General features: G+C 72.0%; 54 protein-coding genes (1 of these 54 only partly in view). 35 read left to right on the forward strand and 19 right to left on the reverse strand.

The features are described 5' to 3' along the window. A protein-coding gene (gene tkt, locus OG990_RS03210; RefSeq protein ID WP_386983856.1) for a transketolase crosses the window boundary here: on the reverse strand, positions 1–781 show its 5' end (the start). 1,358 nt of this gene lie to the left of the window's left edge; the window shows 781 of its 2,139 coding nt (coding positions 1–781); its start codon is at positions 779–781; its stop codon lies off the left edge, out of view. A 266-nt stretch (positions 782–1,047) separates the two neighbouring features. Here tkt and OG990_RS03215 point away from each other — a divergent pair, with 266 nt between their 5' ends. From OG990_RS03215 to OG990_RS03225, 3 genes are all read left to right on the forward strand, one after another. Next, positions 1,048–2,001 (forward strand): heme o synthase, encoded by a 954-nt coding sequence (locus tag OG990_RS03215; protein ID WP_328418747.1) that lies wholly within the window; start codon positions 1,048–1,050, stop codon positions 1,999–2,001. 311 nt (positions 2,002–2,312) lie between these two features. Further along, positions 2,313–2,648: a hypothetical protein gene (locus tag OG990_RS03220; protein WP_328418746.1), complete on the forward strand. Its 336-nt coding sequence runs from the start codon at positions 2,313–2,315 to the stop codon at positions 2,646–2,648. Between the two features lie 14 nt (positions 2,649–2,662). Then, entirely contained in the window at positions 2,663–3,583 is a 921-nt protein-coding gene (locus OG990_RS03225) for a RimK family alpha-L-glutamate ligase (protein WP_406078939.1), read from the forward strand. A 591-nt stretch (positions 3,584–4,174) separates the two neighbouring features. On the opposite strand, the gene OG990_RS03230 is transcribed toward OG990_RS03225, so the two are convergent. The 3 genes from OG990_RS03230 to OG990_RS03240 all read right to left on the reverse strand — a co-directional run bounded on the left by OG990_RS03230 (position 4,175) and on the right by OG990_RS03240 (position 6,303). After that, entirely contained in the window at positions 4,175–4,336 is a 162-nt protein-coding gene (locus OG990_RS03230; protein WP_406076958.1) for a hypothetical protein, read from the reverse strand. Beyond that, positions 4,333–5,010 (reverse strand): hypothetical protein, encoded by a 678-nt coding sequence (locus tag OG990_RS03235; RefSeq protein ID WP_406076957.1) that lies wholly within the window; start codon positions 5,008–5,010, stop codon positions 4,333–4,335. Before OG990_RS03235 ends, OG990_RS03230 begins: the two co-directional genes overlap by 4 nt. Positions 5,011–5,337: 327 nt before the next feature. Next, the gene (locus tag OG990_RS03240) at positions 5,338–6,303 is read right to left on the reverse strand and encodes a COX15/CtaA family protein (protein ID WP_355612156.1); all 966 of its coding nucleotides are present in this window, start codon (positions 6,301–6,303) and stop codon (positions 5,338–5,340) included. A gap of 98 nt (positions 6,304–6,401) precedes the next feature. Between OG990_RS03240 and OG990_RS03245 the strand changes: the two genes are divergently transcribed. From OG990_RS03245 to OG990_RS03295, 11 genes are all read left to right on the forward strand, one after another. Continuing rightward, on the forward strand, positions 6,402–7,202 hold the full coding sequence (locus OG990_RS03245) for a helix-turn-helix transcriptional regulator (protein ID WP_406078940.1): 801 nt from the start codon (positions 6,402–6,404) through the stop codon (positions 7,200–7,202). Further along, positions 7,199–8,629, forward strand: coding sequence for a Fe-S cluster assembly protein SufB (sufB, locus tag OG990_RS03250; RefSeq protein ID WP_007462707.1), 1,431 nt, complete (start codon positions 7,199–7,201; stop codon positions 8,627–8,629). Before OG990_RS03245 ends, sufB begins: the two co-directional genes overlap by 4 nt. Positions 8,630–8,724: 95 nt before the next feature. After that, the gene (gene sufD / locus OG990_RS03255; RefSeq protein WP_328418743.1) at positions 8,725–9,867 is read left to right on the forward strand and encodes a Fe-S cluster assembly protein SufD; all 1,143 of its coding nucleotides are present in this window, start codon (positions 8,725–8,727) and stop codon (positions 9,865–9,867) included. Next, the gene (locus tag OG990_RS03260) at positions 9,867–10,193 is read left to right on the forward strand and encodes a non-heme iron oxygenase ferredoxin subunit (RefSeq protein ID WP_328418742.1); all 327 of its coding nucleotides are present in this window, start codon (positions 9,867–9,869) and stop codon (positions 10,191–10,193) included. The genes sufD and OG990_RS03260 overlap by 1 nt, the downstream gene beginning before the upstream one ends. Next, positions 10,193–10,966 (forward strand): Fe-S cluster assembly ATPase SufC, encoded by a 774-nt coding sequence (gene sufC, locus OG990_RS03265; protein ID WP_328418741.1) that lies wholly within the window; start codon positions 10,193–10,195, stop codon positions 10,964–10,966. Before OG990_RS03260 ends, sufC begins: the two co-directional genes overlap by 1 nt. Before the next feature lie 20 nt (positions 10,967–10,986). Beyond that, a complete protein-coding gene (locus tag OG990_RS03270) occupies positions 10,987–12,291 on the forward strand; it encodes a cysteine desulfurase (RefSeq protein ID WP_406078941.1) in 1,305 nt (434 codons plus the stop codon). Continuing rightward, positions 12,291–12,764 (forward strand): Fe-S cluster assembly sulfur transfer protein SufU, encoded by a 474-nt coding sequence (sufU, locus tag OG990_RS03275; RefSeq protein WP_328418739.1) that lies wholly within the window; start codon positions 12,291–12,293, stop codon positions 12,762–12,764. The genes OG990_RS03270 and sufU overlap by 1 nt, the downstream gene beginning before the upstream one ends. Further along, the gene (locus tag OG990_RS03280) at positions 12,761–13,267 is read left to right on the forward strand and encodes a metal-sulfur cluster assembly factor (RefSeq protein WP_406078942.1); all 507 of its coding nucleotides are present in this window, start codon (positions 12,761–12,763) and stop codon (positions 13,265–13,267) included. Before sufU ends, OG990_RS03280 begins: the two co-directional genes overlap by 4 nt. 198 nt (positions 13,268–13,465) lie before the next feature. Continuing rightward, positions 13,466–14,074 carry a TIGR03086 family metal-binding protein gene (locus tag OG990_RS03285; protein ID WP_406078943.1) on the forward strand — a complete coding sequence of 203 codons (609 nt, stop codon included), beginning with the start codon at positions 13,466–13,468 and terminating at the stop codon, positions 14,072–14,074. A 297-nt stretch (positions 14,075–14,371) separates the two neighbouring features. Further along, positions 14,372–15,004, forward strand: a complete 633-nt coding sequence (locus OG990_RS03290; RefSeq protein ID WP_406078944.1) for a LysE family transporter — start codon at positions 14,372–14,374, stop codon at positions 15,002–15,004. Between the two features lie 52 nt (positions 15,005–15,056). Then, the gene (locus OG990_RS03295; RefSeq protein ID WP_406078945.1) at positions 15,057–15,710 is read left to right on the forward strand and encodes an acVLRF1 family peptidyl-tRNA hydrolase; all 654 of its coding nucleotides are present in this window, start codon (positions 15,057–15,059) and stop codon (positions 15,708–15,710) included. A gap of 115 nt (positions 15,711–15,825) precedes the next feature. Here OG990_RS03295 and OG990_RS03300 read toward each other — a convergent pair whose 3' ends face one another. Then, positions 15,826–16,746, reverse strand: coding sequence for a neutral zinc metallopeptidase (locus OG990_RS03300; protein ID WP_355612176.1), 921 nt, complete (start codon positions 16,744–16,746; stop codon positions 15,826–15,828). A 263-nt stretch (positions 16,747–17,009) separates the two neighbouring features. On the opposite strand from OG990_RS03300, the gene OG990_RS03305 reads away from it, so the two are divergent. Beyond that, positions 17,010–18,614 carry an ABC-F family ATP-binding cassette domain-containing protein gene (locus tag OG990_RS03305; protein ID WP_328418733.1) on the forward strand — a complete coding sequence of 535 codons (1,605 nt, stop codon included), beginning with the start codon at positions 17,010–17,012 and terminating at the stop codon, positions 18,612–18,614. A gap of 45 nt (positions 18,615–18,659) precedes the next feature. Here the strand turns inward: OG990_RS03305 and OG990_RS03310 are convergent, their stop codons facing one another. Then, positions 18,660–19,259 (reverse strand): cadmium resistance transporter, encoded by a 600-nt coding sequence (locus OG990_RS03310; protein ID WP_406078946.1) that lies wholly within the window; start codon positions 19,257–19,259, stop codon positions 18,660–18,662. Positions 19,260–19,478: 219 nt separating this feature from the next. Between OG990_RS03310 and OG990_RS03315 the strand changes: the two genes are divergently transcribed. From OG990_RS03315 to OG990_RS03325, 3 genes are all read left to right on the forward strand, one after another. Continuing rightward, positions 19,479–19,706 carry a helix-turn-helix domain-containing protein gene (locus tag OG990_RS03315; protein WP_007462679.1) on the forward strand — a complete coding sequence of 76 codons (228 nt, stop codon included), beginning with the start codon at positions 19,479–19,481 and terminating at the stop codon, positions 19,704–19,706. Between the two features lie 46 nt (positions 19,707–19,752). Further along, positions 19,753–20,520 carry an enoyl-CoA hydratase/isomerase family protein gene (locus OG990_RS03320; RefSeq protein WP_406081632.1) on the forward strand — a complete coding sequence of 256 codons (768 nt, stop codon included), beginning with the start codon at positions 19,753–19,755 and terminating at the stop codon, positions 20,518–20,520. Positions 20,521–20,633: 113 nt separating this feature from the next. Beyond that, complete coding sequence (locus tag OG990_RS03325; RefSeq protein WP_406081634.1) at positions 20,634–22,610, forward strand: ABC transporter ATP-binding protein; 1,977 nt, start codon at positions 20,634–20,636, stop codon at positions 22,608–22,610. 23 nt (positions 22,611–22,633) lie between these two features. On the opposite strand, the gene mug is transcribed toward OG990_RS03325, so the two are convergent. From mug to OG990_RS03355, 6 genes are all read right to left on the reverse strand, one after another. Then, complete coding sequence (gene mug, locus OG990_RS03330) at positions 22,634–23,239, reverse strand: G/U mismatch-specific DNA glycosylase (RefSeq protein WP_406078947.1); 606 nt, start codon at positions 23,237–23,239, stop codon at positions 22,634–22,636. Between the two features lie 62 nt (positions 23,240–23,301). Then, on the reverse strand, positions 23,302–24,063 hold the full coding sequence (locus OG990_RS03335) for an SDR family oxidoreductase (RefSeq protein WP_406078948.1): 762 nt from the start codon (positions 24,061–24,063) through the stop codon (positions 23,302–23,304). Beyond that, positions 24,048–24,635, reverse strand: a complete 588-nt coding sequence (locus OG990_RS03340) for a hypothetical protein (RefSeq protein ID WP_406078949.1) — start codon at positions 24,633–24,635, stop codon at positions 24,048–24,050. The genes OG990_RS03335 and OG990_RS03340 overlap by 16 nt, the downstream gene beginning before the upstream one ends. Further along, on the reverse strand, positions 24,632–25,450 hold the full coding sequence (locus tag OG990_RS03345; protein WP_406078950.1) for a DUF692 domain-containing protein: 819 nt from the start codon (positions 25,448–25,450) through the stop codon (positions 24,632–24,634). Before OG990_RS03345 ends, OG990_RS03340 begins: the two co-directional genes overlap by 4 nt. Continuing rightward, positions 25,447–26,361 carry a TIGR04222 domain-containing membrane protein gene (locus OG990_RS03350; protein WP_406078951.1) on the reverse strand — a complete coding sequence of 305 codons (915 nt, stop codon included), beginning with the start codon at positions 26,359–26,361 and terminating at the stop codon, positions 25,447–25,449. The genes OG990_RS03345 and OG990_RS03350 overlap by 4 nt, the downstream gene beginning before the upstream one ends. 87 nt (positions 26,362–26,448) lie before the next feature. Further along, the gene (locus OG990_RS03355) at positions 26,449–27,021 is read right to left on the reverse strand and encodes a helix-turn-helix domain-containing protein (RefSeq protein WP_328418725.1); all 573 of its coding nucleotides are present in this window, start codon (positions 27,019–27,021) and stop codon (positions 26,449–26,451) included. Between the two features lie 90 nt (positions 27,022–27,111). Between OG990_RS03355 and OG990_RS03360 the strand changes: the two genes are divergently transcribed. From OG990_RS03360 to OG990_RS03370, 3 genes are all read left to right on the forward strand, one after another. Beyond that, on the forward strand, positions 27,112–27,972 hold the full coding sequence (locus OG990_RS03360) for a carbon-nitrogen hydrolase family protein (RefSeq protein WP_328418724.1): 861 nt from the start codon (positions 27,112–27,114) through the stop codon (positions 27,970–27,972). 65 nt (positions 27,973–28,037) lie between these two features. Beyond that, on the forward strand, positions 28,038–28,682 hold the full coding sequence (locus OG990_RS03365) for an HAD family hydrolase (protein ID WP_406078952.1): 645 nt from the start codon (positions 28,038–28,040) through the stop codon (positions 28,680–28,682). 222 nt (positions 28,683–28,904) lie between these two features. Then, on the forward strand, positions 28,905–29,837 hold the full coding sequence (locus tag OG990_RS03370; RefSeq protein ID WP_406078953.1) for a serine protein kinase RIO: 933 nt from the start codon (positions 28,905–28,907) through the stop codon (positions 29,835–29,837). Positions 29,838–29,886: 49 nt separating this feature from the next. On the opposite strand, the gene OG990_RS03375 is transcribed toward OG990_RS03370, so the two are convergent. After that, on the reverse strand, positions 29,887–30,135 hold the full coding sequence (locus tag OG990_RS03375) for a DUF2630 family protein (protein WP_328418721.1): 249 nt from the start codon (positions 30,133–30,135) through the stop codon (positions 29,887–29,889). Between the two features lie 455 nt (positions 30,136–30,590). Between OG990_RS03375 and OG990_RS03380 the strand changes: the two genes are divergently transcribed. From OG990_RS03380 to OG990_RS03420, 9 genes are all read left to right on the forward strand, one after another. After that, positions 30,591–31,928: a cytochrome P450 gene (locus OG990_RS03380; protein WP_406081635.1), complete on the forward strand. Its 1,338-nt coding sequence runs from the start codon at positions 30,591–30,593 to the stop codon at positions 31,926–31,928. Beyond that, entirely contained in the window at positions 31,925–32,842 is a 918-nt protein-coding gene (locus tag OG990_RS03385; protein ID WP_355612206.1) for a terpene synthase family protein, read from the forward strand. The genes OG990_RS03380 and OG990_RS03385 overlap by 4 nt, the downstream gene beginning before the upstream one ends. After that, positions 32,835–34,463, forward strand: coding sequence for a prenyltransferase/squalene oxidase repeat-containing protein (locus tag OG990_RS03390; protein WP_406078954.1), 1,629 nt, complete (start codon positions 32,835–32,837; stop codon positions 34,461–34,463). Before OG990_RS03385 ends, OG990_RS03390 begins: the two co-directional genes overlap by 8 nt. A gap of 124 nt (positions 34,464–34,587) precedes the next feature. Beyond that, positions 34,588–37,155: a nitrate- and nitrite sensing domain-containing protein gene (locus OG990_RS03395; protein ID WP_406078955.1), complete on the forward strand. Its 2,568-nt coding sequence runs from the start codon at positions 34,588–34,590 to the stop codon at positions 37,153–37,155. 89 nt (positions 37,156–37,244) lie between these two features. Continuing rightward, the gene (locus tag OG990_RS03400) at positions 37,245–37,664 is read left to right on the forward strand and encodes a roadblock/LC7 domain-containing protein (protein ID WP_355612215.1); all 420 of its coding nucleotides are present in this window, start codon (positions 37,245–37,247) and stop codon (positions 37,662–37,664) included. 5 nt (positions 37,665–37,669) lie between these two features. Beyond that, a complete protein-coding gene (locus tag OG990_RS03405; RefSeq protein ID WP_328418716.1) occupies positions 37,670–38,056 on the forward strand; it encodes a DUF742 domain-containing protein in 387 nt (128 codons plus the stop codon). Then, on the forward strand, positions 38,037–38,648 hold the full coding sequence (locus OG990_RS03410; RefSeq protein ID WP_328418715.1) for an ATP/GTP-binding protein: 612 nt from the start codon (positions 38,037–38,039) through the stop codon (positions 38,646–38,648). Before OG990_RS03405 ends, OG990_RS03410 begins: the two co-directional genes overlap by 20 nt. 96 nt (positions 38,649–38,744) lie before the next feature. Next, positions 38,745–39,080, forward strand: coding sequence for a YciI family protein (locus OG990_RS03415; RefSeq protein ID WP_328418714.1), 336 nt, complete (start codon positions 38,745–38,747; stop codon positions 39,078–39,080). A gap of 95 nt (positions 39,081–39,175) precedes the next feature. Further along, complete coding sequence (locus OG990_RS03420; protein WP_386984656.1) at positions 39,176–40,390, forward strand: RNA polymerase sigma factor; 1,215 nt, start codon at positions 39,176–39,178, stop codon at positions 40,388–40,390. A 79-nt stretch (positions 40,391–40,469) separates the two neighbouring features. Here the strand turns inward: OG990_RS03420 and OG990_RS03425 are convergent, their stop codons facing one another. The 4 genes from OG990_RS03425 to OG990_RS03440 form a co-directional block, all read right to left on the reverse strand. Beyond that, positions 40,470–43,322 carry an aconitate hydratase gene (locus OG990_RS03425; protein WP_406078956.1) on the reverse strand — a complete coding sequence of 951 codons (2,853 nt, stop codon included), beginning with the start codon at positions 43,320–43,322 and terminating at the stop codon, positions 40,470–40,472. Positions 43,323–43,774: 452 nt separating this feature from the next. After that, the gene (locus OG990_RS03430) at positions 43,775–44,434 is read right to left on the reverse strand and encodes a C39 family peptidase (RefSeq protein WP_406078957.1); all 660 of its coding nucleotides are present in this window, start codon (positions 44,432–44,434) and stop codon (positions 43,775–43,777) included. A 1,000-nt stretch (positions 44,435–45,434) separates the two neighbouring features. Then, positions 45,435–46,157 carry a dienelactone hydrolase family protein gene (locus OG990_RS03435; RefSeq protein ID WP_406078958.1) on the reverse strand — a complete coding sequence of 241 codons (723 nt, stop codon included), beginning with the start codon at positions 46,155–46,157 and terminating at the stop codon, positions 45,435–45,437. 75 nt (positions 46,158–46,232) lie between these two features. Further along, the gene (locus tag OG990_RS03440; protein WP_328426863.1) at positions 46,233–46,421 is read right to left on the reverse strand and encodes a hypothetical protein; all 189 of its coding nucleotides are present in this window, start codon (positions 46,419–46,421) and stop codon (positions 46,233–46,235) included. Positions 46,422–46,440: 19 nt separating this feature from the next. Here OG990_RS03440 and OG990_RS03445 point away from each other — a divergent pair, with 19 nt between their 5' ends. The 3 genes from OG990_RS03445 (at position 46,441) to OG990_RS03455 (ending at position 48,370) form a co-directional block, all read left to right on the forward strand. Then, positions 46,441–47,124, forward strand: coding sequence for a hypothetical protein (locus tag OG990_RS03445; RefSeq protein ID WP_328418710.1), 684 nt, complete (start codon positions 46,441–46,443; stop codon positions 47,122–47,124). A 37-nt stretch (positions 47,125–47,161) separates the two neighbouring features. Continuing rightward, entirely contained in the window at positions 47,162–47,551 is a 390-nt protein-coding gene (locus OG990_RS03450) for a hypothetical protein (protein ID WP_355612795.1), read from the forward strand. 141 nt (positions 47,552–47,692) lie between these two features. Beyond that, positions 47,693–48,370: a cellulose binding domain-containing protein gene (locus OG990_RS03455; RefSeq protein WP_406078959.1), complete on the forward strand. Its 678-nt coding sequence runs from the start codon at positions 47,693–47,695 to the stop codon at positions 48,368–48,370. 65 nt (positions 48,371–48,435) lie between these two features. Here the strand turns inward: OG990_RS03455 and OG990_RS03460 are convergent, their stop codons facing one another. Beyond that, the gene (locus OG990_RS03460; RefSeq protein ID WP_406078960.1) at positions 48,436–48,879 is read right to left on the reverse strand and encodes a hypothetical protein; all 444 of its coding nucleotides are present in this window, start codon (positions 48,877–48,879) and stop codon (positions 48,436–48,438) included. Here OG990_RS03460 and OG990_RS03465 point away from each other — a divergent pair. Then, positions 48,854–49,144 carry a cellulose binding domain-containing protein gene (locus OG990_RS03465; protein ID WP_406078961.1) on the forward strand — a complete coding sequence of 97 codons (291 nt, stop codon included), beginning with the start codon at positions 48,854–48,856 and terminating at the stop codon, positions 49,142–49,144. The genes OG990_RS03460 and OG990_RS03465 overlap by 26 nt on opposite strands. A 130-nt stretch (positions 49,145–49,274) precedes the next feature. Then, positions 49,275–54,776, forward strand: coding sequence for a pullulanase-type alpha-1,6-glucosidase (pulA, locus tag OG990_RS03470; protein WP_406078962.1), 5,502 nt, complete (start codon positions 49,275–49,277; stop codon positions 54,774–54,776). 77 nt (positions 54,777–54,853) lie between these two features. Here pulA and OG990_RS03475 read toward each other — a convergent pair whose 3' ends face one another. Then, a complete protein-coding gene (locus OG990_RS03475; protein ID WP_406078963.1) occupies positions 54,854–57,136 on the reverse strand; it encodes a hypothetical protein in 2,283 nt (760 codons plus the stop codon). Positions 57,137–57,267 lie beyond the last annotated feature (131 nt).

Genomic DNA, 57,267 nt, shown 5'->3' on the forward strand with positions numbered 1-57,267 from the left:
TCTCCGCCTTGGCGGCCAGCAGCGCCTGGTGGAGCGCCTCGGCGTCCTCGTGGTAGTCGCCCTGGTCGGCGTCGCCGGTGCGCCAGTCGACGGTCTGGACGTGCCAGCCGTACGCCTCGTAGCGCGCCGCCACGTCCTCGCTCTTGGCGATCCGGGTGTCGTCCTCGATGGAGATCTCGTTGTCGTCGTAGATCACCGTGAGGTTGCCCAGCTGCTGGTGCCCGGCGAGGGCACTGGCCTCGTGGCTGATGCCCTCCTCGATGTCACCGTCGGAGACGATGCACCAGATGTCGTGGTCGAAGACCGAGGCGCCGGGCTCGGCCTCCGGGTCGAACAGACCACGCTCGCGGCGGGACGCCATGGCCATGCCGACCGCGTTGCCCAGGCCCTGGCCGAGCGGGCCGGTGGTGGTCTCCACGCCCGGGGTGTGCCCGTGCTCGGGGTGACCCGGGGTGAGCGAGCCCCACTGCCGCAGCGACTGCAGGTCGGACAGGCTCATCGGGTAGCCGGACAGGAACAGCTGGATGTAGAGGGTCAGGCTGGAGTGCCCGGCGGAGAGCACGAACCGGTCCCGGCCAGGCCAGTTCGGGTCGGCGGGGTTGTGCCGCATGACCCGGTTGAAGAGGAGGTAGGCCGCGGGCGCCAGGCTCATCGCGGTGCCCGGGTGGCCGTTGCCGGATTTCTCCACGGCATCCATGGCCAGCACACGGACGGTATCGACGGCCCGGCGGTCGAGTTCGGACCAGTTGAGTGCGGAGTGCTCGGGTCGGTTGGCAGCCACGATGGTTGTGCTCCTCGGCAGATGGGCGGAACCCTCACTGGTGACCCTATCGAGCGTGCCTAAACGTCCGCCCAGGGATCTGTGCATGGTGTTCGGTACGTGGCGACGGGCTGCGTCGTTCAACCCGGTGGTGTGACGGCCCGCACCGTTGTCGGGTCGGCCGGGCAGCCAAAACGACAACGCGTAGTGTGTGGGTCGGTGTGCTGCCCCCGACCGGGCGCGGCCGAACCGATCTCCCCGTGCCCGACGCCGGAAGGTGGCAATCCGTGAGCATGATCACCGAGCGCCCCGCGAGCAACCCTGCCGGGCCGCCCCCGGCGCGGGCGGCCGAGGGCCCGGTGGCCCGGCGGGACGTACGCGCGATCCTCTCGGCGTACGTGTCGCTCACCAAGCCGCGGATCGTGGAGCTGCTACTGGTCACCACCATCCCGGCGATGATGCTCGCCGACGGCGGCCTGCCGTCGCTGTGGCTGATGGCCGTGGTGCTGATCGGCGGCTCGCTTGCCGCCGGCGCGGCCAGCGTGCTGAACTGCTACATCGACCGGGACATCGACCAGTTGATGCGGCGTACCAAGCGTCGCCCGCTGCCGACGCACACCGTGACGCCGCGCAACGCGCTGGTCTTCGGTCTGGTGCTCGCGGCGGTCTCGGTCGCCCTGATGGCGGCGTTCACCAACCTGCTGGCTGCCGGGCTGACGCTCGCCGCGATCGCCTACTACGACCTCGTCTACACCCTGTGGCTCAAGCGCTCCACCCCGGCGAACACGTTCTGGGGCGGGGCCTGCGGGGCGGCTCCGGTGCTGATCGGGTGGGCGGCGGTGACCGGCTCGTTGGCGCCGGCCGCCTGGGGGCTGTTCGCGGTGGTCTTCTTCTGGCAGATGCCGCACTTCTACCCCCTGGCCATGAAGTACAAGGACGACTACGCCAGGGCCGGCATCCCGATGCTGCCGGTGGTGGCCTCCACCCGCCGGGTGAACGCCGAGATCCTGATCTTCGCCTGGCTCACCGTGCTCACGTCCCTGGCTGTCTGGCCGTTGGGGCTCAGCGCGATCTACGGCGTACCGACGCTGGTCGTGGGCGCCATCTTCCTGGTCGAGGCGCACCGGCTCTGCCGTCGGGCGGCGCGTGGCGAGGCGGTCAAGCCGATGCGGCTGTTCCACTGGTCGACGACGTACCTGACCATCGTCTTCCTGGCCGTCGCGCTCGACGCGCTGATCTGACCCGTTCGCGCTGCAGAGTCTCGCCAGTCTCGCCCGCATGGCCGTCCCGCCACTGGCGATCTCTCTCGACTAATCACCATCATGGATGAGTTGTCCGGCTTTCAGATCACATCAGAGTAACTTTCGGCCTGAGTCGGATCGGCTCAACCTGCGACGTTTGAGCCCTGATTTGCCCACGTGCTTTGAAGGTAAAAGTACGGATAAATCCGGGCAAGCAACCTGTGGTCTTCCTTAAACCTATAGGTAATTGGCATCACAAAAGCTTCATGGTTCTCGCCCGTCTGAGTGGACTTCTGCTTAGGCTTCGCGTCATGGCAGATGGTTCCGATACGACGCTGACGGCCGAGCAGACCGCCGGCGAGCAGACGCCTCACGGTCTGGTCGCGGGCCTCAAGTCGTTCGCCGCCGGACACGGCGGGGCGAAGGCGGTCATCGAGTACGTCGGCAAGCGTGGCGCGCGAATCGTCCTCGTGGGTTCCGACGGTGAGTGGGGCGACCAGTTCGCCGACGACACCGTCACCGCGCGGGAGGCGTGCGCCAAGGCGGGAGTCACCGTCGAGAACGCCTGGGAGCGTGAACTGATGGACCAGATGCGTCCGAGCAACGACCTCTGGCGGTCGATGGCCCGGCGCACGATGGCCCGCTGAGATAGACACCTGAATTGACCGACCACCACAAGTCGACCCGGGGGAAACCCCGGGTCGCTCTCGTCACCTGTGCCGAACTCGTGGACCTCGACCCGGACGACCGGCTGGTCCTCGCCCCGCTCGCTACCCGGGGGGTCGCCGCCGAGGCGGTCGTCTGGGACGATCCCGGCGTCGACTGGTCCTCCTACGACCTGGTCGTGCTCCGCTCACCGTGGGACTACGCGCTGCGCCGCGACGAGTTCGTCGCCTGGGCCGCCACCGTCCCGGCGCTGGTCAACCCGGCCGAGGTGGTGCGCTGGAACACCGACAAGCGCTACCTCGCCGAGCTGAGCGCGGCCGGCGTGCCCACCGTGCCGACGTCCTGGATCGAGCCGGGGGAGAGCTGGCGTCCGCCAGCCGACACCGGCGAGTACGTGATCAAGCCGGCGGTCAGCGCGGGCAGCCAGGACACCGGCCGGTACGACCTGGCCGACCCGGAGCACCGGGAGCTGGCCGGAGCGCACGTGCGCCGGCTGTCCAGCGCCGGCCGGCTGACCATGATCCAGCCGTACCTGACCGCCGTCGACACCGAGGGCGAGACGGCACTGCTCTTCCTGGCTGGCCCGGACGGGCTCACGTTCAGCCACGCGATCCGCAAGGGCCCGATGCTGACCGGCCCGGACCTCGGCCCGGACGGGCTCTACAAGGCCGAGGAGATCACCGCCCGCACGGCGCAACCAGAACAGCTGGCGGTGGCCGAGCGGACGCTGAGCACGGTGCCGGGCGGGACGGGGCAGCTGCTCTACGCCCGGGTCGACCTGATCCCCGGTCCGGACGGCGCCCCGGTGCTGGTCGAGCTGGAGCTGACCGAGCCGTCGCTGTTCATCGGCCACGCCGAGGGTGCCCCCGACCGCCTCGCCGAGGCCATCACCACCCACCTGGCCCGCCGCGGCTGACCCTCCCAACCGTTCTCAAGGCCCGCCCGGGGGCGTCCGCTGCTCTCCGGGCCCTGGGGGCGTCTGCCGCTCTCCGGGCCCTGGGGGCGTCTGCCGCTCTCCGGGCCCGTCTGGGGGGTGTCTGCCGTTCTCAAGGCCCGCCTGGGGACGTCTGCTGCTCTCCGGGCCCGGCCCGGGGGCGTCTGCGGCTCCCAAGGCCCGCCTGGGAGCGTCCGCCGTTCTCCGGGCCCGGGCGGGGCGTCTGCCGTTCTCAAGGCCCGCCCGGGGGCGTTCGCTGCTCCGGGCCCGCCCGGTGGTGTCCGCCGCTTCCAAGATCCGCGCAAGTTCAGTGAAGTTGCGGCGTCAGCGCGTCGCGACCCCACACTTTCCCTGAAGTTGCGCGGATCTTGAGTCGGCACGGGTCGCGGAGGGGACCTCGGCCGTCCAGATCGCGCAACATCCTGGATTTAGTGGCATCCCGCGCGCGCCGAGGCCACTACATCCAGGAGCTTGTCTCATCCTGTTTGGGCTGCTCAGGGATGGTTGACAGGTCGTGGTGGTGTGGTTGGGGTGCTGGTGTGCGGGTGTGGATCTTCGGTGTTGATCATCTGTCTAGCGGTTGATTTCGGTGTTGGTCAGCACGAGTAGGGCGCGTAGCAGGGTGGTGGCGTGTGGGCGCCAGCCGTGGCGTAGTCGGGTGAGGATGCGCCAGTTCTTGAGGTGAGCGTGGGCGTGTTCATTGGCCGCGCGTTCGCGGCTGAGCAGGGTGTTCACGCTGTGTTGGGCGGGGGTGAGGGGTGGTGGCGGTTGCCGCGTCGTCCGGTGATGACGGTGGGGTTCTCGGGTTGGTCGTCGAGGCGGGTGTGGATGCGGTCGCAGATGACGGCGAGGTCATGACGGCGTAGCCGGGTGGGTAGGCGTAGGCGTTTGGCTTGGGTGGCTTCGTGGGTGCGGGCGCCGGCGGCGGCGGAGATCCAGAGCAGCCGGCCGTGGTGGTCGGTGAGGGTGAGTACGCGTAGGTGGTGAGCCTTGTGTTTGCCGCACCACAGGCGTCGTTCGGCGCGGCCGCTCGGGCGGTGCACGGGCAGGCAGGTGCCGTCGAACAGCAGCGGGTCCTCACTGCTGGTGCGGGCGGTGTGGGTGAGGACTCGGTCCAGGCGGGGCGCCATCGCGGCGAGAGTGGTGATGGTTTGCCGAACCCAGCGGCGCACGCTGTGATGCGACACCCCGTAGGCGGCGGCGAGGTCGGCGGGACGCTGATCATGGCGGAGCACGGCCAGCACGATGAGGGCGACCTGCTCATCGGGCAGCTTGCGCCACCGCGAGCGCACACCACGGCGATACCGGCGGATCGCTTGAGTGATCATGGTCAGCGACTTCGTCGACAAGGGCAGATGGACCTGGTAGACCAGAGCATGGCCCTCGGTGGGCGTGTTGTCGTGTGTCACGACCTGCAACCCTCACCGAGGGCCCTGCTATGAGCCACGCGCAACACCGGAACAGATCGAACCTTCCCGAGGGCAGTCGATCATCAGCGAAGATCACCACACCCTGACCAGCGCCGCGACCCCACGACTCGTCCTGTCAACACCACCCCACCAGCCCAAACAGGATGAGACAAGCTCCAGGATCGAGCACGATCTTGGCGCGGGGCGCGGGGCGCGGGGCGCGGGGCGCGGGGCGCGGGGCGCGGGGCGCGGGGCGCGGGGCGCGGGGCGCGGGGCGCGGGGCGCGGGGCGCGGGGCGCGGGGCGCGGGGCGCGGGAGGTCAGGCGGTCAGGCGGTGACCGGGACGGCTTCGGCTTCGGCGGGGGTGGTTGCCTGGGGCGCGGGGGCGACCGGGCGGCGTTCGCGGGTGGACCACTGCACCGAGAGGGTGGCGAGCAGCACCAGGCAGGAGCCGAGCATGTGCGCGCCGACCAGCACCGCCGGCACGTGGGTGAAGTACTGCACGAAGCCGATCAGGCCCTGGCCCAGCTCCACCGCGAGCAGGACGACTGCGGCCCGGGTGGCCCGCCGGGCGCCGACCGCGCGGAACGCGAAGATCAGCGCTACCGAGAGGCCGAGCAGCAGGAAGACGCTGTCGGCGTGCACCTGGGAGATCGACTCCGGGTCCAGCCCGTTGCGGGCAGCGCCCTGGTCGCCGGCGTGCGGGCCGCTGCCGGTGACCCAGGTGCCGATGACCAGCACCGCGACGCTCACGCCGGTGGTGACCCGGGCCAGCGCGCGCAGCGGCGCCGGCACCACGGCCACCGTCGGGCCGTCGGGCTCGGCCACCCGCCGCCAGAGGGCGTACGCGGCGGCGATCACCGCCATCGAGGCCAGGAAGTGCAGCCCGACCACCCACGGGTTCAGATTGGTGAGCACGGTGATGCCACCGACCACCGCCTGGGCGGGAATGCCCAGGAAGACCGCGACGGCCAGCGGCAGCAGCCCGGGCCGGCGCGGCCGGTGCGCCAGCACGGCCAGCAGGGTGGCCAGCGCGATCAGGCCGACCGCGAAGGTCAGCATCCGGTTGCCGAACTCGATCACCCCGTGCAGGCCCATCTCGGACGTGGCGACGTACGACGCGTCGGTGCACCGGGGCCAGGTGGGACAGCCGAGGCCCGAGGCGGTCAACCGGACGGCCCCGCCGGTGACGACGATGCCCACGTTCGCGATGATCGAGGTGAGCGCGAGGCTACGCAGCAGGGTGCCGGAGACCGGACGGGCGAATCGGTTCACGGCGCAAATCCTACGCACCGTAGTGATCGAGGTTTGTCCGACTCCGTCGGCTCGGTGGTTCGGATCACCGGGGCCCGGGTTTGCGACCCTCCGAGTAATTACGTAACGTTGGCGTTGTGAAAAACACGGCGGCGCTCTCCGGGCAGCAGCCGACGGCCTCTCCGGCCGTCGGTGCGTCCGCGTCCGCGCTTGTCGTGACCACGTCGGCCGCGCTCGGCGGCGCTGTGGCGACCGAGGTCTCCACCCGGGACCGGGTCACCCAGCTGCTGCTGGAGCGGGGGGCCACCACCGCCGCGCAGCTCGGTTCGGCGCTCGGGCTCAGCCCGGCGGCGATCCGCCGGCACCTCGACGCGATGCTCGCCGAGGGTGACGTGTTCGCCCGCGAGCAGACCGTGCAGGGCAGCCGCGGGCGGGGGCGTCCGGCCAAGGTGTTCCTGCTGACCGAGGCGGCCCGGGTCCGGTGTGGCACCCATCACTACGACAACATGGCCACCGCCGCGCTGCGCTGGATCGCCCGCAGCGGCGGCTCCGAGGCGGTCGAGGCGTTCGCCACCGAGCAGGTGGCCGCCCTGGAGTCCCGCTGTCAGGCCGCCATGGAGGACGCTGGCGACGACCCCCTCGCGCGGGCGGAGGCACTCGCCGACGCGCTCACCGCCGAGGGTTACGCTGCCAACGCCACCACGATCGCCTCCGGCGGCCAGCTCTGCCAGCACCACTGCCCGGTGGCGCACGTGGCCGGCGAGTTTCCCCAGCTGTGCGAGGCCGAGACCGCAGTGATCTCCCGTCTGGTCGGCACCCACGTGCAGCGCCTGGCCACCATCGCGCACGGCGACGGGGTGTGCACCACGCACATTCCAGCCCAGCAGGTACGCGCCCAATCCAGTAATCCCGTCACCACTGTGAGGACAGATAAATGACCGAGCAGATCGTCCAGCCCCTGACCCAGGAAGAGCAGCTTGCCGCCCTGGGTCGCTACGAGTACGGCTGGTCCGACCCGGACGCCGCCGGGGCGGTTGCCCAGCGCGGCATCAACGAGGCGGTGGTGCGGGACATCTCGGCCAAGAAGAACGAGCCGGCGTGGATGCTCGACCTGCGTCTGAAGGGTCTCCGGCTGTTCGGCCGCAAGCCGATGCCGGCCTGGGGCGCAGACCTCACCGGGATCGACTTCGACAACATCAAGTACTTCGTGCGGTCCACCGAGAAGCAGGCCACCAGCTGGGAGGACCTGCCCGAGGACATCAAGAACACGTACGACCGGCTGGGCATCCCGGAGGCGGAGAAGCAGCGGCTGGTCGCCGGCGTCGCGGCGCAGTACGAGTCCGAGGTCGTCTACCACAAGATCCGTGAGGACCTTGAGGAGCAGGGCGTCCTCTTCCTGGACACCGACACCGCGCTGCGCGAGCACGAGGACGTCTTCAAGGAGTACTTCGGCACGGTGATCCCGGTCGGCGACAACAAGTTCGCCGCTCTGAACACCTCCGTGTGGTCCGGTGGCTCGTTCATCTACGTGCCGAAGGGTGTGCACGTGGAGATCCCGCTGCAGGCCTACTTCCGGATCAACACGGAGAACATGGGCCAGTTCGAGCGGACGCTGATCATCGTCGACGAGGGTGCGTACGTGCACTACGTCGAGGGCTGCACCGCGCCGCTCTACTCCTCCGACTCGCTGCACAGCGCGGTCGTGGAGATCATCGTCAAGAAGAACGCGCGCTGCCGCTACACGACCATCCAGAACTGGTCGAACAACGTCTACAACCTGGTCACCAAGCGCGCCGTCTGCCACGAGGGCGCGACCATGGAGTGGGTCGACGGCAACATCGGCTCCAAGGTCACCATGAAGTACCCGGCGGTCTACATGACCGGCGAGCACGCCAAGGGCGAGGTGCTCTCGGTGGCGATGGCCGGCGAGGGCCAGCACCAGGACGCCGGCGCCAAGATGGTGCACGCCGCGCCGCACACCTCCTCCACCATCATCTCCAAGTCGATCGCCCGGGGCGGCGGCCGTACCTCGTACCGTGGTCTGGTGCAGGTGCTGGAGGGTTCGCACCACAGCCGGAGCACGGTCAAGTGCGACGCGCTGCTGGTCGACACCATCTCCCGCTCGGACACCTACCCGTACGTCGACATCCGTGAGGACGACGTGTCGATGGGTCACGAGGCGACCGTCTCCAAGATCAGTGACGACCAGCTCTTCTACCTGATGAGCCGGGGCCTGAGCGAGGACGAGGCGATGGCCATGATCGTGCGCGGCTTCATCGAGCCGATCGCCAAGGAGCTCCCGATGGAGTACGCCCTGGAGCTCAACCGGCTGATCGAACTCCAGATGGAGGGCGCGGTCGGCTGACGCCGGCCGGCTGACTCTCGCGTCGGCCTCGACCCGCCGCGCCTCGACCAGCCCGACCGACCCTCCGATTAACCGCAGAACAGACCAAGGAAGAAATGACTACCCAGGCTTCCGCGCCGCCCAGCACCAAGTCGCAGGCGCTGCGCTCGTACGACGTCGCCGACTTCCCGGCCCTCACCGGCCTGGAGGAGGAGTGGCGTTTCACCCCGCTCAAGCGGCTGCGCGGCCTCGCCGGTGAGCCGCAAGCCGCCACCGGCACGGTCCGGCACGAGTACGGCGACCTGCCCGAGGGCGTGGCCGTCGAGCGGATCGGCATGGACGATCCGCGGGTGGGCAGCGTGCTCACCCCGGTCGACCGGATCAGCGCGCTCGCGTACGGCGGTGCCGGCCAGGCGCTGCTGCTCACGGTGGCCAGCGACGTCGTGGTGGGTTCGCCGGTGAGCGTGCGGGTGGTCGGCGACGGTGCCGAGGGTCTGGCCTTCGGGCACACCTTCGTCGAGGTGGGCCGGTTCGCCGAGATGACCCTGGTGCTGGAGCACGTCGGCTCGGCGACCCTGGCCGACAACGTCGAGGTCTCCGTGGCCGACGGGGCGAAGCTGACCCTGGTCACCGTGGCCGACTGGGCGGCCGACGCGGTGCAGGCGCAGCACCTCAAGATCAAGCTGGGTCGGGACGCCCGGGTGACGCACGTCCAGGTCAGCCTCGGTGGTGACCTGGTCCGGCAGTTCACCTCGGTGGAGTACACCGGCCGCGGCGGCGAGGCGGAGCTGTACGGCGTCTACTTCGCCGACTCCGGCCAGCACCTGGAGCACCGGCAGTTGATCGACCACAGCGTGCCGGACTGCCGCAGCTACGTCGGCTACCGGGGCGCTCTGCAGGGCGAGGACGCGCACACCGTGTGGGTGGGCGACGTGCTGATCCGGGCCGAGGCGACCGGCACCGACACGTACGAGATCAACCGGAACCTGCTGCTCACCGACGGCGCGCGGGCGGACTCCGTACCCAATCTGGAGATCGAGACCGGCGAGATCGCCGGCGCCGGCCACGCCAGTGCGACCGGCCGCTTCGACGACGAGCAGTTGTTCTACCTGATGGCCCGGGGCATTCCGGAGGGCGAGGCCCGCCGCCTGGTGGTCCGCGGCTTCTTCGCCGAGCTGATCAACAAGATCCCGGTGGAGCCGCTGCGCGAGCGCCTCGGCGACGCGATCGAGGCCCGGCTGACCAAGGCCGGCGCCTGATGATCCGGATCTGTTCCACCGAGGACGTGCCGAAGGGGACCGCGATCAGCGCGGACGTCGACGGCACCCCGATCGCGCTGGTGCACGGCGAGGATGGCGAGTTCTACGCCGCCTACGACGAGTGCTCGCACGCCTCGGTCGCCCTCTCCGAGGGTGAGGTCGACGGCTGCACGCTCGAGTGCTGGCTGCACGGCTCGCGCTTCGACCTGCGCACCGGGCAGCCCACCGGGCTGCCGGCCACCGAACCCGTACCCGTCTACCCCGTCGACGTCCGCGACGGCGACATCTACCTCAGCCTGACGCCGAGTAATGGAGTGACCCGATAATGAGCACCCTGGAGATCCGCGACCTGAAGGTGTCGGTCAAGCTGCCCGAGGGTGAGCTCAAGCCGATCCTGGCCGGTGTCGACCTGACCGTCCGCTCCGGTGAGACCCACGCGATCATGGGCCCGAACGGCTCCGGCAAGTCGACCCTGGCGTACTCGATCGCCGGTCACCCCAAGTACGAGATCACCGGCGGTTCGGTGACCCTCGATGGCGAGGACGTGCTGGCCATGTCCGTCGACGAGCGGGCCCGCGCCGGCCTCTTCCTGGCCATGCAGTACCCGGTCGAGGTGCCCGGCGTCTCGGTGGCGAACTTCCTGCGTACCGCGAAGACCGCCATCGACGGTGAGGCGCCGAAGCTGCGCACCTGGGGCGGCGAGCTGCGCGGCGCCATGGAGCGCCTCCAGATGGACCCGGCGTTCGCCCAGCGCAACGTCAACGAGGGCTTCTCCGGCGGTGAGAAGAAGCGCCACGAGATCGTCCAGCTGGAGCTGCTCAAGCCGAAGATCGCCATCCTCGACGAGACCGATTCCGGCCTCGACGTGGACGCGCTGCGCGTGGTCAGCGAGGGCGTCAACCGGGTCCGCGACAACGGCGACACCGGCATGCTGCTGATCACCCACTACACGCGGATCCTGCGCTACATCAAGCCGGACTTCGTGCACGTCTTCGTGGCCGGCCGGATCGTCGAGCAGGGCGGCCCGGAGCTGGCCGACAAGCTCGAGGCCGAGGGCTACGAGCGGTACGCCGCCGGGGCCGGCACGGCCCGGGCCTGAGCGAGAGAGGCGCTGCCGAGATGACCAGCATCGCGATCCCGTCCGGGATGCCGCAGTACGACGACGTGCCGCGTTTCGACGTGGCCCGGGTGCGCGCCGACTTCCCGATCCTGGACCGGGAGATCAACGGGCACCCGCTGGTCTACCTCGACAGCGCCAACACCTCGCACAAACCCCGGCAGGTGCTCGACGTGCTCGGGGAGCACTACGCCCTGCACAACGCCAACGTGTCGCGCTCGGTGCACACCCTGGGCACCGAGGCCACCGAGGCGTACGAGGGGGCGCGGGCGAAGATCGCCGCGTTCATCAACGCGCCGAGCCCCGACGAGGTGGTGTTCACCAAGAACTCCACCGAGGCGATCAACATCGTGGCGTACGCGTTCTCCAACGCCACGCTGCGTGCGGACGCCGACCCGCGGTTCCGGCTGGGCCCGGGCGACGAGGTGGTGATCTCCGAGATGGAGCACCACTCGAACATCGTCCCGTGGCAGTTGCTCTGCGAGCGGACCGGCGCGACCCTGCGCTGGTTCCCGGTCACCGACGGCGGCCGGCTCGACGAGTCCGGCCTGAACGACCTGGTCAACGAGCGGACGAAGATCGTCTCGCTGGTGCACATGTCGAACATCCTCGGCACGATCAACGCCACCTCCCGGATCACCGCGCGGGTCCGTGAGGTGGGCGCGCTGCTGCTGCTGGACTGCTCGCAGTCGGTGCCGCACCTGCCCATCGACGTGGTCGACCTCGATGCCGACTACATCGCCTTCACCGGGCACAAGATGTGCGGCCCGACCGGTATCGGTGTGCTCTGGGGCCGGGGCGAACTGCTGGCGGCGATGCCGCCGGTGTTCGGCGGCGGCTCGATGATCGAGACGGTCACCATGGCCCGGTCGACGTTCGCCGCGCCGCCGGCCCGGTTCGAGGCGGGCACCCCGCCGATCGCCGAGGCGGTGGGGCTCGGCGCGGCGGTGGACTACCTCACCGGGATCGGGATGCAGGCCATCCAGTGGCACGAGAAGGAGCTGACGGCGTACGCGCTGGAGGCCCTCGACTCGGTGCGTGACCTGCGGATCTTCGGCCCGACCGTGCCGGTGGGCCGGGGCGGCACCATCTCGTTCGCGCTGGGTGACGTGCACCCGCACGACGTGGGTCAGGTGCTCGACTCGCTCGGCGTGCAGGTGCGGGTGGGCCACCACTGTGCCAAGCCGGTGTGCAACCGGTTCGGCGTCCCGGCCACGACCCGGGCCTCGTTCTACCTCTACACCACCACGGAGGAGATCGACGCTCTGGTGGCCGGTCTGGAGCAGGTGCGGAAGGTGTTCGACTGATGCAGCTCGACCAGCTCTACCAGGAGATCATCCTGGACCACTACAAGCACCCGCACGGGCGTGGCCTGCGCGCTGCCGAAGACTCGGGCGACCAGGTCGCGGAGGCGCACCACGTCAACCCGACCTGCGGCGACGAGGTCACCGTCCGGGTGGCCACCGACGGCGCCGTGCTGCACGACATCTCGTACGACGGGATGGGCTGCTCGATCAGCCAGGCCTCGGCGAGCGTGCTGCACGAGTTGCTGCGCGGTCGGGGTGCGGGGGAGGCGTTCGCGGTACACCAGGCGTTCGTCGAGTTGATGTCCGGCCGTGGCCAGGTCACGCCGGATGAGGACGTGCTCGGTGACGGGGTGGCTTTCGCGGGCGTTGCCCGCTACCCCGCTCGGGTCAAGTGTGCGCTGCTGCCGTGGATGGCGTTCAAGGACGCCGCGGCACGCGCCGGGGTGGGCGCGAGCCCGGAGGTGAAGGCATGAGCGAGAACACCGCTACCGCAGCGACGCCGGAGGCCGGTGACGCCACCGCGACGCCGCAGACCGACGCCGCGACGACCGACGCCGCCGCGACGACCGACGCCGCGACGACCGACGCCGCGACGACCGACGCCGCGACGCAGGGTGCCGGCGACGCCGCCACCCCGGCGACCGGCGTCAGCAAGGCCATGATCGCCGACATTGAGGAGGCGATGAAGGACGTCGTCGACCCGGAGCTCGGCATCAACGTGGTCGACCTGGGCCTGGTGTACGGGGTGCACGTCGACGACGAGAACGTCGCGACCCTGGACATGACGCTCACCTCGGCGGCCTGCCCGTTGACCGACGTGATCGAGGACCAGGCCCGGCAGGCGCTGACCACCGGCCCCGGCGGCGGTCTGGTCAACGACATCCGGATCAACTGGGTCTGGCTCCCGCCGTGGGGCCCGGACAAGATCACCGACGAGGGTCGGGACCAGCTCCGCTCCCTCGGCTTCAACGTCTGACCCGACTCCGTTCCACCTTCGTCGAGCGCGGCGCCCGTTTGGGTGCCGCGCTCGATGCGCTGTGGAGCAGTGTGAACCAAAAAGTGGAACGGATCGTTCCGGTCTGCTAAGTTGATCCCAACACAACGGAGCGGAACATTCCGCTCCGAAAGCGGGCGGAGTCGCTCGTTTGACGGGGTCGGCGGAGAGGTCAGGGCGATGAGCGAGATGGCAGCTGGACAGTGGCGGACCGTGCTCGACGAGGCGCACAAGGCGCTCCGGACGGCCGTCGAGGGGGTCCCGGCCGACGCCTGGGATCGGCCCACCCCGTGCAAGCGGTGGACGGTCACCCAGGTGCTTCAGCACGCGACCGGCGACCAGATCGCCTACGCGGCGGCGATCGTCGGCGGGCCGGGGCCGGCAGAGGACCCGTTCGCACCCTCCGGTCGGATCGACGGGGACAAGCTGGTCGGCCTACGCGCCGCCCTCGACGCGTCCGCCCGAGCCTGGGCGGGTGTCGCCGACGACGACCCGCAGGTGCCCACGCCGCTGCCCCAGGGCAAGCTGCCGGCCCAGGTTGGTGCCGTCGCGTGCGCCCTCGACGCGGCAGTGCACGCCTGGGACATCGCGACGGCCACCGGCCAGCCGTCCCCGCTCGGCGACGAACTGGCCCGTCCCCTGCTGGTGGTCGCTCGGCAGATCGTCGAGCCGCTGCGGGCCTATGGCGTGTACGACCCGGCGATCGACCCCGGTCCGGAGGCCGACGAGGTCAGCGTCCTGCTCTCCTACCTCGGTCGCCACCCCCACTGGCCCGCCCGAAAGCCCTGATCGGCCTGGCGGCCTTGTCAGCCCCATGATCGTGCTCGATCCCGGAAAGAGTGCCTGCCGCCAGTTGGTGCGCCCACTACTTCCTGGATCGAGCACGATCTCGGGCGTCGGGCGTCGGGCGTCGGGCGCGGGGCGTCGGGCGCGGGGCGCGGAAATCCGGTGGCGGGGGTGTGGCTTCGGCGCGCAGGATGCGCGTGTGACTGAGGCGTACCCGATGCAGGTCCTTGTTCGTGCGGCGACTGCCGTGCGTCGACAGCGGCCGGTCCGGCGACGAGCCTCGGCCCGACACCGACGTCCGTGAGCGGGGCGTTCCTGGCCGGTCTGGTGGCCGGCTACGGCGTCGCCATTCCCGTCGGCGCGATCGCGATCCTCATCCTGGGCCTGAGTGCTCGTACCTCGTTTCGGGTCGGCGCGGCCGCGGCGCTTGCGGTGGCGACGGCCGACGGGCTCTATGCGGCGGTCGCGGCGCTCGGTGGCGCCGGCCTGGCCGGGGTCATCGCGCCGGTCGCCGGGCCGCTGCGGGTGGTCGCGGCCGTCGTCCTGCTGGGTCTCGCCGCGCATGGCCTGTGGCGGACCTGGTCCGCCCATCGCTCGCGGCAGACCCCGGCGGCACCCGTCGGTCGGGGTTTGAGCACTCCCGGGCGGGCCTACGCGGCGTTGCTCGGGCTGACCCTGCTGAACCCGGCGACGGTGCTGTACTTCACCGCGCTGGTGCTCGGTCGTCGGGACACCGCCGACGCGGAGACGGTCGACGCGGCGCTCTTCGTGGCGGGCGTGTTCCTGGCGTCGGCGAGTTGGCAGATGCTCATCGCCGGCGGTGGCACCGTGGTCGGCCGGGCGCTGAGCAGCCCGCGCGGGCGGCTGGTCACCGGCCTGGTCTCCAGCGCGCTGATCGCCGCGCTGGCGGTGGTCGCGCTGCTGCCGGGCTGAGCGGTCCCCGCCCGACCGCCCGATCTGCCTCGTCGTGCCGTACCGTCGGGCGGTGACCAGTCGACCCGCAGCCGGGGGAGGCCGGTGGGTGGAGGTCGACCCGGCCCGCGTCGGCCGCTGGGTGGAGGGCTTCGCCGACCGGCACGGCCCGCACACCATCACCGCGCGGGAGTACGGTCTGCTGCTCACCGCCCCCGACGGGACCACCGCCGAGCTGTACGCCCCGCCCGGGTCGCCGGCCAGCGGCGACGTCGCCGGGTTCGTTGCCGCCGCCGTCGCGCCCCGCCGGATCGGCCTGCTCCTGGCCCGCAAGGGCGCGGTGGCCGTCGGTGTGGCCGAGGGCGCCGACCTCGTCGTCTCCAAGGTGGACACCCGGTACGTGCAGGGGCGCACCGCCGCGGGGGGATGGTCACAGCAGCGGTTCGCCCGGCGGCGCGACAACCAGGCCAAGGCGGCGCTGGGTGATGCGGCGGAGCTGGCCGTACGGCTGCTGTTGCCGGAGGCGGCGGCGCTGACCGCGGTGGTCTGCGGCGGTGACCGGCGGGCGGTGGACTTGGTGCTGGCCGATCGGCGGTTGGCCCCGCTCGTGCCGCTGCGGGCCGAGCGGTTGCTCGACGTGCCGGAGCCTCGACACGCGGTGCTCGTCGCTGCGGTGGCTGCGGCCCGTGCGGTGCGGATCCGGCTGCGCGACCCGGCACCCGACTGACCTCAGCGGTCGACGGTGGTGCTGAGAGAGGAAAGGCCGGGGTTCCTGGCGAGCCCCGGCCCCCCGCCCCATCCCCCCGCCGGGCGGAGACCTCGTCGGGGGAGGGGAGGGGAGGTCAGAGCTGGTCGGTGCCGAAGGTGTCGCAGGTCTTCGGATCGCCGCGGTCGAAGCCCTGCTGGAACCAGCGCTGCCGCTGCGCGGAGGTGCCGTGGGTGAACTGGTCCGGGTTGACCTGTCCACCGGAGCGTTCCTGGATGCTGTCGTCGCCAATCGCCTCGGCGGCCTGCACAGCCTCGCTGATGTCGGTCGGGGTGATCGACTTGAACAGCGGTTCCTGGCCGGTCTTGTCCTTGCTCTCGGTGGCGTGCTTGGCCCAGGCGCCGGCGTAGCAGTCGGCCTGCAACTCCAGCCGTACGGAGGCGGAGCGGGGGCCGCTCTGGTCGCCCTGGCCGGCCCGCTCGTTGGTGCCGAGCAGGTTCTGGATGTGGTGTCCGTACTCGTGGGCGAGCACGTAGGGCTGGGCGAACTCGCCCTTGGCGCCGAACCGGGACGCCAGCTCGTCGTAGAAGCTCAGGTCGATGTACACCTGCCGGTCGGCCGGGCAGTAGAACGGGCCGACACCCGAGTCGGCCTGCCCGCAGCCGGTGTTCACGGCGGCCTGGAAGAAGTTGGTGTCGGTCGGCTCGTACTTCCCGTTGCCCAGCTCCGGGTACGCCTGCTGCCAGTAGGCCTGGATGCTGTTGACGAAGAGCAGGTTGCGGCAGCGGGCGTCGTCGAAGCGCTGGGGGTTGTCGCGCGAGCACAGCTGCTCCAGGTCAGTGCCGCCGGCCTGCCCGCCCTCGTCGCCGTTGGTCATCGCGTTCAGGCCGAACCCGCCGCCCAGCAGGGCGACCAGCACGGCCACCACGATGCCGATCAGCCCGCCGCGACCACCGCCGCCGGGCAGCGGAATGCCGAGTCCACCGCCTGCCCCGCCGCCTCGGCCCCGGTCGTTGACCTGGGAGGTGTCGAGTTCGGCCCGCTCGTTGAGTTCCATGCTGACCCCGATCGCCGTATGTCCGTCAGTGTCGTTTCAATGTCGCCGTGTCGCCTCAATGCCGGACCGGGTCCGGACAACCGTTCCGGTACCCGATGATCTTGAGTGGTAATCGCGGCGGGGCCGCCCGGGAGCGCCCGGTACACTTGTCAGGTGCTGCGCTGCGAAGGCTGAACCGCCCCGCGCCGCCGGGCCACTGGGCCCGCCGGCCGTTTCGCGTGCCCCGAGTCAGCCTTCCACTCCCCGAGAGCGAGCCCGAAGAAATGATCACTGCCACCGGCCTGGAACTCCGTGCCGGCTCACGGATCCTGCTGTCCGACACCACCCTGCGGGTGCAGCCCGGTGACCGGATCGGTCTCGTCGGCCGCAACGGTGCCGGCAAGACCACCACGCTGAAGGTGCTCGCCGGTGAGGGGCAGCCGTACGCCGGGCAGATCGACCAGCGCAGCGCCATCGGCTACCTGCCGCAGGACCCGCGTACCGGCGACCTGCAGGCGACCGGCCGCGACCGGGTGCTCTCCGCCCGCGGCCTGGACGTGCTGATGGCCCAGATGCAGCAGCTCGAGGCCCAGCTCGCCGAGGACACCGACGAGAAACTGGTCCGTCGCTACGGCGCGTTGGAGGACCAGTTCGCCGCCCTGGGCGGGTACGCCGCCGAGGCCGAGGCCGCCCGGATCTGCGCCAACCTCGGCCTACCGGACCGCGCGCTCGCGCAGACCATCGGCACCCTCTCCGGCGGTCAGCGCCGGCGCATCGAGCTGGCCCGGATCCTGTTCCGCGACGCCGGCGAGAACGGCGGCGGCATCCTGCTGCTCGACGAGCCGACCAACCACCTCGACGCCGACTCGATCACCTGGCTGCGCGGCTTCCTCGCCAACCACAAGGGCGGTCTGATCGTGATCTCCCACGATGGCGCACTGCTGGAGTCGGTGGTCAACAAGGTTTGGTTCCTGGACGCCACCCGGTCCGTGGTCGACGTGTACAACCTGGGCTGGAAGGCGTACCTGGAGGCGCGCGAGACCGACGAGCGGCGCCGCCGCCGGGAGCGGGCCAACGCGGAGAAGAAGGCCGGCGCGTTGATGGCGCAGGCCGACAAGATGCGGGCCAAGGCCACCAAGACCGTCGCCGCGCAGAACATGGCCCGCCGGGCCGAGAAGCTGATCTCCGGCCTGGAGGAGGTGCGGGTCTCCGACCGGGTGGCCAAGGTGCGCTTCCCCAACCCCGCGCCGTGCGGCAAGACCCCGCTGACCGCGACCGGCCTGTCCAAGTCGTACGGCTCGCTGGAGATCTTCACCGACGTCAACGTGGCGGTGGACCGCGGCTCTCGCGTGGCCATCCTCGGGCTCAACGGCGCCGGCAAGACGACGCTGCTGCGGATGCTTGGTGGGCTGCTCACGCCGGACACCGGCGAGGTGCACGCCGGGCACGGGCTGCGGCTGGGCTACTACGCCCAGGAGCACGAGACGCTGGACGTGCAGCGGACGGTGCTGGAGAACATGCGCGCCGCCGCCGTTGAGCAGTCCGACACCGACCTGCGCAAGATTCTCGGCGCGTTCCTCTTCTCCGGCGACGACGTGAACAAGCCGGCGGGGGTGCTCTCCGGCGGCGAGAAGACCCGGCTGGCCCTGTCGACCCTGGTCTGTTCCGGTGCCAACGTGCTGCTGCTCGACGAGCCGACGAACAACCTCGACCCGGTCAGCCGGGAGCAGGTGCTCGACGCGATCGCCAACTACCCGGGCGCGATCGTGCTGGTCACCCACGACCCGGGGGCGGTGCTGGCGCTCAAGCCGGACCGCGCCATCCTGCTGCCCGACGGCGACGAGGACGCCTGGAGCGACGACCTGCTCGAGCTGGTCGAGCTGGCCTGACCGCCCCGGTCGACGTGCCCTGCGGGCGGTCCGACCGGGCCGTTCTCAGCCGAGCTGGTCGACCAGCCGGCCGAGTACGCCGGAGCTGACCAGGATCACCAAGCCGATGCCGACGAAGAGCGCCGGCACCAGCCAGTGGCCCGCGCGCTCGACCAGCCGGACCACCCTCCGGTGCCCGCCCAGCCAGGCGCCGACGGCGCACCACACCGCGATGAGCAGCACGAAGACCAGCAGGAAGACCGCGCTGTCGGCGGGGCCGAGGGCCCGGAACACGGGTACGTAGACGGCCACGTTGTCGGCGCCGTTCGCGATCGTCACCCCGGCCACCCCGAGTGTGGAGGCCACCACGGCGGGTGCCTCGTCGTCGTCGCGCCGCACGAGGGCGCGGACCCCGAGCGCGATCGGCAGCAGCCCGAGCAGCCCGGTCCACGGGTCGGGCACCACCAGCAGGCCGGCGGCGACCACCGCGCTGGCCACCGCCAGCGTCCCGATGCCGAGGTACTGCCCGGCGACGATCTGCCAGGGCCGCGGTCGGCCGGTGCGGCGGGCGGTGACGAAGAACAGGGTCAGGATGACGATGTCGTCGATGTCGGTGGCGGCGAAGACCACGGCCGCCCCGGCCGCCGTGCCCAACAGGTCGATCACGACCGCAGGGTACGGGTCGTCGACGGGCGCTGCCGAGCGGCGGCGGTGGTACGCCCGGCCGGTGTGACGGGGCCGGTTGCCAGCATCACGCTATCGGGAAGCTGACATTGCATAGCGTGTCGGTTGGCGAAGAGTTGATATCTGGCGCATGATCGTCCGAGGCGGTCTAATAGGTGGGACCGTATCCGAACCGCACAGTCTGGGACGTGAGGACACAGCATGGCAGCCACTGGCACAGCCACCAGCACTGAGAAGGGTCGCCGGATCGTCGGAGCCGAGCGTCAGACGCTCGCCAAGGACCTGGTAAAGCGGTACACCTCGGGGGAGAGCATCCGCGCCCTGGCGGCCTCGACGGGCCGTTCCTACGGGTTCATCCACCGAGTGCTCACCGAGTCCGGGGTGCAACTGCGCCAGCGTGGCGGCGCCCGGCGCCGCAAGAAGGCGTGACCTGCCCCCCAGCGTCGTCGACCAGCGCCGCACCCCGGGCCGCCCGGTGACCGCCGAGGCGACCGGGGTCCGGCTGAGCTGCGACGGGCCGGCTGCCACGGTGACGTTGTGCCGGCCCGACGTGCTCAATGCCCAGACGCCCGCCATGTGGCGCGCGATGAGCGACTTCTCCCGCGACCTGCCCGGCGACGTTCGGGTGGTGGTGGTCCGGGGTGAGGGGCGCGCGTTCTCCGCCGGCCTCGACCTCGCGGTGGCCGGCGCTTCCGGCCCGGGGTCCTTCGCCGAGCTGGCCACGCTGCCCGAGCAGGCCTGCGCGGACCACATCGCCGAGTTCCAGGCTGCCTTCACCTGGCTGCACCGGCCGGACGTCATCTCCGTGGCGGCCGTGCAGGGCCACGCGATCGGCGCTGGTTTCCAGCTCGCGCTCGCCTGTGATCTGCGGGTCCTGGCCGCCGACGCGAAGCTGTCGATGGCCGAGGTGACCCTTGGCCTGGTGCCCGACCTGGCCGGCACCAAGCGCCTCGTCGAGCTTGTGGGCTATGCCCGGGCGCTGGAGATCTGCGCGACCGGCCGTCGGCTGGACGCCGCCGAGGCGGACCGGATCGGGCTGGCCAACCTGGTCGTACCACCCGCCGAGTTGGACGGTGCGGTCCGTGACCTGACCGCCGGCCTGCTCGCCGGTGCCCGCGACGCCGTGGTGGAGATCAAGGCGTTGATCGCCGGCGCGTCCGGGCGGTCGCATGCCGACCAGCAGCGCGCCGAGCGGGAGGCGCAGACCCGCCGGCTGCGTGACCTCGCCGGCCGGGGAGAATAGTAAGGACCATTCGGGAAGATCCGGGTTACGACCGAGGTTGTCAGAGTCGTCGGGAGAATTGACCTGACGGTGCGGTCTGCCCGACAACCCGGAGGTGCGCGGTGTCCAACCCGATGTCCGGCGGTGGCATGGCGGGGTGGAGCATGCTCCGGTCGATGCGCAACCGCGACGAGGTCTCCACCCACCGGCTGAAGCACGGGGTGGCCCGGCGGATCGTGGCCTTCGCCCACCCCTACCGGCGCGACATCGGCGTCTTCCTGGCCACCGTGGTGCTGGCCGCCATCATCGGCGTGGCCACCCCGGTGCTCGCCGGTGACGTGATCAACGCGATCAACCGGGGCGGCACCGAGGCTGGCCGGCTGGTGATCCGGCTGGCCCTGTTCATCGCCGGCCTGGCGGTCGCCGACGCGCTGCTCTCACTGGCCCAGCGGTGGTATTCGGCCCGCATCGGCGAGGGCATCATCCTCAACCTGCGCACCCGGGTCTACGACCACGTGCAGCGGATGCCGTTGCAGTTCTTCACCCGCACCCAGACCGGCGCGCTGGTCAGCCGGCTCAACAACGACGTGCTCGGCGCCCAGCGGGCGTTCACCTCCACCCTGTCCGGCGTGGTCAGCAACGTCATCCAACTGGTGCTCACCGCCGCGGTGATGTTCACCCTCTCCTGGCAGATCACCGCGCTCTCGCTGGTGCTGCTGCCGATCTTCATCATCCCGGCCCGCCGCGTCGGCCGCCGGCTGGCCGACATCACCCGTGAGTCGTACAACCTCGACGCCAAGATGAACGCGACCATGACCGAGCGGTTCGGGGTGGCCGGCGCGTTGCTGGTGAAGCTCTTCGGCCAGCCCGAGATCGAGGCCAGCCGGTTCGCCGGCCGGGCCGAGCGGGTACGGGACATCGGCATCCAGTCCGCCATGTACTCGCGCACCTTCTTCGTGGCGATGCTGCTGGTCGCCTCGCTGGCCCAAGCCCTCACCTACGGTCTCGGCGGCTGGCTCGCCGTGACCGGCGGCGTGACGGCGGGCACGGTGGTGACCCTCGCGCTGCTGCTCACCCGCCTGTACGGCCCGCTCACCGCGCTCTCCAACGTCCGGGTGGACGTGATGAGCGCGCTGGTCTCCTTCGACCGGGTCTTCGAGGTGCTCGACCTCAAGCCGGGCATCGTGGAGAAGCCCGACGCGGTGCCGGTGCCCCGGGGCACCGGGCGGGTCGACTTCCGGGACGTGCGGTTCCGCTACCCGAGCGCCGCCGAGATCTCCCTCGCCTCGCTGGAAGAGGTCGCCACGCTCGATCGGACCGTCAACGAGCCGGTGCTCAAGGGTGTCTCGTTCAGCGTCGAGCCGGGCCAGATGGTCGCCCTGGTCGGCCCGTCCGGCGCCGGCAAGTCGACGCTGTCCATGCTGATCTCCCGGATCTACGACGTCACCGACGGGCAGGTGCTGGTCGGCGGGGTGGACGTGCGCGACGCGACGCTCGCCTCCCTGCGCGACGAGATCGGCGTGGTCACCCAGGATTCGCACCTGTTCCACGAGACGATCGCCGAGAACCTGCGCTACGCCAAGCCGGACGCCACCGACGACGAGATCTGGGCCGCGCTGGCCGGCGCTCAGGTCGCCGACCTGGTCCGGTCGCTGCCCGACGGCTTGGACACCACGGTGGGGGAGCGCGGCTACCGGTTCTCCGGCGGCGAGAAGCAGCGCATCGCCATCGCCCGGCTGCTGCTCAAGGCCCCGTCGATCGTGATCCTCGACGAGGCGACCGCGCACCTCGACTCGGAGAGTGAGGCGGCGGTGCAGCGAGCGCTGTCGGTGGCGCTGGCCGGGCGGACGGCGCTGGTGATCGCGCACCGCCTCTCCACGGTCCGCGACGCCGACCAGATCCTGGTCCTGGACGGCGGGCGGATCGTCGAGCGGGGGCGGCACGACGAGTTGGTGGCGGTCGGCGGGCTCTACGCCGAGCTGTACCGGACCCAGTTCGGGGTCGCCGACTCGCCCACCCCGTACGTGGACGCGACCGGCCCCGAGCCGGTGGTCATGCCGCTGGGCACCTACATCGCCGACGAGGCGCTGCCACCGGCCGCCGCCAACTGACCCACCCGCCGCGGCACACCGACTCAGGCCGGGCGGCGGTCCGGCAGACCGGTCGCGACGCGTAGCTCAGCGAACGCGGCGCCCAGGGTGATTGGCGTGAAGTGCGCGTTCAGGCCGCTCGGGTTGGGCAGCACCCACAGCCGCGCCCCGGCCAGCGGCTCCGGCTGTGGCCCGAAGGTGGCCTTCGGTCGACCGAAACCGATCCGGTACGCGGTCACCCCCACCACCGCCACCCAGCGCGGCCGGTACCGGGCCACGGCGGCGGTCAGCAGCCGAGCCCCGTCGAGCAACTCCTCAGTGGTCAGTTCGTCGGCACGGGCGCTGGCCCGGGCGGCCATGTTGGTGATGCCGAGGCCGAGGGCGGGTAGCTCGTCCTGCTCGCTCGGGTGCAGCAGCCGGGGGGTGAACCCGCCTCGGTGCAGCGCCGGCCAGAACCGGTTGCCGGGCCGGGCGAAGTGCCAGCCCGTGGCGGCCGACCAGAGGCCCGGGTTGATGCCGACGAAGAGCACCGCCAGGCCCGGCGCGAGCACGTCGGGGATGGTCCGGTCCGCGGCGGCGGCCAGCTCCGCCCGCGTCGGCCGGGAATGTCCGGCAACGTCGCTGGCTCGCCGGTCCGGGCCGGGCGTCACCGCACGGGCTTCTCGGGCGGCGTCGGGCGGCACGGCCGGGGCTCGCCGGCCCGCGCCGGGCGTCACAGCCCGCGCAGCGCGCCACCGTCGACCGGCACGGTGAGGCCGGTCAGGTAGCTCGCGGCGGGGGAGAGCACGAACGCGGCCACCCGGCCGAACTCGGCCGGGTCGCCGATGCGCCGCAACGGGATGCTGGCCTCCGCCTCGGCGCGGGCCCGTTCCGGGTCGCCGGTGGCGGCGAAGAGTTCGCGGTTGCGGTCGGTCAGGATCCGGCCGGGCAGCAGGCCGACCACCCGTACGCCGCGCGGGCCGTAGTCGTCGGCGATGTCCTTGGCGACCCCGACCAGACCGGGCCGAAGGCCGTTGGAGATGCCGAGGCCGGGCACCGGCCCGCGGGCCGAGGTGGAGAGCACCAGCCCGATCGCGCCGCCCTCGGGCAGCGCGCCGGCGACCGTGCGTACCGCGCGGACGGTGCCCAGGAAGACGGTCTCGAAGGAGTGCCGCCACTGCTCGTCGGTGACCGACGCGGCTTTGCCGGGCGGCGGGCCGCCGACCGAGATGAGTGCGCCGTCGAGCCGACCGAAGTGCTCCCGGGCCGCCGCGACGAGCTGATCAGGGGTGTCCGGGTCGGCCAGGTCGGCGGTCAGCCCGACCGCCCGCTCCGGTCCACCCAGCCGCTGTGCGGCGGCGGCCACCCCGTCGGCGTCCCGGGCCGAGAGCACCACCCGGGCCCCGTCGGCGACCAGGCACTGCGCCGTCGCGTAGCCCAGGCCGCGGGAGGCGCCGGTGAGCACGTACACCCGGTCGGTCAGTCCGAGATCCATACCGCCGATCCTGCCGCATCCGGTGCGCCGTCGCCATCGGCGGCGGGCTGTGCCGCCGGTGGACGCGGGGCGGGGCGCAGCAGGCGTACCCGGCTGGCGATCTGCACCGCCACGGCGCCGCCGGCGCGGGCCATCGCCGGCAGCCGGCGCGGACTCGGCGCCCGGCGCCCGTCATAGCGCAGACGGGCCTCCCGGGCGGCCAGCTCCTCGGCGCCCGCCGGGGGCAGCGCGCCGCGCTCGCGCAGCGCCCGGGCCAGGTCCCAGCCGTCCCGCAGTGAGCCAGTGGTGGGACGGCCGGCGGCCCAGCCGGCGAAGGTCGACGACCAGCCGGCGCCGAGGCCGGCGGCGAGCAGCGGCCAGTGCCGGGCCACCTCGCCAGCCCGCTTGCGCAGCAGCGCCGCCCGCGTGGCGGCCAACGGCGCCGGCGCGAACCCCTCCGGCGGCGGACCTCCGGCGACCAGCGCCGCGACCAGCTCCGCCTGTCGCTCGGCGAGCCGGCCGGTGCGCGCGTCGCTCGCGCGGTCACCGGCCACCGACGGACCGGCGTCGGCGGGCGTGGACGCGCTGGTCATGTCACGGGCGGGAAGCCCGCGGCGGCGGCCAGGGCGTCCAAATCGGCGCGGAGCTCGGCTGCCGGTGGGTACCCGCCGTCGCGCTCCAGCAGCAGCGCCGGCGGTCGTCGCCGGGCACAGAGCGCGCCGACCAGCTCCAGCACCGCCGGGGGCACCGCGTCGGTGTGCGTGTCGTGGTAGAAGCCGCCGTGTTCGGCGCCGCCGGCCACGTGCGCGTATCCGACTTGGTCCAGCGGCAGCCGGTCCAGCAGCGCGAGCGGGTCGGTGCCCCGGTTGCGGGCGTTGGCGTACACGTTGGCGACGTCCAGCAGCAGCAGCGCCCCGGTCCGGTCCAGGATCTCGGTGAGGAAGTCCCCCTCGTCCAGCTCGTCGTCGGGCCAGTCGACCAGCGCGGCGATCGGTTCCAGGGCGATCGGCACCGGCAGCTCGGCCTGCGCTCGGGCCACGTTGGCACAGACCACGTCGACCGCCTCCCGGCTGCGCGGCAGCGGAAGCAGGTGCCCGGCCTCCAGGCCGCCGGCCCGGACGAAGGCGATGTGCTCGCTGACCAGCGGGGCGTCGACCCGCTGCGCCACCGCGGCCAGGTGGGCGACCCGGGCGGGGTCGACCGGCTCGGTGCCGCCGAGGGAGAGCCGCACCCCGTGGGGTACGACCGTCACCGCGCGCTCGCGCAGCTGCGCCAGGCCCGGCGGGAGGGGCCCGGTCGCGGAAACCGACTCGGCCACCACCTCGACGAAGCGCAGCCCGGGCAGCTCGGCCACGAAGCCTGCGATCTCCGGACGCCAGCCGATGCCGACGCCGGACGGGCCGGTCATCCGCCGCACCCGCCGCCACCGCCGCACCCGCCACCGCCGCAGGAGCTGCCGCCGCCGGAGCTGTCCCCACCGCCATCCCCGCCGCTGGAGCCGGACGACCAGCCACTGCCGGACGCCGCCTGGCGCTGGATCTCGGCCTGCTCGGCGAAGCCCGGGTCGAGTGCCCAGAGCGAGGCGGTGCCGAACAGTGCCACGCCCATCGCGGCGCCGGCCGCGCCATAGGTGGCGTACGCGGGGGACGAGGCGGGGGCCAGGTGGGTGTGTTGGCGGCGCAGGTCGCGCAGCGCGGCGCGACCAGCCCGGGTACGTTCCGGCGCCCGCCACAGCACCAGCAGCACCGGCAGCATCGCGACCATGGTGAGCACCAGGTAGCCCACCGCGCGCCCGTTGGACAGCCCGGCGAAGAGCCGGTACCCGCCGATCGCCAGCAGGCCGACGAGGCCCAGGGTCCAGTGCCGGGAGGCGGCCCGCCGCTCGTCGCTGAGCAGTAGTCCACGCTGTTCGAGACCGGTGCGGAGCTGGTTGAGCGCGGTACGGACCCGCTGGTCCTGGGGCAGCTCGCCGGCTCGGGCGCGCTGATGGACGGCCCAGTACACCGCCTGGTCCAGCGGGGTGAGGCCGGTCGGCGCCGAGCCGGTGGTGAGCAGCCGGCGGTCCGGGCCGACACCGATCGCCCCAGCACCGCGCAGGCCACCGACTGCGGCGTGCACCGCGAGGCGGGGACCACCGTTGAGGTATGCGGCCTCCTGGGGACTGAGCGGCCCCGACACCGTGTCCGGGGCGTTGGCTGGCCGGCGGACCCGGTGCCACACCGCGAGCGCGATCATGATGGCGGTCGCCACGAGGTAGAGCCGGAGGAAGGTCGGGCCGGGGATGCCCCAGGTGTCGCCCGACGCGGCGAGGTTGGTCATCGGCTGCTCCTGTCGCCGGAGGGATCGGCGGCCCCATTGTGGAGCAGCGCCGCCACGGTCGGCGCCCCGGTGTTGCGGCGGGACCGCTCAGCGGCGGCGGACCGCCTCCTCGACCAGGTCAAGCACGGGCCCCAGGTCGCCGGCCGGCCGGCCCATCGCCAGGTGCAGCACCAGGCCGTCGTAGGCCAGCTCCAGGAACTGGGCCAGCACGTCGATCGGTACGTCCTCGCGCAGCACCCCGGCGTCGCGCTGGCGGGCCAGCCGGTCCCGGGTCGCCTCGGCGATCGCGGCGGACCGCTCCGCCCAGCGCTTGGCGAACGCCGGGTCGGTGCGCAGCCGGCGGGAGACCTCCAACTGGCTGCCGAGCCAGCCGGTGGTGTCCGGGGAGACCGCGCCGGCCAGCAGGTCGCGCATCACCTGCACCAGACCGTTGCGGGCCACCGTCTCCACCATGGCCGCCGCGTCGTCCTCGGCGACGGCGAGGAAGAGCGAGTCCTTGTCCCGGAAGTGGTGGAAGATGGCGCCCCGGGAGAGCCCGGTGGCCTCCTCGAGGCGGCGTACGGTCGCCCCCTCGTAACCGTGCCGGGCGAAACACGCGCGCGCGGCGGCGAGGATCTCCTGCCGGCGCGCGTCGAGCTGATCCTGGCTTACTCTGGGCACGCGTCGATCGTTGCAGGTCACCCCCGGTGATGCAAACCGTACGTACGGCTTGGTATACCGGCCGGTGCGGGTCACCGCTACCATCGCCCGGTGACCCCGCCCCGCACCGTGCCCGCCGCCCCGCTGACCGTGGCCACCGTCCAGGCAACGCCGACGCCCGGTGACGTCGCCGGCAACGCGATCGCCGCCGCCGACCTGGTCCGCCGGGCCGGTGGGCAGGGCGCCCGGGTGGCCGTCCTGCCCGAGCTGTACCTCTGCGCGTACCACCCGCCGGCCCTCGCCGCCGACCCGGCCGGCACCGACGTCGCGGTCGACCCGGCCGGAATGGTCGCCGACCCCCGGCTCGACCCGCTGCGCGCCGCGGCGCGCGAGGCCGGCGTCACCGTGCTGGTCGGTGCCGCAGCCCGGCACCCGGACGGCCGGCGGACCATCGCCGCGCTGGTGGTCGACCGTGCCGGCGCGGTCCGCGTCGGGTACGACAAGCAGCAGCTGTGGGGCGACGAACGCGAGCTGTTCAGCCCCGGCGGGCGGGGTGCCACGCTGCTCGTCGACGACTGGCGGCTCGGCCTGGGCATCTGCTACGACGGCTGCTTCCCCGAGCACGCCCGCGCCGCCGCCCTCGATGGCGCACACGGTTACCTGTGCCCCAGCGGCTACCTGGCCGGCTCCGCGCACCGCCGCGACCTGTACTACGCCGCTCGTGCCCTGGACAACACCATGTTCGTGGTCTTCGCCAACGCGGTCGGGGGCGCCGACCCGTGGCGGTTCAACGGAGGCGCGGCGATCTACGACCCGCAGGGACGGGTGCTGGCCCGGGGTGCCGACGAGGGCACGTCGGTACTGGTGGCGACCCTGGACCCGGCCGAGCTCGCGGCCACCCGGGCGGCCCATTCGATGCTCGCCGATCGGCTGCCGCACCAGGGCGGCCCGCGGGTGTCGCTGCCCGGTTGAGCCCGTCGTCAGGTCGATACCGGCCGGATCTGTTGGCGGACACGTGGGTCCCGTAGGGTGCCCGAGTGCCACTGCTCCTGCTGGATCTGGACAACACCCTGCTGGATCGGGCCGGGCCGTTCCGCCGCTGGGGTCAGCGCTTCCTGGACGGCGTCGGCGCGCCCTCCACCGACATCGACTGGCTGATCTCGATCGACGCCGACGGGCTGACCGATCGCTGGGATCTGGCCGACGCCATCCGGGACCGCTACGAGCTGCGCATCCCCTCGATCGACCTGGTGGAGGAGCTGCACGACGGGGTGGTGGCGCAGACCCGGCTCGATCCGCTGACCGCCTGCGCGCTGCGGATCGCCGACGACGCCGGCTGGGTGCCGGTGGTGGTCTGCAACGGCACGGTACGGGTGGAGGACGCCAAGATCCGCCAGACCGGCCTGGACCGCTACGTCGCCGACTGGGTGATCTCCGAGGAGGCCGGGGTCAGCAAGCCCAACCCGCGGATCTTCGCGCTCGCCGCGCAGCGGGTCCGGATGCCGCTGCGCGGCGCCTGGGTGGTCGGTGACAGTCCGGAGGCGGACATCGGCGGTGCCGCCGCGGTCGGGCTGCCCAGCGTCTGGCTGCACCGGGGGCGTACCTGGTCGGACGTCAGGTTCGCGCCGAGCCGCACCGTGGACGGGCTGATCGCCGCGGTGGCCACCGTGCTCGCCGGCTGACGGGTCGCCGGCCGCACGTTCTGCCGCCGCTCGGGACCGCGCCGGGCGGTAGGGCAGCGCTCGAATAATTCGGTTGACCGCCTGCCGGGGCGGCGGCGAGCATTGTCGGCGCATCGTGCACCCGGGCGTGCGCCCGGTCGAGGAGAGGGGGTCGGTCATGGCCGTCTTCGCAGGTCGCTTCCAGCTGCCTTCATCAGCCTCGACCAAGGGAACCTCACCACAGTGCGCGATCATGACCTTCCGGCGCTGGAGCGCCGGAGCCGCGGCAAGAGCCGCTTTGACGACGACGAACCGCAGTTTCTGAAGCGCGGGCGGCCAGCCGAGCCGCCCGCCGACCCGGACGGCGAACCTGACCCGGACACCGGCGAGCGCTGGTCGTCCTGGGACGACGCTGTGCACGGTCCGCAGCCGTACCCGGACTGGCTGATCACCGAGTTGGCCGCCAAGGACACCGAGTTGGGTGTGCTGAAGACCGGCAAGGAAGCGGACGTACACCTGGTCCGCCGGGCGGTGCCCGATACCGACCGTTCCTGCCTGCTGGCGGTCAAGCGGTACCGGGACGCTGAGCACCGGCTGTTCCACCGGGATGCCGGCTACCTGGAGGGCCGCCGGGTGCGCCGTTCCCGGGAGAACCGGGCGATGGCCGGCCGGACGGCGTTCGGCCGACAGATGATCGCCGGGCAGTGGGCGGCGGCCGAGTTCGCCGCGCTGACCCGGCTCTGGGAGATCGGCGCCGGGCACGACCGGATCGCCGTGCCGTACCCGGTGCAGCTACGCGGCACCGAGCTGATGCTGGAGTTCGTCGGCGACGCCGAGTCGGGGCAGGCGGCGCCCCGGCTGGCTCAGCTGCGACCCGGCCCGGCCGAGCTGCGCGACCTCTGGGCCCAACTGGTGGAGGCGCTGCGGGTGCTGGCCCGGGCCGGCTACGCGCACGGCGACCTGTCGCCGTACAACCTGCTCGTGCACCGGGGCCGGCTGGTCGTGATCGACCTGCCGCAGGTGGTCGACGTGGTGGCGAACCCGCAGGGGCCCGAGTTCCTGGCCCGCGACGTGCGGGTGGTGGGCGCCTGGTTCGTGGCCCGTGGGCTGCCCGCTGAGCAGGCCGATCCCGGCGTGCTGACCGGGGAGCTGCTGCGCGAGGCGGGCGTCCGCTGACCGGGATGGGTCGGACGGCCGGGTCGGCCGTCCGACCCGCCCGCGCGGGTCACTGCAGGTAGCGCTCCACCTCGGGCTTGGGGCGTTCTCCCTGGGAATCCGGGTCGCCGTGGGTCTGCCGGGCGGCCCGGCGGCGGCGCAGCAGGTCCCAGCACTGGTCGAGGGACTCTTCCAGGTTGCGCAGCCGCTCGCTGGCCTCGCCCTCGGTGCCCGACTCGTGGGCCTGGGCCGCCGCGCGCAGCTTGTGTTCCTCGTCGACCAGCTCGGAGATCCGGTTCAGGATGGTCTTGTCGTCCATGCCACAGAGCCTGGCACAGGGTGCCCGGCATCGCCCGGATTCGGGGGTACCGGTGCGTCCCCGCTCACCGGCGCGGGCACGGCCGGTGCGACGTCGTGCGGCCGTCCCGGTGTCCTGGTCGCCCGGCGGTGCGGGGCGACCGGACCGGCGCGACCAGGCCGCCAGGGTGGGTCACGTCCCGACCTGCGCCGGAGCCTGTCCTGACTATCCACTTAGGACTGACGGAGGGCTGTGCCATCGATGGAGGTCTGGCGTGGCGGTGGAATCTCACTGGCCGCAGGTCTGGAGGTGCCCCGCTTTTGGTGAGATGCTTCCGTCGCCCAGAAGGTGAAAGTTCCACAGTCCCGACCGGCCGAAGTGGACCGCTGCGGCCGGCGGTACGACGAGGAGACGTGGTTTCGATGTCCCAGGTGTCCGATGCCGGCCCCGCCCCCGTCAGCACCGAACCCCGGACGATCCCGCTGCGCCGCGTCCTGCCTGCGATGGTCCGCGACCCGCTCGGCGCGCTGGTCGGCTTCGCGGACGCCGCTGGCGGCGAAGTCGTCCGACTGAACCTCGGCTCGTTTCGCCCCTACCTGGTCAGTCACCCGGAGCACCTGCAGAGGGTGCTGCGGGACAACGTTGCCAACTACACCCGCGACGGGGACGGCCTGCTCTGGCGGCCGGTCCGCCGGATCGTCGGCGACGCCATCCTGGTCGCCGAGGGCGAGGTCTGGGAGTCCAGCCGGGGCGCGCTGCAACCGCTGTTCACCGCCAAGCGCGCCGAGACGCTCGTCGACAAGATGGCCGAGGCGATCAACGAGGCGGTCGACGAGTGGCTGGAGCCGGCCCGGGACGGACGCCCGATCGACGGCGGCGCCGAGCTGACCCGGATCGTGCTGCGCACCACCATGCGGGTGCTCTTCGCCGACCGGATCTCGGTGTCGGACGCGCTGCGCATCAGCGCCGCACTGGACACCGTCACCACCGCGATGCTCCCGCGCCTGCTGGTGCCCTTCGTGCCGTACGCGGTGCCGATGCCCGGCGACCGGCCGTTCCGCGAGGCGGTGCGGACCATCGACGAGGTGGTGCTGCCGATCATCCGGGAAGCCCGGGCCCGGCCCACCGACGGCGACGACATCATCTCCACCCTCTGCCGGCCCCGGGCGGACGGCCAGGTCCCCGACGAGTACGCGATCCGCGGCGACGTGGTGGCGATGTTCTCCACCGCCACCGAGACCACCATCGCCCTGCTCTCCTGGCTCTGGCCGGTGCTGTCGTCCCGGCCCGACGTGGCCGAACTGATGACCGACGAGATCGAGCGGGTGGTCGGCGGCGACCAGGTCCGCCGCGAGCACCTGCCCGAGCTGCGCTACGGCCGGATGGTGCTCGACGAGATGCTGCGGCTCTACCCGGCCGGCTGGATGATCCCGCGGACCGCGGTCGGCGACGACGTGCTGGGCGGGGTGCGGATCAAGGCCGGTGGGACCGTGCTGGTCAGCCCGTACGTCACCCAGCGGATGTCGACGTTCTGGGACGACCCGGAGCTCTTCGACCCGGAGCGGTTCGACCCGGAGCGGCCCCGGCGGCCCTACCGCTACTCCTACTTCCCGTTCGGCGGCGGCCCGCACCAGTGCCTCGGGCAGTACCTGTTCCTGCTGGAGGCGCAGCTCATCGTCAGCACCGTGCTGAGCCGCTACCGCTTCCGGCTGCGCCAACCGGTCGACCTGACGCCCCGGATGGGCGCCTCCCTGCAACCCAAGCAGCGAGCCGAGCTGATCCTGACCCCGGTCGAGCGCCCGGTCGTATCGTGACGGGGGCGCCGCGGCCGGTGCGGGCCGACCTGGACGCCGTCGCCGAGCAGGGCAGGGTGAGCGCCCTCGCCGTGCGGGGCGTACGCGACCTGCAGGACGTCACCGCCGCCCACCCCGAGCTGTTCGAGGCCGGGCCGTTCGACCCGGCGCTGCTCAGCTCGGTGGCCACCGCGATCGCCTTCACCGCGCCCTGGCACACCGCCGCCGAGCTGCGGATCACCACCCGTACCCTGCTCTGGGTCTTCGCCGCCGACTGGCAGGTCGACTACCTCGCCAAGTCCGCGGACGACGTCCGGGCGGTGGTGACCGACTGCCTGGCGGTGGCCGACGGCGGCACCCCACCACCGGGGCGGCACCTGGCGCGGCTGCTGGCCGACCTGCGCGACGAGCTGGCCGCCGTGCCGGCCTTCGCCCGGCTGCGCCCGGTGTGGCGCGACGAACTGGCCCGGATGCTCGCCGCCGTGGCCCGCGAGTGGGACTGGAAGAAGCTGCCGACCGACCCGGCCACCGGGCAGCGCCTGCCGGACCTGGACGGTTACCTGGACAATGCCGACAACCTCGCCTGCTCCTTCGTCAACGTCACCCACTGGATCGCCACCGGCGACGACGAGACCCTCGCCCAGCTGACCGACCTGCTGGCCGTCGGGCGCGGCGTGCAGCAGGTACTGCGGCTGGTCAACGACCTGGCCACGCACGGCCGGGACACCGAGTGGGGTGACCTGAACGCGCTGCTGCTGGTCGCCGACCCGGCGCAGGTGCACACCCGGCTGGCCGAGCTGACCACCCGGTCCCGGGCGGAACTGGCCACCCTCGGCGAGCGTTGCCCGCGCCAGGCGGACTACCTGCACCGGCAGATCTCCTTCACCGGCGGCTTCTACCAGGTGTCGGACTTCTGGGGGGTGCGCGATGAGTGACGGCGCGTACCGGGTGCTGGACGACCGGGCCACCGGCGGCGATCCGGCGGCAGACCCGGCCACGGACGCCGCCCGCGAGCTGATCGCCGGCCTGGCGCTGCGGCCCTGGGGGCAGGTCGCCTCCTCGGTGTACGAGACCGGCCGGCTGGTCGCCGACGCCCCCTGGCTGGCGGGGCACCACCAGCGGATCGGGTTCCTGCTGCGCGGCCAGCGCCCGGACGGCGCGTGGGGCCCACCCGAGGGGTACGCCCTGGTGCCGACCCTGAGCGCCACCGACGCGCTGCTCGCCGCGCTGGCCGACGGCCGGGCCGGAACGGACCTGCTCGCCCCGGTCGCGCGTGGGCTGGGCGCGCTCACCCGCACGCTGCTCGCTACCGACGCCCGGGTCCTGCCGGACACCCCGGCGCTGGACCTCATCGTCCCGGCGCTGGTCGACTCGATCAACGAGCGGCTTGCCGGGCTGGACCGGGCGACCGCGGATCGGCTGCCCCGCCCACCGCTGGGGCTGCCCGCCGGGCTGGGCCCGGACCGACTGCTCGCGGTGCGGACGGCGGTGGCCGCCGGTGTGCCGCTGCCGCCGAAACTGGCCCACTTCTACGAGGTGCTGGACGCGACGCCGACCGACGCCGGGCCCCGCCTCACCGCCGTGGGCGCGTCACCCGCCGCGACCGCGGCCTGGCTGACCACGGCCGGCCCGGACGCCGGCCCCGCCGCGCACGCCTTCCTGCGGGAGCTGATCCGCGACGGTGGCGGCCCGGTGCCCTGCCCGGCCCCGATCACCGTGTTCGAGCGCGCCTGGGTGCTCAGTGGACTGTGTCGGGCCGGTGTCGCGGTCAACCCGCCGGCCGCCGTGCTGGAGAGCCTGACCGGGGCCGCCGGCGCCGAGGGCATCGCCACCGGCGACGGCCTGCCGACCGACGCTGATACCACCTCGGTGGCGCTGGACGCGCTGGCCCGGCTCGGCCGCCCGGCCGATCCGGCCAGCCTGTGGGCGTACGAGACGGCGGACGGCTTCTGCACCTGGCCGGGTGAGGACGGCTTCTCGGTCACCACCAACGCGCACGTGCTGGACGCCTTCGGCCAGTACCTGGCCGCGCACCCGGACGCCGACGCGCGGTACCGGAGAGTGGTCGACCGGCTCAGTGTCGTGCTGCCCGGCCACCAGCGCGCCGATGGCGGCTGGCAGGACCGATGGCACGCCTCGCCGTACTACGCCACCGCCTGTTGCGTGCAGGCGCTGGTGGAGTTCGGCCGGGGCGCGGCGGCGGCCGAGGCGGTGGACCGAGCGGCCCGCTGGGTGCTGGACACCCAGCGCGCCGACGGCTCGTGGGGGCGGTGGGTCGGCACCGCCGAGGAGACGGCGTACGCCCTGCAGGTCCTGCTGGCGGCACCGACGGCGGTGCCGCGGGTCGACGACGCGCTGGCCCGTGGGCACTCCTACCTGCACGAACCGGCCACCCGGGAGCACCCTCCACTGTGGTACGGCAAGGAGCTCTACTGTCCTACCGCCATCGTCCGCTCGGCGGTGTTGGCCGCCTGCCGGCTGGCCGCCATCCGCGCCACGGGTCTCGGTCATTCGGTGGTGGATTGTGGTTACCGGGCAACAAAAACAACAACTTGAGGGGTTGTGTGGACACTGCTAGCGTACGCAGAGCCTCAGCCCCGTATGCCCCGCTGCGGTGGGACATCGGCCTCCATGATCACCCGTTGATGAGCTGAGTCAACGCCCTGCCTGGGACGGTTCAATGCGTTCTCGCGGTACGAGTATCCGCACCAAGGTCGTCGCCCTGCTCCTCTCCCTTGTCGCGCTCTGGATGTTCGCGGCGTGGGTGACCCTGCGTGACGGCTTCAACCTGCTCGGTGTCCAGTTGCTCAACAGCAAGGTCTATGCGCCGAGTGAACCGCTGCTCCAGGAGCTCCAGTTGGAGCGGCGGTTGACCCAGGCGTACCTGAGCAACCCCGACGCCGAACAGCGGGCGGCGCTGGAGGCCGAGCAGCGCAAGACCGCGCAGCTGGCGGGAGACTTCGCCGCCTCGGCCCGCAACTGGCAGGTCGACGTGGCCGGCAGCTCGGCGCTCGACGCCCAGCTCGCCACGTCGATCGCCCGGATCGACGCGCTTGAGCAGACCCGCGCCGAGGTGCTGGGCCGCAAGATCGACCGGATCGCCGCCGCCGCCGCCTACACCGACGCGATCGAGTCGATCTTCAAGATCTACGACGTGACCGGCAGCCTGGACGACAAGACGATCGCTGGCGAAGCCGCCGCCCTGATCCAGCTCAACCGGACGAAGGAGCTGATCTCCCAGGAGGACGCTCTGCTCAGCGGCCTGTTCGGTAACGGCCGGATGAGCGGGCCGGAGTACGCCCGGTACGTCGCCCTGGTCGGCGCCGAGCGCTTCCTCGGCGAGGAGACCCGGGCCCGGCTCGGCGACGCCGACCAGCGCCGCTACCAGCAGCTCGTCGACGGGGAGGCGTTCACCCGGCTGCGCGCGGTGCAGGACAGCATCATCCGCGAGGGACGCCCCGCGACCCAGTTGCCGATCAGCGCCGAGCAGTGGCGCGGCACCGTCGAGCCGGCGCTGGCCGAGGTGAACGAAGCGGTGGTCGCCGGCGGTGAGGGCATCGTGGGCCGGGCAACCGGCGTCGCCGTGATGGTCGTCGTCCGGCTGGTGCTCGCCACCGGCCTGGGCCTGCTCGCCGTCATCGCCTCGGTCGTCGTCTCGATCACCACGGCCCGGACCCTGCTGCGCCAGCTGGACCGGCTGCGCCAGGCCGCCTGGCAGCTCGCCGACGAGCGGCTGCCCCGGGTGGTGGAGCGAATCGGCCGTGGCGAGGAGGTCGACGTGGCCACCGAGGCGCCTCCGCTGGAGTTCGGCACCGACGAGATCGGCCAGGTCGGCAAGGCGTTCAACGCGGTCCAGGAGACCGCTCTGCGTACCGCCGTCGAGCAGGCCGACCTGCGTCGCAACGTCCGCGAGGTCTTCCTCAGCCTGGCCCGACGCACCCAGGCGCTGGTGCACCGCCAGCTCACCCTGCTGGACGCGATGGAGCGGCGCGAACACGACGCCGAGGAGCTGGAGGACCTGTTCCGGGTCGACCACCTGGCCACCCGGATGCGGCGCAACGCGGAGAACCTGATCGTGCTCTCCGGCTCCACCCCTGGCCGGGCCTGGCGGCGCAACGTGCCGATGGTCGACGTGGTGCGCGGCGCGGTGGCCGAGGTGGAGGACTACACCCGGGTCAACGTGCTGCCGCTCGGGCCGGTCTCACTCGCCGGCCGCGCGGTCGGCGACATCATCCACCTGCTCGCCGAGCTGATCGAGAACGGCCTGTCGTTCTCCCCGCCGCACACCACAGTGGAGGTTCGCGGCCAGCTGGTGGCCAACGGGTTCGCCATCGAGATCGAGGACCGGGGTCTCGGCATGAGCGAGGAGGACCTGGCCGCGGCGAACCACCGGATCGTCGACCAGTCCGAGCTGAACCTCGCCAACGCCGCCCGCCTCGGGCTCTACGTGGTGAGCCGGCTGACCGAGCGACACGGCGTGCGGGTACGGCTCAAGGAGTCGGCGTACGGCGGCACCACCGCGGTCGTGCTGATCCCGGTGGACCTGGTCACCGAGAACGGCGTGAGCCCGGAGGACTCCGGCTCGTTCCAGACCGGGTCGCCGGCCATCCCGCTGCCCTCCGCCCCGACCGCCGGCCCTGCGGGTACCGGCCGCCCGGCCCTCGTCGCGCCCATCGCGTTGGCCGCCGCGCCAGCGACGCCGGACGTACCGGAGCCGGTGACACCGGCCGCCCCGGGAGCGGCCGACACCAGCACCCCGACGGTGCAGGCCGACGGCACCGAGGTGGCCTCCCTGCCCACCCGACAGCGGACGACGCCCGCGACCGCAACGCCGGAGCTGCCCAGCCGGGCACGCCGCGACCTGGGCCAGCCCGCCCTGGAGGGCCCGACGATGCCCACCGGCCTGCCCGCGCTCGACCGCGCTGGGCCGGCGGACAGCGCCGGCACGCCGGGCGCGGACGGCGACGGGGGACCGGCGCCGGTCCGGGCCGAGACGGACCGGACCGACTCGGGCCTGCCGGTCCGGATCCGGCAGGCGAACATCGTGCCCGAGTTGCGCGACGACCCGGCGGCGACGGAGACCGCCGACGACGAGGAAGTGGCGCGTCCGCCCGAGCAGGTGCGCCGGATGATGAGCTCCTACCAGACCGGCACCCAGCGCGGTCGGACCGACGCGGCGCGACTGCTCGGCGGCGCGCCGCCAGCGGCGACGCCCGAGCCGACCGACGAGGATCCGCAAGCTACCTGACCGGCGCCGATGATGCGGGTTTCCGCGCGGTGTGACGGTCAGCCCCAGACGAGCACGGCGACAACAGCCGGGGGAGAAGAGGACGACGAGTGGGCCAGAAGACGGCTTCGAGTGCCGACCTGACGTGGTTGCTGGATGATCTGGTGGGCCGGGTGAAGCAGGCCGAGCATGCGGTCGCACTCTCGACCGACGGGTTGTTGATGGCCTCCTCGCAGGGGCTGAGCCGGGACGACGGCGAGCACCTCGCGGCGATGGCGGCCGGCATCCAGAGCCTCGCCCGGGGTGCCGGCAAGCGCTTCGGCGGCGGGCAGGTGCAGCAGACCATCATCGAGATGCAGTCGTCCTTCCTGTTCGTCACCGCGGCCGGCCGCAACGCCTGCCTGGCGGTCCTGGCCAGTGAGGACGCCGACGTCGGCCTGATCGCCTACGAGATGGCGATGCTGGTCACCCGGGTCGGCAAGTACGTGGCCTCACCATCCCGCGTCGATCAGCCGGCCGGCGAGAAGTAGCGGCCATGACGGTGCAGGGAGAATCCGCGGACCATCAGTGGGTGGATGACCATGCGGGCCCGGTGGTGCGCCCGTACGCGGTGACGCGTGGACGGGCGCGCCCGATCACCGGCACGTTCGACCTCATCTCCCTGGTCACCGCGACCCGAGCCGACGTCACACCGGAGGTCGGTCTCGGTCCGGAGCACCTGGCGATCGTCGGACTGTGTCAGCGCATTCAGTCCGTCGCCGAGATCGCCGCCCATCTCGACCTGCCGGTGGGCACCATCCGGGTGCTCCTCGGTGACCTGGCGGCTCGCAGCCTGGTGCAGGTCCGCGAGCCGCAGACCACGGCCGGTCTTCCCGACAACAGCATCTTCGAGGCGGTAATCAATGGACTACGGGCACTCTGACCGGCCGGCGGGAGCGCCCCCACTGCCCACCGCGATCAAGATCTTGGTCGCTGGTGGCTTCGGTGTGGGCAAGACGACCATGGTCGGCGCGGTGAGCGAGACCCGACCGTTGCGCACCGAGGAGGTGCTGACCGAGTCCGGGGTCGGCATCGACGACCTGTCCGGGGTGGAGGGCAAGACCACCACCACTGTGGCGATGGACTTCGGCCGGATCACCATCAGTGACGATCTGGTGCTCTACCTGTTCGGCACGCCCGGGCAGGACCGGTTCTGGTTCGTCTGGGACGAGCTGGCGCTGGGTGCCATCGGCGCCGTGGTGCTGGCCGACACCCGCCGGCTGGCCGACTGCTTCCCGTCGATCGACTACTTCGAGGGCCGGGGCACCCCGTTCGTGGTCGCGGTGAACTGCTTCGCGGGGGCCCGGCAGTACCGGCTCGACGAGGTCCAGGCCGCGCTGAACCTGGACCCGGGGGTGCCGGTGCTGCTCTGCGACGCCCGCCAGCGCGAGTCCAGCAAGGAGGTGCTCGTGACGCTCATGGAGCACGCCATGAAGACCCGGGAGGCCCGCCGCCGCGCCGCCGGCGCGAACTGACCGACGGCCGGCGAGATTTCTCGGCACCCGGTGTCCGGAACGGCCGCGGCCGTTCGTCATGCTGGCGATACCCGGACACACCCAGGGAGCGACCAGATGAAGTACATGATGTTCGTCTGCACCGACACCGAGCCGGACACGGACCCGACCGACGTACCGGACATCCACGCGTGGGTAGCCGAGAACGATGCCCGTGGTCGCCGCCTCCAAGGCAACGAACTGGCGCCGACCACGGCGGCCACCACGGTCCGGGTGCGTGGCGGTGAACTGCTCGTCTCCGAGGGACCGTTCGCCGAGACCACGGAGGTGATCGTGGGCTTCGACCTGCTCGACTGTGCCGACCTGGACGAGGCGATCGAGGTGGCGCGCACCCACCCGATGGCCCGCCACGGCCGGCTGGAACTGCGCCCGCTCATCGACCTCTCCGCCTAGCCAGGTGAAGGGATCGGAAGCGACGGCCGGTGACCGGATCGGAAGCGCCGACCGGTGAGCGGCACGTGAGCGCCGGCCGGGCGACCGGCACGGGGGTGGTCGCGGCGGCGGACGCCGTCGCGGCCGCCAGCGCCGAGGCGTACCCCCGGATCGTCGCGACTCTGATCCGGGTGACCGGGGACTGGGCGCTGGCCGAGGACTGCGCCCAGGAGGCGCTGACCGTCGCCCTGGAGCGCTGGCCCGGCGACGGCGTGCCGGCCAACCCGGGCGGCTGGCTGATGACGGTGGCCCGCAACCGGGCGGTCGACGTGCTGCGTCGGGCCGCCGTCGAGCGCCGCAAGCTGCACGACCTGGCGGTGCTCACGCCGGCCGATGGGCAGCCCGAGCCGAGCGTGGGCGGGGACGTGGTGGACGACCGGCTGAAACTGATCTTCACCTGCTGCCATCCGGCGCTCGCGATCGAGGCCCGAGTGGCGTTGACGCTGCGCACGGTCTGCGGCGTGCCGACCGCCGCCATCGCCCGACTCCTCCTGGTCAGCGAGTCGACGATGACCCGACGGCTGACCCGGGCCCGGACCCGCATCGCGCAGGCCGGCATCCCGTACCGGGTGCCGGACGGGCCGGCGCTGGCCGAGCGGCTGCCCGGCGTGCTCGCCGTGCTGTACCTGCTCTTCACCCGGGGTTACGAAGCCGACGGCGAACCGGCCTTCGCCGACGAGGCGATCCGGCTGGCCCGGCTGCTCGACCGGCTGATGCCGGCGCAGTCCGAGGTGGCCGCGCTGCTGGCGCTGTTCCTGCTCCAGCACTCCCGCCGGGATGCCCGCCGCGACGCCGCCGGCAACCTGCTCACCCTCGATCGGCAGGACCGCCGCCGGTGGGACCACACCGCGATCGCCGAAGGGCTCGGCGCGCTGGCGCGGGTACGCCACGACGGGCCGTACGCGTGGCAGGCGCGGATCGCCGCCTGCCACGCCACCGCCGGTTCCGCCGAGGCCACCGACTGGCTGGCGATCGCGCGGGCCTACGACGCGCTGGCCGGGATCCGGCCCTCGCCGGTGGTCGCGCTGAACCGCGCGGTGGCGCACGGCTACGCGTACGGTCCGGCTGTCGGGTTGACGGTGCTCAACGCGGCCCGCGCCGGGGGTGGCCTGGACGACCACCCGCTGGCCGTCGCCGTGGAGGCCGACCTGGTGGCTCGGCAGGGCGACCGGCTGCACGCCGCCACCCTGTTCCGGCGGGCCGCGGCGGCGGTGGGCTCCGCCGCCGAGCGCCGGGCCCTGCTGGGCCGGGCCGTCGAGCTCGCACCATAGCCCGCCGCCGCGCGGGCTCGGAACGCGGCAGGGCCCCTGCCCGCTCGCGGCGGTCAGGGGCCCTGGTGACGTCGGTACGTCAGTTGGCGATCATGCGGCGCAGCACGTACTGCAGGATGCCGCCGTGCCGGTAGTAGTCCGCCTCGCCCGGGGTGTCGATCCGGACCACCGCGTCGAACTCGACGCCGGTGTCCGTGGTCACCGTCACCGTGCGCGGGACCTCGCCGTCGTTGAGCGCGGTCACCCCGGTGATGGTGAACGTCTCGGTGCCGGTGAGGCCGAGCGACTCGGCGGTGGTGTCCAGCGGGAACTGCAGCGGCAGCACGCCCATGCCGATCAGGTTGGAGCGGTGGATCCGCTCGTAGGACTCGGCGATGACCGCCCGGACGCCCAGCAGCATGGTGCCCTTGGCCGCCCAGTCCCGCGACGAACCCGAGCCGTACTCCTTGCCGGCCAGCACGACCAGCGGGATGCCGGCGTCCTGGTAGGCCACCGAGGCGTCGTAGATCGAGGTCTGCTCGCCGGTGAGGTGGTTGACGGTGAAGCCGCCCTCCACCCCGGGCACCAACTGGTTGCGCAGCCGGATGTTGGCGAAGGTGCCCCGGATCATCACCTCGTGGTTGCCCCGGCGGGAGCCGTACGAGTTGAACTCGTGGCGCGGCACGCCGTGCTCGGCGAGGTACTGCCCGGCCGGGGAGTCGGCCTTGATCGAGCCGGCCGGCGAGATGTGGTCGGTGGTCACCGAGTCACCCAGCTTGGCCAGCACCCGCGCGCCGGAGATGTCGACGACCTGCTGCGGCTCGCGCTGCATGCCCTCGAAGTACGGGGGCTTGCGCACGTAGGTGGAGTCGTTCGCCCAGGCGAAGGTGTCGCCGGTCGGGGTGGGCAGCGACTGCCACCGCTCGTCGCCGGCGAAGACGTCGGCGTACGCGGCGCTGAACCCGGTGGCGCCGATCGCCTGGGCGATGACGTCCTGGATCTCGGCGCTGTTCGGCCAGATCTCGCGCAGGAAGACCGGGTTGCCCTCGGTGTCCTCGCCGATCGGCTCGTTGGCGAGGTCGATGTCCATCGTGCCGGCGAGCGCGTACGCGACCACCAGCGGCGGGGACGCCAGGTAGTTCATCTTGACGTCCGGGTTGATCCGGCCCTCGAAGTTCCGGTTGCCGGACAGCACCGAGACGACGGCGAGGTCCTTCTCGTTGACCGCGGCGGACACCTCCTCCGGCAGCGGGCCGGAGTTGCCGATGCAGGTGGTGCAGCCGTAGCCGACCAGGTTGAAGCCGAGCTTGTCCAGGTACGGGGTGAGACCGGCCCGCTCGTAGTAGTCCATGACGACCTTGGAGCCGGGCGCCAGCGTGGTCTTGACCCACGGCTTGCGGGTCAGGCCCTTCTCCACCGCGTTGCGAGCCAGCAGCGCGGCGCCGATCATCACCTGCGGGTTGGAGGTGTTGGTGCAGGAGGTGATCGCGGCGATCACCACGGCACCGTGGTCCAGCTCGTACTCGACGCCGTCGGCGCCGGTGACCCGGACCGGGTCGGTGGCCCGCCCACCGGAGCCGACCGCCGCCGTCTCCAGGTCGCGCGGCTCGTCGGCCGGGTCGCTGAACTCGTTGGCCGGCGGGTCGCTGGCCGGGAAGGACTCGGCGCTGGCCTCGTCGGCGGGACCGTTGGCGCCGATCGGCAGCTGCTCGCGGGCCACGCCCGGCTTGAGGTCGCGCTCGCCGGCGGAGTCGTCGGCGACGTAGTCGGTCAGCGCCGAGCGGAACAGCGTCTTGGCGGAGCCCAGCGGCACCCGGTCCTGCGGGCGCTTCGGGCCGGCCAGGGACGGCTCGATGGTGCTCAGGTCGAGCTCCAGGCGCTCGGAGTACTCCGGCTCGGCCTCCGGGTCGTGCCAGAGGCCCTGCTCCTTGGCGTACGCCTCGACGAGCGCGACCTGCGCGGCGTCCCGGCCGGTCAGCTCCAGGTAGCGGACCGTCTCGGCGTCGATCGGGAAGATCGCCACGGTGGAGCCGTACTCGGGGGACATGTTGCCGATGGTGGCGCGGTTGGCCAGCGGCACGGCGCTCACGCCGGGGCCGTAGAACTCGACGAACTTGCCGACCACGCCGTGCTTGCGCAGCATCTCGGTGATGGTGAGCACCAGGTCGGTGGCAGTGGTGCCGGCCGGCATCTCGCCGTGCAGCTTGAAGCCCACCACGCGGGGGATCAGCATGCTGACCGGCTGGCCGAGCATGGCGGCCTCGGCCTCAATGCCGCCGACGCCCCAGCCCAGCACGCCCAGGCCGTTGACCATCGTGGTGTGCGAGTCGGTGCCGACCACGGTGTCCGGGTACGCCTGGCCGTTGCGCTCCATGATCGTGCGGGCCAGGTACTCGATGTTGACCTGGTGCACGATGCCGGTGCCCGGCGGGACGACCTTGAACTCGTTGAACGCGGTCTGGCCCCAGCGCAGGAACTGGTAGCGCTCCTTGTTGCGCTCGTACTCCAGCTCGACGTTGCGCTCGAAGGCGTCCGCGCGGCCGAACAGGTCGGCGATCACCGAGTGGTCGATGACCAGCTCGGCCGGGGCGAGGGGGTTGACCTTGGTGGCGTCACCGCCCAGGTCGCGCACCGCCTCGCGCATGGTGGCCAGGTCGACCACGCAGGGCACGCCGGTGAAGTCCTGCATCAGCACCCGCGCGGGGGTGAACTGGATCTCCACGCTCGGGGCCGCGGTGGAATCCCACCCGCCGAGCTGGCGGATGTGGTCGGCGGTGATGTTCGCGCCGTCCTCGGTCCGCAGCAGGTTTTCCAGCAGGATCTTCAGGCTGTACGGCAGCCGGTCGTGGCCGTCCACCTTGTCAATCCGGAAAATCTCGTAGCTCGCGTCTCCGACGCGTAGCTGGGTCTTCGCACCGAAGGTGTCGAGGCTCGCCACGTCGTACTCCTTCACACCAGCGACCGTGAGTAGTCCTGAGCAGTGTGTCGCACCGGCCGGGGTGCCGCCGAGGTTAGGTAACACTTACCGCCGATTCCGCTCTCAACAAAACCGTACGTCCGTCTTGCTAGATATGCAACCCAGCGCCGACCCCCTCGGCACTGGCCTTACCCCTAGCCTCCTAGGACGCCCTGCCGAGCGTGCCTCGGACCACGTGAGCTGGATTCGCAGCCCTGGGGCTGGTTCCTGCTGGCCACGCGGCCGGCGGGCTGGGCTGGGCTGGTTCTCGCGGTGCTCGCCGTTTCGCCAGTACCTGGTGGCTCCGCCGACGGGCCTATCGGTTGGCGGCGGCCGAGCCGATGCCGGACGCCGACCCGGTCCGCGCCCGTAGAAGACCCTGACCCGAACGACGACGAAGGGCCGGGCCCCTGGTGGGGGTCCGGCCCTTCGTTGTTGGTTGCGGGGTGTCAGCTGGTGGCGTAGCCGCGGGTGGCGATCCAGTCGGCGAGGTGCTCGACGGTGACCTCGTAGGAGGCCTGGTTCGGGTCGGCGGAGTCGGCGATCTTGACGATGTTGCCGTTGTCGCGGTAGCCGACGACGCTGATGTAGTGCCCACCCTCGAACGAGTGGCTGGTGCCGTCGACGTCGACGCTGGTGCCGGCGATGTTCGCCACCACAGCCCGACCGTCATCCACGGTCTTCACCACGTCGGCGCGCAGCTTGTCGGTCTGCTTGCCGTCAGCGGCGGGGGTGCTGATCTCGACGCTGCGGTAGGCGTCGTTCTTACCGGTTTCCTTGTTCAGCACCGGGGTGATGTCGTTGATGGAGTTCGTGCCGGCCTCGGTGGTGCCCATTTCCTTGGCCATGGCATCCACGCTGATGTCCTTGCCCTGCACGGACAGGGCGTTACGGGCGGCGGCGGGACCGCAGTAGTAGAAGTTCGGCTGCGCCTCGTAGCGCACACCCAACTGACGCTCACCCGACGACTTCCGATCCGACTGGGTCTGCGTAGCGGGCTTGGCATCCGACGCGGCGTAAGCGGCGGTCACCGGACCGGCGATCGCGCCGCCGGTGAAGGCGAGCCCAGCAGCGGTCAGAGCGGTCTTACGAATCAGATCGGTACGCATGATGGCGTGCTCCTCTGCATCGGGGGTGCACGGCACACGACAAACAGGGGGGAGCGGGCGTGCCGCACGAGGGAGTTCAAGAAGGGGGGAACGGTCCGGCGATCCGGGGGGACGGACCTGCTCGGGGTTCCGGGGATGTAACCGTGCCGGCCGGTCGGGTGTTCCCGGCGGCTGGCGGCTGGCTACAGGGGGGTGTAACCGGGGCGGCCGGTCGGGTGTTCCCGGCGGCTGCCGCGCACCGGGCCAGGGGGCCACGGTCGCATGCCAGGTATAACGACCCGGGCCGGCCCCCGATTCCACGCTGAGGGTGGCCCCAACCACGGGACGACCCACCCCAAACGGGACGACACCCCCAGCCCGTCACGGGCCGACAACCCACTCCGGCCTGTCCGCCCCACAACCGGGACCCACCGGCGATCTACCCCGAGCGCGTCACACCCCGTCCGGCTCGCATCCCGAACCGGACACCACGCCCACCCACCCGCCCCACGTCGACCAGGCGTCGAGCCGCGCACTCTCCGGGAAAACGCTGCCTCCCACGTCACGCCCGCGTCCCGCGTCCCGCGTCCCGCGCCCTGCGTCACGCCCTTGGCACCCGTCACGCCTGCGGCCCGCGGCCCGCGTCACGCCCGCGGCCTCACCTCACCCGTCACCCCCGGCCCTTGCGGGCGGCGAGCCCGGCTGGGAGATCGGCAGTCGGGCGGGTCGACGGCGGGGGACACCCGCACGTTTGAGCGTGATACCTGAGAGTAATATTGATACCTCACAGTCATCACGCTCAACGGCACGCACCCGCCCGCCGAGCGGCGGCCTCCTAGGTCTGCGCACTTTCCGGGAAGGTGTGGCCTCGGCGTGTCGCGCGCGTATGACGGTGGCCTGCGCGTGTGACGCCGCGTGAGTGGGGCGCCATATGACGTGGGGCGGGCGCTGGCCGAAAACGGGACCCGTGCACGCGGCGCGGGCCGGCAGTTCAGCGCGCGTGACGCGCATAGCGCGCAGGTCAGCCCGCGTCGAGCAGGTCCAGGACGGCGTCGCGGGCGGCCAGGACGGCCGCCTCGGACTGCGGGGTGTGGTCGAGGATGTCGAAGCTGTGCGGCCCGTCAGGAACCTCGATCACCCGCACCGGCCGGCCGTGTGTGGTTGCCGCCGCGAGGAACGCCTCGATACCCGCCAGGACCGGAGGTATGTCCCGCCCCGCCCGGGTCAGCACCAGCGGGACACCCGCGCCGGAGCCGAGCGCCTCGACGGGCAGGAACCTCGCGTCGATCTCCCAGCCGGGCAGCGGGATGAGCAGCGGGTAGGTCAGCGCGATCCCGCGCAGCCACGGCGGCGCGACGCGCAGCCAGTCGGCGGAGAAGAGGCCCCCGCCGGAGAAGAACCAGAGCACCACCCGGTCGGGGTCGACCCGGGGGTCGGCGCGAACCTGCTCGATCATCCCGGCGATGTCGTCGGCCGTGGCGGGCAGCGCTGACAGGTCGGCCACCTGGTAGCTGACCAGCGCGGCGACCACGCCGCGCTCGGCGAGCAGCGCGCCGTAGCCGCGGTAGAGCATCCAGTCGCGGGGATCGGGCACGCCCGGGGGCAGCGGGGCGCCGTGCACCAGGACGACGGCGGGCGCGGGACCGGCACCGGCGGGCAGGTGCAGATCGACGTTGCCGTGCCGTTCGACGGGCGCGGCGGGCGTGGACAGGACGAAGGGTCGCTGCGCGACGGGCGTCGTCATGCCCCGATGGTAGCGATCATGGGCCTACCCATCTGCCCCGTCGACCGTCCACGGGGGAGCGTCGGGGGCGGATGGTCAGGCGGGGTCGGCGGGCTTTGCGGCGTCGCCGGCCTGGGCGTGCCGCTCCAGCAGTCGCTGCCGGATCTCCTCGGGGGTGTACGCGCGCCGGCGCCGTTCGGCCCGCGCGATGACCACGCCGGAGGCCGCGACCCCGGCGAGGCCGGCCAGCCCGAGGACCTTCCACCACCGCATCCGTTGCCGCATCGGCCTAGGGTAGACCCTCATGAGCATCAGCCTGGATGAGGCGGTCGAGTTGACCCGCACCGGCGACGTGTGGGTGTTCCGGGGCCGCAGCGTGCCGGACCGGGCGATCCAGTTCACCACCAACAGCCCGGTCAACCACGTCGGGATGGCGGTGGTGCTGGACGACATGCCGCCGCTGATGTGGCACGCGGAGCTGGGCAGGTCGTTGCCGGATCTGTGGTCGGGCACCCACCAGCGCGGAGTGCAGCTGCACGACCTGCGGGACGCGGTCTGTGTCTGGGCCAACCGGTACGGCCAGCGGGCCTGGCTACGGCAGCTCGACCCGCCGGCGGACGGGGAGATGGAGCGGGCGGTGCTGCGGACGATCGCGCGGCTGGACGGCACGCCGTTCCCGTCCACCGCCCAGCTGGCCTGGCGGTGGGTGCGGGGTCGGGTGCCGGCGCTGCCGCGTCCCGGCCGGCTCGCACCGCCGCCGGCGCCGGTCACGCCGTCGGGTGGGTCGGCGGGGGCGCGGGACCGGGCGCTGGAGACGGCGTACTGCGCCGAGGTGGTGGCGGTGACCTACGAGGCGATGGGGCTGCTGCCCGGCGGCCGGCGTCCGAACTGGTACGACCCGGGGCGGTTCTGGAGCGGGGACGACCTGGGTCTGGCCGGCGGCGCCGGGCTGGGTGCGGAGATCGAGGTCCTGGTTCCGCCGCGTTGAGGTTTGGCCAGCCCGGTGACCGGCAATTGGTGTCGCCGTGAGCGCCTCCACCGACCTCGACACGCTGGCCGACTTCTTCGACCGGTACGGCGTGGCGTTGACCTGCGGCGATGTGCCGGCCATCGTCAGGTGTTACGCCCTGCCCGGGTTGGTGGTGGCCGACACGTACAGCTTCTCGTTCACCTCACCGGCGGCGGTGGCGCTGTCCTTCGTGGGCGCGGCACCCGACTACCAGGACCGGGAGTTGGTTGCGGCGCATGCCCGGATCGGGGATGTGCAGCCGGTGTCCGCGCTGCTGACGATGGTGGCGGTGGAGTGGGAGTTCCTGGACAGCCAGGGGCTCGCGGTGCCGGGGGAGCGGTACCGATACCTGCTGCGCACCACGGGTGAGGGGCCGGCCATCTGCACGGTCATCCGGACGGCCTGACCGAGACGACCGGGACCGTCCACGCGGGCCGGCCGTTTTCCGGTCCGGGCCGGCCGGTCGGTTCGATCCTTACTCGCCCGATTTCCGGTCTGGCCGGTGCTGGCTACGCTGGCGCCTCGGCGGGGGACGAGGGGAGACCTGGTGGCGGTGCGGCCGGACGGTGCGGGAGATGCGCGGACTGCGACCCGGGTGCTGGCTTCGGTGCCGTGGATCGTGGTGCTGCTCGGCGTCTGCGTGCTGGTGGTGCTGCTGGTGGTCGCGCTGCTGTCGTTCCGTACCCGGGAGCGGGAGGGCGCGCCCGTGGCGGCGCCGCCGGTGTTCCTGCCGACGGTGCCGGCCGCTGCGTCGTCCGGCGGGGGGCCGACGCCTGGTGCGGAGCGGCGCTCGGCGTCGCCGCGGCCGTCGCGCAGCACCAGGACGCCGTCGCCGCGGGTCACCACCAGCTCGCCTGCTCCCGGCCGGACGAGCGCCCCGGCGGTGCCGCTGGGTCCGGCGGGCGACACGGTCACCGCCCGGTACCAGGTCGGTACGGATGGCCGGGACGGGACCGCGGCGGTGCTGTCGATTACCAACGGGTCGAGTCGGTCGGTGGACTGGCGGGTGGAGTTGGCGTTCGACGACGACATGCGGGTCCTTCGGGTCAGCGACGACTCGGGGATCTCGGTGTCGGCGCGCGGGGACGGCGAGTTCGTGTTGCGGGGCACCCGTTCACTGGACCCGGGCGACACTCGGACGCTGCGGTTGCGGGTCGGCTGGGACGACTCGGCGGAGCGGCCGGTCCGGTGCACGGTCAACGGGGCCGACTGCCAGCTCGGCTGACCTGGTGCCCGGTTCGGTGGGGCAGGGCGGGTGTTGTCGGCGTTTCCAGGCCTGGCCGCCGATCGCTACGCTGCCCGGACGGCCCGCTGAGGGAGGTACATGTCCGGCATGCGTCGCGCCCCGCGACCGTCCCACGGTCCAGTCGCCATCACGTCGTCGCCCTGGATAGTGGTGTGCGCCGGCGTCGTCGTGATGGTGGTGCTGCTCTTCGTGGTCCTGGGCGCGTACCGGGGGCGTAGTCCGGCGCCGGACGACGCGTCGGCGCCGACGCTGCCATTGCCGCAGACGCCGGTCCCGCCCACCGGCCCGGCTCCGACGTCGTCGGCGCGGCCGTTGCTGCCCGGGCTGTCGCCGCGCGCGACCGGGCTGCCGCCGAGCCTCGCGGCCGGGTCACGAGCGCCGACGGTCAGCCCGTCGGCCCGGCCGAGGTCGACGACGCGGGCACCGGATCGGCCGCCGGCGATGAGTGGCCGGTACCGGGTGGTGCAGAGCTTCGACGGCGGTTTCATCGGCGAGGTGCTGATCGCCAACGCGACCGGCGAGGACCGGGGGTGGACGGTGCGGCTGGATTTCTCGGGTGGGCGACTGGTGACCACCTGGGTGGAGGGCGTGCCACAGGGGACGGTGCGGCAGACCGACGGCGCCGACTTCACGTACGTCAGCGGGGTGGACGTGCCGGCTGGCGCTTCGGTGGCGTTGCGGTTCCACCTGGAACGGGCGTCCACCCGTCCGCAGGGGTGCACGGTCGACGGGGTGCGCTGCACGGGGTTCTGATCTGGACGGTCGTCGGCTGGCGCCTGCTTTCGCAAGGAAGCTGCTTTGTTGCGACTGTGTTTGCAAGGTATTGCAGAATGTTTCGGCGAGGGTTAGCGTGCGGCCAATCAGCGACCAGAGGAAGGCGTCGATGAAACCCCCGCCGATACCGCGCACCGCCCTGCTGGCCCTCGTCTCCCTGCTCACCCTCACCCTCGTCGGCACCCCGGACGCCGTGCACCAGCTCGGCGGCGCGGCGGACCCCCGGCCGTCCGGCACCGACCCGCTGGCCGCCGCCGGCGCGGTCCAGTGGCGCGACGAGCCCACCGCCGAGGTGCTGCTCGACGCGGGCAGCGACACCGCCCGCGCCGAGCAGTTCTACTTCGTCCTGCCGGACCGGTTCGCCAACGGCGATCCGCGCAACGACCGGGGCGGCCTCGCCGGTGACCGGCTGCGGTCCGGCCTCGACCCGACCGACAAGGGCTTCTACCACGGCGGCGACCTCAGGGGCGTCATCGACAAGCTGGACTACATCCAGGGGATGGGCACCACGGCCATCTGGCTCGCCCCGATCTTCAAGAACCGGCCGGTGCAGAGCAAGGGCGACGACATCTCGGCCGGCTACCACGGCTACTGGATCACCGACTTCACCCAGGTGGACCCGCACTTTGGTACGAATGAGGAGATGAAGCGGCTGGTCAAGCTCGCCCACCAGCGCGGTATCAAGATCTACCTCGATGTGATCGTCAACCACACGGCCGACGTGATCAAGTACGCCGAGGACCGGTACGCCTACGTGGACAAGGCCACCTCGCCGTACACCGACGCGCAGGGGCGGGCGTTCGAGGACCGCAACTACGCCGACGGCAGCCGCGCCTTCCCGCCGGTGAACCAGGCGTCGGCGCCGTACACCCCGGTCTTTCCCGACCCGGGTGACGCCACCGTCAAGGTGCCGGCCTGGCTGAACGACGCGACGATGTACCACAACCGGGGCGACTCCACCTTCGCCGGCGAGAACAGCGAGTACGGCGACTTCTCCGGCCTCGACGACCTGTGGACCGAGCGACCCGAGGTGGTCCAGGGTCTGACCAAGGCGTACGGGGACTGGATCGGCGCGACCGGCGTCGACGGGTTCCGGCTGGACACCGTCAAGCACGTCAACATGGACTTCTGGCCGCAGTTCAGCAAGGGCATCGAGCGGGCCGCCGAGAAGGCCGGCAAGAAGGACTTCTTCATGTTCGGCGAGGTGTACAGCGCCGACCCGGAGATCAGCTCCAGCTACGTCCGGCAGGGTGGCCTGCCGGCCACCATCGACTTCGCCTTCCAGGAGGCCGCGCGTGGCTACACCGCCGGCGCCGGCTCAGCGAAGGCACTGGCCGACGTGTACGCCCGCGACGACCTCTACGCCGCCCGGGACACCGACGCCGGCCGGCTGACCACCTTCCTCGGCAACCACGACATGGGCCGGATCGGCTCGTTCATCGCTGGCGGCGGCACCGCCCCGGCGAGCCACCTTCGCCGCGACCAGTTGGCCCACCAGCTGATGTTCCTCACCCGCGGCCAGCCGGTGATCTACTCCGGCGACGAGCAGGGCTTCACCGGCCCCGGCGGGGACAAGGACGCCCGGCAGGACATGTTCGCCTCGAAGGTCCCCGACTACCTCGACGACGACCTGCTCGGCACCGACCGCACCCACGCCAGTGACCAGTTCGACCCCACCCACCCGCTGTACCGGACCATCGCCGAGCTGGGCCGGCTGCGTCAGGCGCACCCGGCGCTGCGCGACGGCGTGCAGGTCACCCGGTACGCCGCCGACGGGCCGGGCGTCTTCGCCGCCTCCCGGGTCGCCCCCGCCGACCGCATCGAGTACGTGGTGGCGGTGAACAACGCCGACTCCGCGCAGACTGTCACCGTGGACACCTGGTCGGCCGGCGCCACGTTCACCGGCATCTACGGTTCGTCCGGTGCAGCCACGGCGGGTGCCGACGGCAAGCTGACCGTGACCGTGCCGCCGCTGTCGGCGGTGGTGCAGCGGTCCGGTACGGCCATCGCGCAGCCGGCCGGCAAACCGACCGTCACCATCACCACCCCCGCCCCGGACGCGCTGGTGGCCACCCGGGCCGCGGTCACCGCCAAGGTGACCGGTGACCCGCTGGCCACCGTCACCGTCGCGGCCCGGGTCGCCGGTGGCCGGTGGACGCTGCTCGGCAGCGCCGACCACGCGCCGTACACCGTGCAGCACGACCTGACCGGGCTGGCCGGCGGAACGCCGGTGGAGTACAAGGCGGTGGTCCGCGACGGGCGGGGCCGCACCGCGACCGCCCGGTCCACCGCCATCGTCGGCACGCCCGAGCAGGGCGGGTCCCGGGAGTGGGCGGTGGTGCACTACCAGCGCACTGCCGGCGGGTACGACGACTGGGGCCTGTACGCCTGGGGCGACATCGACCCGGCGTACGTCACCGAGTGGCCGAAGGGGCAGCCGTTCGCCGGGGAGGACTCCTACGGCCGGTTCGCCTGGGTGAAGCTCAAGCCGGGCGCGAAGTCCGTGGGTTTCGTGGTGGTCGACAGGAACGGCACCAAGGACGTCGACGCGGACCGCAGCATCGACGTCACGCAGACCGGTGAGGTCTGGCTCAAGCAGGGCGACCCGGCGATCTACCCGACCCGGCAGGCGGCCACCGGTGAACCGGCGCCGCCGGCCGAGGAGGGCACCGCGGTGATCCACTACCGGCGGGCCGACGGCAACTACGACGGCTGGGGCCTGCACCTGTGGGACGGAGCGGCCAACCCGACCGAGTGGTCGACGCCGGTCCCGCCGACCTCCACCGACGCGTTCGGCGCGGTGTTCCGGGTGCCGCTGGCGGCCGGGGCCACCGGGCTGAGCTACATCATCCACCAGGGCGACACCAAGGACCTGCCGGGCGACCAGCGGCTCGACTTCGCCAGCGCGGGCCGGGAGGTGTGGCTGCTCGCCGCCACCCCGGGCCGGCTGCTGCCGTCGACCGCGACCAGCGCCAGCGGGGACACCGACATCAGCAAGCAGAAGGCGCACTGGATCGACCGGTCCACCGTGGCCTGGCAGACCGGGCCGACCGACGGCAGGACATACGCGCTGGTCGCCGCGCCGACCGGCGGGGTGAGTGTGGTCGACGGGGAGCTGACCGGGACGTACACCACACTGCCGCTGCGGGCGCAGCGCAACGGGCTCACCGAGGCCCAGCGCACCGCGTTCCCGCATCTGTGGTCGTACCGCGGCTTCAACCTGGACCGGGGGGACCTGGCCAAGGTGCCGGCGGCGCTGCGCGGGCAGTTGCTGGTCACCGAGCGCGACGCCGAGGGCGCCCTGCTTGCCGCGACCGGCGTGCAGATCCCCGGTGTGCTCGACGACGTGTACGCCGGGGCCGCCGACGCCACCCTCGGGCCGACCTTCGCCGGTCGCACGCCGAGCGTGGCGCTGTGGGCGCCGACCGCCCGGACGGTGGCGCTGCAACTGTTCGACTCGCCCACCGCGCAGCCGAAGACGGTGCCGATGCGCCGCGACGACCGCACCGGGGTCTGGTCGGCGCGGGGCAGCCATGCCTGGACCGGGAAGTACTACCGGTACCAGGTGCAGGCGTGGCAGCCGGCGGCGCAGCAGGTGGTCACCGCGTCGGTGACCGACCCGTACTCGGTGGCTCTGGCGGCGGACTCCACGCACAGCCAGTTGGTCGACCTGAACGACCCGTCGCTGGCACCGGCGGGCTGGCGGACGCTGCGCAAGCCGGCCCCGGTGCCGGCGGCGAAGGCGCAGGTCTCCGAGCTGTCGGTGCGGGACTTCTCGATCGCCGACGACACCGTGCCGGCCGAGCGGCGGGGCACCTTCCTCGCCTTCACCGACCCGAAGACCGCCGGCATGACCCATCTGAAGGCGCTCGGCGACGCCGGCGTCACCCACCTGCACCTGCTGCCGGCGTTCGACTTCGCCACCATCCCTGAGAAGCGGGCCGACCAGCGCCAGCCGGCCTGTGACCTGCCGGCGCTGCCGCCCGACTCCGAGGAGCAGCAGAAGTGCGTGGCGGCGGTCGCCGAGTCCGACGGCTACAACTGGGGCTACGACCCGCTGCACTACACCGTGCCGGAGGGCGGCTACGCGGTCGACCCGGCCGGCGCGGCGCGGACCACCGAGTTTCGGCGGATGGTCGCCGGGGTGAACGACGCCGGCCTGCGGGTGGTCATGGACGTGGTCTACAACCACACGTCGGCGGCCGGCACCGACGCGAAGTCGGTGCTCGACCAGGTGGTGCCCGGCTACTACCACCGGCTGCTGGAGGACGGCACGGTGGCCAACTCCACCTGCTGCGCCAACACCGCGCCGGAGCACGCCATGATGGGCAAGCTGGTGGTCGACTCGCTGGTCACCTGGGCCCGGCAGTACAAGGTGGACGGCTTCCGGTTCGACCTGATGGGTCACCACCCGAAGGCGAACATCCTGGCCGTGCGTAAGGCACTGGACCGGCTGACCGTCGCCCGCGACGGGGTGGACGGCAGGTCGATCCTGCTCTACGGCGAGGGCTGGAACTTCGGCGAGGTCGCCAACGACGCCCGGTTCGTGCAGGCCACCCAGGCCAACATGGCCGGCACCGGTATCGGCACCTTCAACGACCGGCTGCGTGACGCGGTGCGCGGCGGCGGACCGTTCGACGCCAACCCGCGGACGCAGGGCTTCGCCTCCGGGCTCTACACCGACCCGAACGGCGATGCGGTCAACGGGTCACCGGCCGAGCAGAAGGCCCGGCTGCTGCACGCCCACGATCTGATCAAGGTGGGGCTCACCGGCAACCTGCGCGGGTACCGGTTCACGGATTCCGCCGGACGGCAGGTCACCGGCGCGCAGGTGGACTACAACGGCTCACCGGCCGGCTACACCGCCGCGCCGGGGGAGGCGGTCACCTACGTCGACGCGCACGACAACGAGATCCTGTACGACGCGTTGGCGTACAAGCTGCCGCAGGCCACCGCAGCGGTGGACCGCTCCCGGATGCAGGTGCTGGCGCTGGGCACGGTGGTGCTGGGGCAGGGCACCGGCTTCGTCACCGCCGGCACCGAGCGGCTGCGGTCGAAGTCGCTGGACCGCAACTCGTACAACTCCGGTGACTGGTTCAACCAGATCCGCTGGGACTGCACGCGGGGCAACGGGTTCGGCGCCGGCCTGCCGCCGGCGCCTGACAACCAGGACAAGTGGTCGTACGCGCGGCCGCTGCTCGCCGATGCGGCGCTGGTGCCGGGCTGCGCGGCGATCGACACGACCGACGCCCGGTACGCCGAGCTGCTCAAGATCCGCGAGTCCTCGCCGGTCTTCGGGCTGGGCAGCGCCGACGAGGTGCAACGGCGGCTGGCGTTCCCGCTGTCCGGCACCGCAGAGACGCCCGGCGTGCTCACCATGACGCTCGACGGCCGTGGCCTGGACCCGCGGTGGGCCTCCGTCACGGTGGTCTTCAACGGCACTCCGGAGGCTGCTACGCAGCGGCTGTCCGGGTTGCGCGGGGCGGACGTGACGCTGCACCCGGTGCTGCGGACCTCGGCCGACCCGGTGCTGCGGACCGCCTCGTTCGACGCGACGACCGGCACGTTCACCGTGCCGGCGCGGAGCGTCGCGGTGTTCGTACAGCCCTAGTTCGCACGGGTCGACCCCCTGCCACCTCCGGTGGCAGGGGGTCGACCTTTTCCGTCGCTGTTCCGCTGTCGCGTTGCTCAGTTGAAGCAGTCTTCGACGGTGTTGGCGCAGTTGGTGGGGTCGTTGTCGGTGACGGTGGAGTCGTCGTCGAGCTTGACCTTGCCATCGTTGTTGAAGATGCCGCCGGCGATCCCCTTGTGGTCCTTGCCCTTGTCCTTCTCGTTGCCGTTGTCGGCCTTGTTCTTGGTGACCTTGGTGTTGGTCAGGGTCACCTTGCCTTCGTTGTTGTAGATGCCGCCGCCGTTCTTGCCGGCGAAGTTCTCCTTGATCTTGTCGTCACGCAGGACCAGGGTGGCCGAGTCGTCCTCGTGGTCCTTGTTGGACCAGGAGCCCTGCCAGGCGGCCGGGCCGGTCATGCCGCCGCCGTTGTGCTTGTCCTCGAAGGGCTCGCCGTTGAAGAAGCCTCCACCGAAGCGGTTCGCGCTGTTCTCGAAGATCTCGCTGTCGGTGACGGTGGCCGTGCCACGCTTCTCCTCGTCCTTGCCCTTGGACTTGCCGTGGTTCTTCTCGTCGCTGCTGACGTTGTAGATACCGCCGCCGTCCTTGTGGGCCTTGTTCTTCTCGATGGTGCTCTTCTTGACCGTCAGGACGGTGTCGACAGCGGCGATGCCGCCGCCGTTCTCGCCGGCGGTGTTGTTCTTGATGAAGGTCCAGCTGACCTCGACGAAGCCGTCGTTGCTGAACAGGCCGCCGCCGTTCTTCTTGGCGGTGTTGCCCTCGATCAAGGTCTTCTCGATCGTGACGGTGCCGGCCTTGCCGTCCTTGTCCTTGCCGTCCTTGTCCTTGCCGTCCTTGCCGTAGCCGTTGGCGCCAGACTCGTACTTCTTCTCCTTGTCCTTCTCCTTGTCCTTGTCCTCGTCGCCGTGGCCGTTGGCGACGCCGCCGCCGTTCTTGCCCGCGGTGTTGTTCGTGATGCGGGACTCGGGGCCCTTGCCGTCGTGGGAGCCCGTGACGTCGAGGACGCCGGCGTTGAAGATGGCGCCGCCGTCCTTTCCGGCGTGGTTGTTGTCGAAGGTGCTGCCCTCGGCCTCGACCCGGCCGAAGTTGGCGATGGCGCCGCCGTTGTTCTCGGCGCTGTTGAGGACGAACTTGGCGTTCACCAGGTGGGCCTCGCCGCCGCGTTCGACCAGGATGCCACCGCCGTCGCCCTCGTGCTCCTTGTCGTCCTTGCCGTCCCAGTCGGACTTGTCCTTGCCCTCCCAGTCGGACTTGTCCTTGCCGTCCCACTCGGACTTGTCCTTGCCGTCCCACTCACGCTTGTCCTCGGCCGGCTTGGTGGATGTGGCGGTAGGCTTCGCAGCGGGAGCCGCTGCGGGAGCGGCGGCCGGAGCCGCGGCCGGAGCCGCAGCGCGAGCCGCACCGGGAGCCGCAGCCGGAGCCGCAGCGCGAGCCGCACCGGGAGCCCCACCGGGAGCCGCAGCGGGAGCCCCACCGGGGACCGCAGCCGGAGCCACAGCGGGAGCCCCACCGGGGGCACCACCGGGAGCCGCAGCCGGAGCCGCAGCCGGAGCCGCAGCCGGAGCCTTGGCGGGAGCCGCTGCCGGGGCGGCGGCCGGAGCCGCAGCGGGATCGGCGAGCGGCTCCGCGACCGGAGCCCCGCCCCCGATCCCGTTCTGGTTGCTGGGGACCGCCTTCTTCGGCGGCGGCTTGGGCTTGTCGTGGTTGTCTTCCTTGCCGTCCTTCTCGTACTTGCGGTCTTCGCCGGCGGCGCCGTTGCGGATCGTGACGTCCTTCAGGGTCAGGTCACCGCCGTTGGCGACGCGGAAGATCCGGAAGCCCTCCTCGGCTTCCCGCTTGATCGTCGCGCCGTTGCCCTCGATGGTGATTTCCTGCTTGATCGTCGGCAGGCCCGCCTCGGACTTCTTGTCGTGCTGGTCGAGCTCGTAGGTGCAGTCCTTGGCCAGCTTCAGGGTGCCGCCGTCGTCGCGGTTGGCCAGGTCGAGGGCCTCGACGAGGGCATCGTCGTCGCACTCCACCTCCCGGACGCGATCGCGGTCGTCCTTGTCCTTGTCGTCCTTGTCCTTGTCGTCCTTGCCCTCGTGGTCCTTGCCCTTGTCGTCCTTGCCCTTGTCGTCCTTGGCCGCGTCCTTGCCGTCGTCGCTGACCAGCTGGGAGGTCGACCACTTGACGTCGGTCAGTCGGTGTCCGCCGGTTACCCCGGTTGTGGCGTAGGCGACGCCCGCGAGGCTGACCGCTCCCGTGAGGCCCGCAACGCCGGTGACAAGCCAGAGCCGGCGGCGGCGGAACGGCGAGTTCTTCTCGCCTGTCGCGTCATCGCTATTGCGAAGGTATTTGGACATCGGAGCTCTCTGCCCTCTCCTTGTACCCAGACAAGGTCGCTTCGCCGTGGCGAGGCGGCCTTCGCTACAAATCGGTTGTAGCTGCTGAACAACACCGTATGGGAGAGTTCTTCACTATGCGGGCGAATCCG

The sequence above is a fragment of the Micromonospora sp. NBC_00858 genome, assembly GCF_045207365.1.
Classification (GTDB): Bacteria; Actinomycetota; Actinomycetes; order Mycobacteriales; family Micromonosporaceae; genus Micromonospora.

Excerpts from the sequence above, each read along its gene's own strand:
- sufB (WP_007462707.1), top strand. The coding sequence starts at position 7,199 with ATGACCGAGCAGATCGTCCAGCCCCTGACCCAGGAAGAGCAGCTTGCC.
- OG990_RS03430 (WP_406078957.1), bottom strand. The coding sequence starts at position 44,434 with ATGCGTACCGATCTGATTCGTAAGACCGCTCTGACCGCTGCTGGGCTC.
- OG990_RS03345 (WP_406078950.1), bottom strand. The coding sequence starts at position 25,450 with ATGACCGGCCCGTCCGGCGTCGGCATCGGCTGGCGTCCGGAGATCGCA.
- OG990_RS03280 (WP_406078942.1), top strand. The coding sequence starts at position 12,761 with ATGAGCGAGAACACCGCTACCGCAGCGACGCCGGAGGCCGGTGACGCC.
- OG990_RS03220 (WP_328418746.1), top strand. The coding sequence starts at position 2,313 with ATGGCAGATGGTTCCGATACGACGCTGACGGCCGAGCAGACCGCCGGC.
- OG990_RS03445 (WP_328418710.1), top strand. The coding sequence starts at position 46,441 with ATGAGCATCAGCCTGGATGAGGCGGTCGAGTTGACCCGCACCGGCGAC.
- OG990_RS03340 (WP_406078949.1), bottom strand. The coding sequence starts at position 24,635 with ATGACCAGCGCGTCCACGCCCGCCGACGCCGGTCCGTCGGTGGCCGGT.
- OG990_RS03475 (WP_406078963.1), bottom strand. The coding sequence starts at position 57,136 with ATGTCCAAATACCTTCGCAATAGCGATGACGCGACAGGCGAGAAGAAC.
- OG990_RS03405 (WP_328418716.1), top strand. The coding sequence starts at position 37,670 with ATGACGGTGCAGGGAGAATCCGCGGACCATCAGTGGGTGGATGACCAT.
- OG990_RS03435 (WP_406078958.1), bottom strand. The coding sequence starts at position 46,157 with ATGACGACGCCCGTCGCGCAGCGACCCTTCGTCCTGTCCACGCCCGCC.
- OG990_RS03390 (WP_406078954.1), top strand. The coding sequence starts at position 32,835 with ATGAGTGACGGCGCGTACCGGGTGCTGGACGACCGGGCCACCGGCGGC.
- OG990_RS03270 (WP_406078941.1), top strand. The coding sequence starts at position 10,987 with ATGACCAGCATCGCGATCCCGTCCGGGATGCCGCAGTACGACGACGTG.
- OG990_RS03315 (WP_007462679.1), top strand. The coding sequence starts at position 19,479 with ATGGCAGCCACTGGCACAGCCACCAGCACTGAGAAGGGTCGCCGGATC.
- OG990_RS03395 (WP_406078955.1), top strand. The coding sequence starts at position 34,588 with ATGCGTTCTCGCGGTACGAGTATCCGCACCAAGGTCGTCGCCCTGCTC.
- OG990_RS03335 (WP_406078948.1), bottom strand. The coding sequence starts at position 24,063 with ATGGATCTCGGACTGACCGACCGGGTGTACGTGCTCACCGGCGCCTCC.
- OG990_RS03410 (WP_328418715.1), top strand. The coding sequence starts at position 38,037 with ATGGACTACGGGCACTCTGACCGGCCGGCGGGAGCGCCCCCACTGCCC.
- OG990_RS03415 (WP_328418714.1), top strand. The coding sequence starts at position 38,745 with ATGAAGTACATGATGTTCGTCTGCACCGACACCGAGCCGGACACGGAC.
- OG990_RS03285 (WP_406078943.1), top strand. The coding sequence starts at position 13,466 with ATGAGCGAGATGGCAGCTGGACAGTGGCGGACCGTGCTCGACGAGGCG.
- sufC (WP_328418741.1), top strand. The coding sequence starts at position 10,193 with ATGAGCACCCTGGAGATCCGCGACCTGAAGGTGTCGGTCAAGCTGCCC.
- OG990_RS03260 (WP_328418742.1), top strand. The coding sequence starts at position 9,867 with ATGATCCGGATCTGTTCCACCGAGGACGTGCCGAAGGGGACCGCGATC.
- OG990_RS03375 (WP_328418721.1), bottom strand. The coding sequence starts at position 30,135 with ATGGACGACAAGACCATCCTGAACCGGATCTCCGAGCTGGTCGACGAG.
- sufD (WP_328418743.1), top strand. The coding sequence starts at position 8,725 with ATGACTACCCAGGCTTCCGCGCCGCCCAGCACCAAGTCGCAGGCGCTG.
- OG990_RS03350 (WP_406078951.1), bottom strand. The coding sequence starts at position 26,361 with ATGACCAACCTCGCCGCGTCGGGCGACACCTGGGGCATCCCCGGCCCG.
- OG990_RS03305 (WP_328418733.1), top strand. The coding sequence starts at position 17,010 with ATGATCACTGCCACCGGCCTGGAACTCCGTGCCGGCTCACGGATCCTG.
- OG990_RS03460 (WP_406078960.1), bottom strand. The coding sequence starts at position 48,879 with ATGAAACCGCCGTCGAAGCTCTGCACCACCCGGTACCGGCCACTCATC.
- pulA (WP_406078962.1), top strand. The coding sequence starts at position 49,275 with ATGAAACCCCCGCCGATACCGCGCACCGCCCTGCTGGCCCTCGTCTCC.
- OG990_RS03300 (WP_355612176.1), bottom strand. The coding sequence starts at position 16,746 with ATGGAACTCAACGAGCGGGCCGAACTCGACACCTCCCAGGTCAACGAC.
- OG990_RS03440 (WP_328426863.1), bottom strand. The coding sequence starts at position 46,421 with ATGCGGCAACGGATGCGGTGGTGGAAGGTCCTCGGGCTGGCCGGCCTC.
- sufU (WP_328418739.1), top strand. The coding sequence starts at position 12,291 with ATGCAGCTCGACCAGCTCTACCAGGAGATCATCCTGGACCACTACAAG.
- OG990_RS03325 (WP_406081634.1), top strand. The coding sequence starts at position 20,634 with ATGTCCGGCGGTGGCATGGCGGGGTGGAGCATGCTCCGGTCGATGCGC.